Consider the following 56831-nt stretch of genomic DNA (forward strand, 5'->3'; position numbering starts at 1 on the left):
TGCGTTGGGTGTGCAGGCCCATTTCGTCGGCGTTGAGCTGGATCAGCGGCTCGCTGGCTACGTCGGCCAGGCTGATGCTGTCGCGCTCCAGCAGCGGATGCCGTGCCGGCAGCCACAGACGGTGCGGCGAGTGGGTCAGGACTTCGGTCTGCAGGGCGTGGCGGTCTTCCAGGTTGGACAGGATCAGCACACCGACATCGATCTCGCCGCTGACCAGCAGGTGCTCGATATAAGGTCGCTCATCCTCGACCACGCGGGTCTGCACATTGGGGTAGGCGCGCTGGAAGCGGGTGATCAGGTCGGCCAGGTAGTAGCCGGCGACCAGGCTGGTCACGCCTATGGTCAGGCTGCCGGCCACCTGGTCGGTACTCTGCTGCAGGCTGCGCTTGGCGTTGTCCACGGTGGCCAGGATCAGGTGCGCCTGGCGCAGGAACTGGTGGCCCTGGTGGGTCAGGCTCATGCCCTTGGCGTGGCGGTTGAACAGGCTGACGCCGATTTCCTCTTCCAGTTGCTGGATGGCCAGGGTCAGGGTCGACTGGGAGATGAACACCGCCTGGGCGGCGGCGGAAATCGAGCCGGTCTCGGCGACGGCGATGAAATGGCGGATCTGGCGCAGGGTCATCATGGTTAGGCATCCGGGGCGGCGCGGGGCTGTCAGCATTATGGTTTGTCGATAATGGAGGAAAGCCTTCTTTTTTATCGAAATTAAAGGGCAATCCCCTGTGGGCGCTGGGCGGGTGGCGTGGCGCCGCCCGGTCGCAATATCTCGAAGCACTCTGCAGGCCGCCGCCTGGTAACCCGTCTGGTTAGAATCGGTCAGTAGCCAGGAACGGCAATAACTCACAGGAGATGCTTATGAATACCCGCGGTTTGCTCGATCAACTGCTGAAATCCGGCCAGGATCTGCTGCAACAGAAGTCCGGCAGCTCATCTGCCGGCGGCCTGGGCGATGCGCTGGGTGGCCTGCTCGGCGCTGGCAAAAGTGCCGGCAAAGGCGGGCAGGGCGGCAGTGATCTCGGCACCCTGCTCAAGGGTGCCGGTGGTGGCGCGCTGGCCGCCGGCGCGCTGGCCCTGTTGCTGGGCAACAAGAGTGCGCGCAAGGTCGGCAGCCAGGTGATTACCTACGGTGGCCTGGCCGCCCTCGGAGCAATCGCCTACAAGGCCTATGGCAACTGGCAGACCCAGCAACAGCAGGGCGGTGCGCCGCAGCCGCTGCATGAGCCACAAACCGTGGATCGCCTGCCGGCGCCGCAGGTCGAGCTGCACAGCCAGGCCATCCTCAAGGCGCTGGTGGCGGCGGCCAAGGCCGACGGTCATGTCGATGCCAGGGAGCGTCAGCTGATCGAAGAGCAGATCGGCCAACTCTCGGGTGATCCGCAGCTGATGCGCTGGCTGGATGCCGAGCTGAACAAACCGCTCGATCCGGCCGAAGTGGCGCGTGCCGCCAGCACCCCGGAAATGGCCGCGGAGATGTACATCGCCAGCGTGCTGATGGTCGACGAGGAGCACTTCATGGAGCGCGCCTACCTGGAAGAGCTGGCCCGCCAGCTCAAGCTAGATCCGGCGCTCAAGGTCGAGCTGGAAGCCCAGGTGCGCCAGACCGTAGCAGCCAACTGATGGTGGTGCAGGCATTGCCTGCCTGCGCCCTACGCAAGAGCTATTCAGTAGCTACTCAGGGCGTCCAGTCGACCTGGTAATCGGCCAGGTAGGCATCGACGGCGGCACCGATGGTGGGATGGATGCGCTGCTCCTCCTCCGGCTTGAGCAGGCCGAAACGGCGCAGCTTGTCCTTCACCGGCCCCTTGACCTCGGCCAGGTGGAAGTCGATGCCGGCAGTGGCCAGCGTCTGGCCCAGTTCGCTGAGCATGTCGGCTGAGGTCACGTCGATGCTGGTCACCGGCTCGGCCGCCACCACCAGGCGGCGCACACGGGTGGGCGATTGCGCCAGGGTCTGCAGCACACTCTGCTGGAACAGCTCGGCATTGGCGAAGAACAGCGGAGCGTCCCAGCGCAGCAGCACCAGGCCGGGCACCTGGCGGGCATCGGGGTGCCGGGAGATGTCGTGGAAGCCACGGATGCCGTCGACCCGGCCGAGCACGGCGTAGTAGGGGCGCCAACCGTCCCAGAGGAACTCGATCACCGCCAGCACCACGGCGATACCGATGCCGGGGATGGCGCCAAATGCCGCGACGCCGGCGAAGCAGGTCATCGACAACCAGAACTCCCACTGCTGGATCTTGTAGATGCGTTTGAGATCGGCAAACTCGAACAGGCCGATGGCGGCAGCGATCACCACCGCCGCCAGGGCGCTGTTGGGCAGGTACTCCATCAGGTTGGGCGCCACCAGCAGCAGGATGGCCACGCAGAGGGCGCCGACCACGCCGGTAAGCTGGGTCTGCGAACCGGCGGCTTCGGCCACTGGGGTGCGCGAGGAGCTGCTGCTGATCGGGAAGCCCTGGAACAGGCCGCCGATCAGGTTGGCCGCACCGAGGCCGATCATTTCCTGATTGGGGTCGACGTAGCTGCGCGTGCGCGCGGCATAGCTGCGCGACAGCACGCTGGTGTCGGCGAAGGCCACCAGCGCGGCCGCCACGCCACCGAGCGCCACGGCCGCCAGGTCGACGCCGCTCAGCCAGGGCAGGGCGAAGCTCGGCAGGCCCTGGGGCAGCTCGCCGAGTACCTTCACGCCGTGGGCGTCGAGATCGAACAGGCCGACGGCGACGGTGGCCAGCACCACGGCAATCAGGATGGTCGGCAACTGCCTGAAGCGCTGGCAGGCGAGGATCAGGGCCAGGGTGCCGCCACCCACGGCGAAGCTGTACCCGTTGGCCTGGCCATCCAGCAGCGCCTGGCCGAGCAGCCAGATATCCCAGGCCGGGCCGTCGCCGTCGACGGAGATGCCGAACAGCTTGGGTGCCTGGCTGATCAGCACGGTGAGGGCGATGCCGTTCATGTAGCCGTAGCGGATCGGTTTGGACAGCAGTTCGGTGATAAAGCCCAGGCGCAGTAGGCCGGCGACGATACAGGTCAGCCCGGCGACCACCGCCATCATGCTGGCCAGGATCACCGCGCGCATCGGGTCACCACCGGACAGCGGCAGCACCACGGCGAGAATCAGCGCGGCCAGCGCCGAATCCGGGCCGAGCACCAGGATGCGACTGGGGCCGAACAGGGCGTAGGCCAGCAGCGGCACGATGGTCGCGTACAGGCCGTAGATGCCCGGCACGCCGGAGGCTTCGGCATAGGCGATGCCCACCGGCACCAGCATGGTGGTCAGCACCAGGCCGGCGGCGATGTCCTTGGGCAGCCAGGCCAGTTGATAGTTTTTCAGCATCAGCAGGCCCGGCAGCCAGCGCAACCAGCCGCTCGGCGGGGTGATGATGGGCAGGGCGGGGTTCGGTTGCGGGGCTTCGCTGGTCATCGGTGTGCGCTCGCAGATCAGGGGGCCGCAGTGGCGGGAATGAAGAAGAAGGCCGTGCCGAAGACCAGGTAGACGGCCAGCAGTTGCACGCCTTTGAGCCAGTCGGAGCGGCCATCGCCGGCCAGCTGGCCGGTGATCAGCACCGCCAGCAGCATGGTCAGGGTCAGGCCGGCGGTGAAGGCCAGATCCATCGGTCCCGGGCCGATCCACAGGCTGGCCAGTACCAGTACCGGGGCGACGAACAGCGCCACCTGCAGGCTGGAGCCGATGGCGATCGACAGAGCCAGGTCCATGCGGTTCTTCATGGCGGCGGTGATGGCCGTGGCGTGCTCGGCGGCGTTGCCCAGAATCGCCACGACGAACACGCCGATGAACATATTGCTCAGACCGAAAGCCTCGGCGCTGGGCTCTATGGCGCCAACCAGGATTTCGCTGACCCAGGCGATCAGACCGGTAGCCAGCGTCAGCACGCCGATGGCCTTGCCCATTGGCCAGAGGTCGACGGCTGCGCCGCTGTCGTCGCGGTTGCCGGCGAACAGCGCCTTGTGGGTGACCAGCGAGTAGTAGAGGAACAGGCCATAGACGAGCAACAGCGCCACCGAGATCGAATTGCTCAGGGATTGCACCTTGTCCAGTAGCTCCGGCACTTCGTGGGCCCGCATCATGTACACCGCCGGCAGCACCAGAGCGATGGCGGCCAGGGTCAGCAGGCTGGCTTCGGCCCGTGCACCCTCGGAGTTGAAGTGCTGTTCCTTGAACCGCAGGCCGCCGCAGAGCATGGCGGCGCCCAGCACCAGGAGGATGTTGCCGATGATCGAGCCGGCCAGCGAGGCCTTGACCACGTCATGCAGGCCGGCACGCAGGGCGGCGATGGCGATGATCAGTTCGGTGGCATTGCCGAAGGTGGCGTTGAGCAGGCCGCCGACCCCTTCGCCGCAGCGCTCGGCCAGTTGCTCGGTGGCTTTGCCCAGCCAGCCGGCCAACGGCACTATCGAAATGGCGGCGGCGATGAAAATCGCCAGATGCTGCTGGGGGGGCGAGGTATTCCAGCGCCAGGGTCAGTGGAACGCAGAGCAGAAGCCAGTTGAGCATGGGGTTGCCATCCATAGGCAAGTGACAGGAATGATGCCCCGTCAGCATGGCTTAAGGGCTGGAAACGGCAATTGACAGGGGTCTATGTTTGCCGTGGTCCCGCTAGGAGCCCGTGTTGCGCGCTGATTAACTTGTCTCAGGCCGCAGGCAGTACCTGTGGCTGAAACTCCACGCGATTCTTGCCGGCATGCTTGGCGCGGTACAGCGCCTGGTCGGCCAGTTCCAGGGCTGCACCGAGATCGGCATGGTCGAGCGGCCATAGTGCGCCGCCGATGCTACAGCCGACCTGGGCCTGCTGGCCGTCCAGTTGCACCGGCGCGGCCAGTGCCTGCAGGGTGCGTTCGGCAATCTGCCGGGCCTGCTGCTGTGCATCGTGCTGCGGCACCTGGAGGATCATCAGGAATTCGTCGCCGCCCAGGCGCGCCACCAGGTCGCTGTCACGCAGGCAGGTGCGCAGGCGCCTGGCCACTTCCTGCAGCAGCAGCAGGTCGCCAGCGGCACGGCCTCATGCACGTCACCAATGAACAGCCCCTGGCTGCCCTCCAGCTACACCGGCCGTTGGGCGATGCTGACGCCTTCGAGGATGCCGTTGCTGGAAGCCAGTACCTGGCCCTGGACATCGGTGTAGCCGATCCAGGCGCTGCTGGGGATTTCCTGCTGCAGGCGGTCGAGCAGGGCGCGGACTTCGCCGATGGCGTCCGGGCTGCGCAGCACCCGCAGGCTGGCCAGCACTTGCAGGTAGTCGGCGCGGCTGGCCATGTCGCGATCGAGGCGATCAACCATCTGGAACGAGACTTCGGCCAGGTCGCGGCCGACTTCTTCGCGGATGCGCTGGCTGGCGTCCTGGCCGATCAGGGTGCCCTGCAGTCAGCTGAGCGCCGCGACCAGGAGCACGATGAGCAGGGCGAAACGGCTGCGCAGGCTGTGCGGAGGGCGCATGGTACTTCGGCCCCCAGGCAGAAAAACGGGCAGTGTCGACGATGCGCTCTTCAGGCAGGCATGGCGGCTCACCGGATAAGCGTAGTTGCGCTGGGCACCACGTATATGCGCGGCTATTCCACACAAACGCCACGCAGCCTGCAAAGTTCTCCCATAAACGCCAGTGAACATGTCCCGGTGTTTTCATCAGCCCTGGGGAGTTTCGCCATGTTCAAGTTTCTTGCCGACAGTGGGGTGGACGCCTGCCGTCACCTGCTGCTGTGCTTCAGTCTGTTGCTGCTGGCGCCAGCCTGGGCGGCGGACGAGGCGGGCGAAAGCCCCTATTTCGCCCTGGATGGCGCCGATCCGGCGCTCGACCGGCTGCCGCTCAAGTCGACCCGGGTGGACGTGCGCGTACTCGGGGTGATCGCCGATGTGCGGGTCATCCAGCAGTATCGCAATGAAGGCACGCGGGCGCTGGAGGCGCGCTACGTGTTTCCCGGTTCGACCCGCGCCGCGGTGTATGGCATGACCGTGCGTCTGGGCGAGCGCGAGTTGCGTGCGCAGATCCGCGAGAAGCAGCAGGCCCAGGTCGAGTACCAGCAGGCCAAGAGCGCCGGCAAGACCGCGGCCCTGCTCGAACAGCAGCGCGAGAATGTATTCCAGATGAATGTCGCCAACATCCTGCCCGGCGATGTGGTCGATGTGGAGCTGCGCTATACCGAGCTGCTGCTGCCCAGCGATGGCGTCTACCGCTTCGTCTTCCCTACTGTGGTCGGGCCCCGTTACAACGGCACCCCCGGCAGCCAGAGCAATCAGGCCGAGCCCTGGATCAGCACGCCCTACCTGGCGCAGGGCGAGGCCGCGCGTGACAGTTTTGCGCTCAAGGTCGAGTTGCAGTCGCCCGTGCCGCTGACGGCCATCCACTCGCCGAGCCATGCCATCGAGGTGCAGCAGAGCGCGCCGAGTCAGGCGCAGGTCGCGCTGGGCGCTGCGGCCGCGCCGGCTAACAACCGCGATTTTGTCCTCGATTACCGCCTCAGCAGTGCTCAGTTCGAGAGCGGCGTGCTGCTTTCCAGGGGCGCCGAGGAAAACTTCTTCCTGGCCCTGATCGCCCCGCCGGCCACGGTGAAAAGCGCGATGCTGGTGCCGCGCGAATACATCTTCGTGGTGGATATTTCCGGCTCCATGCATGGTTTTCCGCTGGATACCGCCAAGCGTCTGTTGCAGCGCCTGATCGGCCGTTTGCGCCCGGCCGACAGCTTCAATGTGCTGCTGTTCTCCGGCAGTAGCCGCATGCTCGCCGCCGAGTCCCAGCCCGCCACCGCGGCAAATATCCAGCAGGCCCTGGGCATGCTCGACACGCAGATGGGCAGTGGCGGCACCGAGCTGTTGCCGGCGCTGCGTCAGGCCCTGAGTGTGCCGGCCGATGCGGAGCGGGCGCGCAGTTTCATCGTGGTCACCGATGGCTTTGTGGCGGTCGAGCGCGAGGCCTTCGCCCTGGTGCGCAACAACCTGGACAAGGCCAACCTGTTCGCCTTCGGTATCGGCAGTTCGGTCAACCGCCAGTTGATCGAAGGCCTGGCGCGGGCCGGACAGGGCGAGCCGTTCGTGGTGCTCGATGCCGAGTCGGCCGACGCCCAGGCCGAACGCTTCCGGCAGATGATCGACGCCCCGCTGCTGGCCAACCCGCAGGTGCGCTTCAGCGGCCTGGAGGTGTATGACGTCGAGCCCATGCTGCTGCCGGACCTGTTCGCCCAGCGGCCGCTGGTGGTGTTCGGCAAGTGGCGCGGCGAGGCGCGTGGCAGTGTGCAGGTCGAGGGGCGCAGTGCCGCCGGCGTCTATCGCAGCGAGGTGGCGATCCGCCCGGAGCAGGCGCAGGCGGACAACCAGGCGCTGGCCTATCTGTGGGCGCGGCACAAGGTCGCCAGCCTGACCGATCAGGAAACCCTCGAAGGCGACTATGCCCACAGCCAGGCGATTCTCGATCTGGGCCTGAAATACAGCCTGCTGACGCCTTATACCTCCTTCATTGCCGTCGACCAGCAGGTGCGCAATAGCGATCCGGCCGCGGCAACCAGCGTCAACCAGCCGGTGCCGTTGCCGCAGGGCGTGAGCAACCAGGCCATTGGAGCCGTGGTGCCGAGTACGCCGGAGCCGAGCGCCTGGGCCATGCTGCTGATTGCCGCGCTGGGTCTGGGCTGGTTGCTGCGCCGCCGCGCTGCCCAGGCGCAGGCCTGAGTGATGTCGGTGCTGGCGCTGGACCGACCCGCCTGGCGCCTGCAGCTGCCCGGCTGGGCGTGGCTGCTGTTGCCGGCGCTGGCCCTGTGGCCGGTGTGGCAATGGAGCCTGCGGCGGATGAGCGATGGCTCGGATGACCCATTCGGCATCGTCGCCCTGGCCGCCCTGCTGCTGGTGCTGTGGCGCGAACGTGACCAGCTGTCGGCCACGCCGCGCCTGCCCGGCCTGCTGCTGGCGCTGTTGCTCAGCGCGGCGGCGTTGCTGAGCCAGGCCTGGTTGCCGCCGTTGCTGCGCGCGGTACTGGCGGTGCTGGCCCTGTTCGCCGCGCTGCTGGCCGTGCGCGTGCCGCGGCAGGCGTGGCTGGCCTGGTGCGGCCTGGGGCTGCTGGCATTGCCGCTGCTGTCTTCGCTGCAGTTCTTCATCGGTTATCCGTTGCGGGTGCTGACGGCCGAAGTCAGTGCCTGGCTGCTGCGCGCCGGTGGGCTGGAGGTGGTGCGCCAGGGCAGTACGCTGGAGGTGGCCGGGCAGCTGGTGATGGTCGATGCGCCCTGTTCCGGTATCCAGATGGCCTGGGTCGCGTATTTCACCGCATTCACCACGGCGGCCTGGCTGCGGCTTGCCGATCGCCAGTTGCTGCGCCGGCTGCCGCTGCTCGGGGTGCTGGTGCTGGCTGGCAATATCCTGCGCAACAGCCTGCTGGTGCTGCAGGAAACCGGGCGCCTGGCCTGGCCGGCGTGGATGCACGAAGGCACCGGCCTACTGGTGTTCGTCGGCGTCTGCGCCCTGGTGCTGCGCTATACGGCGGCCGGTGCCGGAGCGCAGCTGCCTGTGCCACGCCATACGCCAGCGGCTGCCGACCGGCCTTTGCCGCCGCTGCTGCAGGGTGCGTTGCTGCTGGCCTTCGGCCTGCTGGCGCTGTCTCCGCTGCTGGGCCTGTCGACGTCCGCGTCAGGCCCGCTCGAGCGTTTCGTCGAGTGGCCGCAGCAGTTCGCCGGGCAGTCGCTGCAGCCGCTGGCCCTGTCGGCGGTCGAGCAGCGCTTCGCCGCGCAGTTTCCGGGCGCCATCGCGCGCTTTCGCGCCGGCGCCCAGGTGCTCAGTCTGCGCCATGTCACTCGGCCGACGCGCAAGCTGCACCCGGCGGCGGATTGCTACCGCGGCCTGGGTTATCGCATCCAGGCCATGAGCCTGCAGCGCCGTGCGCAGGGCAGCGGCTTGCAGCGCTGCTTCGTTGCCAGCGGCCAGGGCCCGGCGTTGCGCGTGTGCGAGTACATCGAGGATGCCGCCGGGCAGAGCTTCACCGACACCTCGGCCTGGTACTGGACCGCGCTGGGCGGTGGCTCCTCCGGCCCATGGTTGGCGGTGACGGTCGCCGAGGTGTTGTCACCCTGAAGCTAGCTGTCTGCGCCGGGGCGTATAGAATCCGCCGGATAGCGACAGGGGAGCGCAAACATGAAAGTACTGGTAGCTGTGATGGGTGCGACCCTGGCCCTGGGTGCGAGCGCGGCACAGGCCGAGGCGGCACTGCCGCTCAGTCAGCGCAGCCTGTTGCTCGACGACAGCCGCCTGCCGCGTGAGGCGGCGCTCGATCGCATGCAGCAGATCCGCTTCGCCTTCCGCGAGCGTCCGGCGCCGGCCGGTCAGCTACAGGGCTGGTCGCGCGGCTATGGGGGTTATGGCTCCTGGGATGGCGGCAACGACTCGGACGGCCTGGAGCGACGCAGTACAGGCCTGCTGGTCGGCGTCGACCGGCCGCTGACGGGCATGTGGATGGCCGGTGCGCTGGCTGGCGTCAGTCGCAGCGAGCTGCAGGCGGATGAGGGCGGCGACAGCGATGTCGACAGCTATCACCTGGCGGCCTACGCGACGACCCGCTATTACCAGTTGGGCTTCAAGCTCGGCGCCGCTTACAGCTGGCACGAGCTGGACAGCCAGCGCCGCAGTGCCGGACAACGTCTGCGCGGCAATAGCCAGGCTGCCAGCGCCCAGCTGTTCGGCGAAGCCAGCTACCCCCTGGATTTCCGTGAATTCACCCTGGAGCCCTTCGCCGGCCTGGCCTATGTCCATCTGGATGCTGACAGCCTGCACGAGACGGGCGGTACCGACGCCCTGCACCTGAGCGGCGAGCAGCAGGATGGCGCTTACCTGACCCTCGGCTGGCGCCTGGCCAGTGCCTGGCAGGTGCGCGAGCGGCGCCTGGTCGGGCGCGCCAGTCTGGCCGCGCGGCATGGCTTTTTCGATGATCGGGCCGAAGCCCAGGCCTGGCAGCCGGCGACTGGGCAGAGTTTCGAGCTGAGCGGGCGCGAGTTCGAACGCGATCAGCTGCGCCTGGACCTGAGCCTGGACTACCAGCTGGCCGAACAGCTGTACCTGGGCCTGACCTACGCCGGCCAGTACGCCGACGATGCCCGCGACAACCAGCTGGGTGCTCGTTTCAGTCTGCAATTCTGAGGGCTTCCGCCGGTCAGGCCGGGTCTCGCCAGCCGCCGTGGCGGGCTGCCCGCACGGCGCGGACTCGGGTATACTCGCCGGCTTTTCTGAAACTTCGGGGTCACGGCCTGTTGCCGTGCCCGGTCAGCGGCCGTCCAGGTCGGCTCGCCGGGCCGCACAGGGCCGCTGCGTCCCTCTTCGCCTGCGAGTGCTGACAGCCATGGAAATCAACCCGATCCTCAACAGCATCAAGGACCTGTCCGAGCGGACCCAGACCATTCGGGGGTATCTTTGACTACGATCAAAAGCATGATCGTCTGGTCGAAGTAAACCGCGAACTCGAAGACCCCAACGTCTGGAACAACCCCGAATACGCACAGAACCTGGGCCGCGAACGCGCCGCCCTGGCACTAATCGTCGACACCCTGGATGACCTGCACAGCAGCCTCGCCGACTCGCGCGACCTGCTCGATATGGCCGCCGAAGAGAACGACGAAGGCGCGGTGAGCGACATCGTCAGCGAAGTCGAGCGCCTGCGCGGCATCCTCGAGAAGCTGGAGTTCCGCCGCATGTTCAGCGGCGAGATGGACATGAACAACGCCTATCTCGACATCCAGGCCGGCTCCGGCGGTACCGAGGCCCAGGACTGGGCCAACATCCTGCTGCGCATGTACCTGCGCTGGGCCGACAAGCGCGGCTTCTCCGCCGAGATCGTCGAGCTGTCCGCCGGCGAAGTCGCCGGGATCAAGGGTGCCACCGTGCATATCAAGGGCGAATACGCCTTTGGCTGGCTGCGTACCGAGATCGGCGTGCACCGCCTGGTGCGCAAGAGCCCGTTCGACTCCGGTAACCGTCGACACACCTCGTTCTCTGCAGTGTTCGTCTCGCCGGAAATCGATGACAACATCGAGATCGAGATCAACCCGGCCGACCTGCGCATCGACACCTACCGCTCCTCCGGTGCCGGTGGTCAGCACGTCAACACCACCGACTCGGCCGTACGTATCACCCACGTACCGACCAACACCGTGGTGGCGTGCCAGAACGAACGCTCGCAGCACGCCAACAAAGACACTGCGATGAAGATGCTGCGTGCGCGCCTGTACGAGCAGGAAGTACAGAAGCGCAACGCCGCCTCCCAGGCCTTGGAAGAGACCAAGTCGGATATCGGCTGGGGCCACCAGATCCGCTCCTACGTGCTGGATGCCTCGAGGATCAAGGATCTGCGCACCAACATCGAGCGCAGCGACTGCGACAAGGTGCTCGACGGCGATATTGACGAATACCTCGAAGCCAGCCTGAAGCAAGGCCTGTAATACCTTTCGATTCCGCTCTCCAGAGGAGGGCGGCAACGACCCAGTGACGGAAACCGATGACCATGAGCGACCAACAACTCGACCAGCATGACCAACACGAACTGCAGCAGGAAGAAAACAAGCTGATTGCCCAGCGCAAAGAGAAGCTTGCTGCCATCCGTGAGCAGGGCAACGCCTTCCCCAATGACTTCCGCCGCGACAACTACTGCGCCGACCTGCAGAAACAGTACGCCGAGAAGACCAAGGAAGAGCTGGAAGCCGCTGCCATTCCGGTCAAGGTGGCTGGGCGCATCATGCTCAACCGCGGTTCGTTCATGGTGATCCAGGACATGACCGGGCGCATCCAGGTCTACGTCAACCGCAAGACCCTGTCGGAAGAGAAGCTCGCCGAGGTCAAGCACTGGGACATGGGCGACATCATCTCCGCCGTCGGCACCCTGGCCCGTTCCGGCAAGGGCGACCTGTACGTGGAAATGACCGACGTGCGCTTGCTGACCAAGTCCCTGCGCCCGCTGCCGGACAAGCACCACGGTCTGTCCGACACCGAGCAGCGCTACCGTCAGCGCTACGTCGACCTGATCGTCAACGAGGACGTGCGCGAGACTTTCCGCGTGCGCTCGCAAGTCATCGCCCACATCCGCAGCTTCCTGATGCAGCGCGACTTCCTCGAAGTCGAAACGCCGATGCTGCAGACCATCCCCGGCGGCGCCGCAGCCAAGCCGTTCGAGACCCACCACAACGCTCTGGACATGCAGATGTTCCTGCGTATCGCCCCGGAGCTGTACCTCAAGCGTCTGGTAGTTGGCGGTTTCGAGAAGGTCTTCGAGATCAACCGCAACTTCCGTAACGAAGGCGTCTCGACCCGACACAACCCCGAGTTCACCATGCTCGAGTTCTACCAGGCCTACGCCGACTACGAAGACAATATGGACCTGACCGAGGAGCTGTTCCGCGAGCTGGCCCAGCTGGTTCTCGGCAGCACCGACGTGCCTTACGGCGACAAGGTGTTCCACTTCGGCGAGCCGTTCGTGCGCCTGTCGGTGTTCGACTCGATCCTCAAGTACAACCCTGAGCTGACCGCCGCCGACCTGACCGACATCGACAAGGCCCGCGCCATTGCCAAGAAGGCCGGTGCCAAGGTTCTGGGCTTCGAAGGCCTGGGCAAGCTGCAGGTGATGATTTTCGAAGAGCTGGTCGAGCACAAGCTGGAGCAGCCGCACTTCATCACCCGCTACCCGTTCGAAGTCTCGCCGCTGGCTCGTCGCAGCGACGATGATCCGAGCGTCACCGACCGCTTCGAGCTGTTTATCGGTGGTCGCGAAATCGCCAACGCCTATTCCGAGCTGAATGACGCGGAAGACCAGGCCGAGCGCTTCATGGCTCAGGTGGCCGACAAGGACGCCGGCGATGACGAAGCCATGCACTACGACGCCGACTTCGTCCGTGCCCTGGAGTACGGCATGCCGCCGACCGCTGGTGAGGGTATCGGTATCGACCGTCTGGTCATGCTGCTGACCAATTCGCCATCGATCCGCGATGTGATCCTGTTCCCGCATATGCGCCCGCAGGCTTGATCGCCGGGCCCGTTGCGGGCACTGTGCGCACCGCGCTGCATGGCACATGGCTATCACTGCCATGCCGGCGATGAAAAAGGAGGGTCTGCTGAGGGTCTGTTGCCGTGAATGAAACGGCAGCAGACCCTAGGGTAGGCCCTGTTTTTTGTCCGGATTTTGCGAGGTTTAACCTGCAGTGACTCTCAGCTCAGCCCCGGAGTGCCCGGCCAAGATCGCCGGCGAGCTTGCCGAAAATGTGCAATACCGTGGCCGCAAGGCCAGTCGTCAGGGCAGCGAACAACGCCGCCTGAGCATTCTCGAAGCCGCTCTGCGCATTATCGTGCGTGAAGGGCTGCGCGGCGTACGTCACCGCGCGGTGGCTGCCGAAGCCGGCGTACCGCTGTCGGCCACTACCTACTATTTCAACGATATCCAGGACCTGATCGCCGACAGCTTCGCGCTGTTCGTCAAACGCAGCTCGACCAATCTGGCCAGTCTGTGGAGTGGTATCGACGAGGATTTCCTGCGCATGTCCGCTGCCCTCGAGGGCAATCCGCAGGCGCGCCATGCCATGGTCGAGCATGTCATCGAACTGGCGGTGGCGCATATCGAGACCAAGGCCCGTGAAGGCGATGCCGAGCTATTGGTGGAGCTGGCCTTCCGCCAGGAAGCGCTGACCAACGCCGGTCTCAATACGCTGGCCGCGGCCTACCGCAACCTGCGCTTTCACTTTGCCGAGCGCGCCTTGCGTGCCATGGGCTCGACGGCTCCGGTCGAGGATGCGCAGGTGTTGACTACGCTTATTTTGCGGATGGAATATCATGCCCTTGTCGATGGGGTGGACAATCTGGATATGCCAGGCCAGCGTGCGGTGCTCAAACGCTTCCTGGATCTGGTCATAGGGCTGTAGGATCAGGCCGGACCAAGCCCCGCTGCTGCGGGGCTTGCCGTTTTCGGCAGGAGCAAAAAAACCGCGAGCGGCACCCACGGATCTCACAAGGAGTGCGTAATGAATGCCTGGCGCGTTGCGGTAGCTGCCTTAGCCTGCCTGATGTTGAGTGGTTGCCTGGTCACCTTCAAGGATCCGATTCCGGCCAATGAGCCGGCACCCATACCCTTGCTCGGTGAGTGGGAGCGCCAGGACGAGTGGGGCGAGCGCCAGTACCTGTCGATCAGCCGCTCCGGCTCCAATGTCTACAAGGCGCGCGCTTGGCTGGACGGTGAGGAGGGCCTGAAGGAGGTCGACGAATACGGCTTCACCGTCGCCCACCACGGTCGGCGTTGGTATGTCTCGGCGGGCCTGCCCAAGCGCCTGGGGGCGAATTTCGCGATTGCCGGTTTCGAGCTGACCGCCAACAACGAGCTGGTGATCTACAACCTGGATGTGGAACGCATTCTGCAAGAAATGCAGGGCGGCATTCTCCAGGGCCAGCCGGTGGAAACCAGCGAAGGCGAGGCCGTGCTGGTCACCAGTCCGCTGGATCAGGTCTTTGGTTATCTGGATGACCAGGCCAACGCGGACGTCTTCGTCGAGGTGGCGCGTTATCAGCGCAGCAGCGAGCAGTAGCGAGTAGTCGCGAGCAATAACGGAGCAGTTCGATGAGCAAACGCAAGACACCGGACGATTACCACAGCACCATCCGCGCCCTGTCCGACCGCATCGTTGAGGCGCAGACCCCGATCCGCGTGCTCGATGCGATCAAGTGGGACGACAGCATCCGCCAGGGCTTCATCAAGGCCAAGGGCAAGCAGATGCCGGCGGTCGATCGCAGCTACTACGACAGCCGCCCGCTGAGCTTCGACTCGACGGCGAAGAAGCTGGAATTCCAGAACATCGAGCGCGACATCACCCGCCAGCTTGGCCAGTTCAATCCGGTCGGGCAGATCATGCGGCGCATGTGCAAGGAATACCGCATGGTTATCCGCATGCTCGAAGCACGCGGCACCGCGGACTTCGGCCTGATCTCCCAGGAGCTGTATGGCGCGGCGTCCGACGCCTTCCATGCCGGCGACCCGACCCTGGCCGACCTCGGCCTGATGCTCTCCGACTACCTGAACAACATCGCCGCCCGTGGTGACCTGGAAGACGAGGCCAAGAACCTCACCGCCAAGGACGCCGTGGCCATCCTCCAGGAGCGCCTGGCTGCGGTATTCGGTGATGACACCATCCGCGTGTTCGAATCCGACGGCATCGTCGCCGACGCGGCGGCGGGGGCCGACTACATCAAGGTGCGTGCCGATGCGCTGTTCAACCAGCGTGATGTGCGCGCCCTGGAAGTGCACGAGGGCATGGTGCATGTTGGCACCACGCTGAATGGCCTGAATCAGCCGATCTGTACCTTTCTGGCCAAGGGCCCACCCTCGTCGACGGTGACCCAGGAAGGCCTGGCGATTCTCATGGAGGTGATTGCCTTCGCCTCCTATCCGACCCGCCTGCGCAAGCTGACCAACCGCACCCGCGCCATTCACATGGCCGAGGAGGGCGCCGACTTCCTGCAGGTCTACGAGTTCTACCGCGAACAGGGCTTCAGCCTGGAAGAAAGCTACGGCAATGCCAGCCGCGCCTTCCGCGGCTCGACCCCGAGCGGCCTGCCGTTCACCAAGGACCTGTCCTACCTCAAGGGCTTCATCCTGATCTACAACTACATCCAGCTGGCCGTGCGCAAAGGCAAGCTGGAACAGATCCCGTTGCTGTTCTGCGGCAAGACCACCCTGGAAGACATGCGCACCCTGCGCCAGTTGGTCGACGAGGGCCTGGTGGCGCCGCCCAAGTACCTGCCGCCGCAGTTCCGCGACCTCAACGCGCTGTCGGCCTGGATGTGTTTCTCCAACTTCCTCAATCACCTCAGCCTGGATCGCATCGAAGCGGACTACGCGAATATCCTTTGAAGCTACTGCGCTCGCCCATGCGTCGTTGAAGAACGGCCCGGAAATGCTCATTTACACTCGTAAACTCCGCTTTCCGGGCCGTTCTTCGCCTAGCCTGGCCTTCGCTCGCTACGCTTCATCCGACACATATTTTTTATGGTGCGCGTAGCCCGAATGCAATCCGCGACTCTGCCCGCCCCGGATTGCATCCGGGTTACCGATCAAGGACCCCTCGTCATGCCCAGCCATAAACTCGACTACGAAATCCTCGGCGCTTCGGCGCAGACCGTGGAAATCATCCTCGATCCGGGTGAGACGGTGATCGCCGAAGCCGGGGTGATGAACTACATGACCGAGGGCATCCGCTTCGAGACGCGCATGGGCGATGGCTCGGCCAGCGGCGTGCTGGGCAAGCTGTGGGGCGCCGGCAAGCGCATGCTCACCGGCGAGTCGCTGTTCATGACCCACTTCAGCAACGAAGGCAAAGGCCCGCAGCGGGTCGGTTTTGCCGCGCCCTACCCGGGTAGCGTGGTACCCATCGAGTTGAGCCAGGTCGGTGGCAGGCTGATCTGCCAGAAAGACGCCTTTCTTTGCGCTGCCCATGGCACCGCGATCGGTATCAGCTTCAACAAGCGCATCGGCGCCGGCTTCTTCGGTGGCGAGGGCTTCATCCTGCAGAAACTGGAAGGCGACGGCCTGGCCTTCGTGCATGCCGGCGGCACGGTAATCCGCAAGGAGCTGAACAACGAGCCCCTGCGTCTGGATACCGGTTGCCTGGTGGCGTTTACCAGTGGCATCGACTACGACATCGCCCTGGCCGGCGGGCTGAAAAGCATGCTGTTCGGCGGCGAAGGCATTCTCCTGGCCACCCTCAAGGGCACCGGCACGGTCTGGATCCAGAGCCTGCCGTTCTCGCGCCTGGCCGAGCGCATCTACGACGCGACCTTCAAGGCGCGCGAGGAAGTGCGGGCTGGCGGTAAGTCCTGAACCATTGCCCGCGACCGCAGCGGCTATCGGTCGCGCCCTCTTGCCAATCACCTACGCCTGTATCAGGCTGGCGCGGCCATTGGCTCCCGGCAGCCAAGTCCTATCTAGTCAGTTCTAACGGTGAACAACGTCATGAGCGAAGAACGCAACGCCATCCCCCTGATTCTGACCGGCATCGCCAGCATCATCGGCACCATCGGCGTGCTCTGGATGTACGGCTACCTGCATTTTGCCAAGGAAGAGGATGCCCTCCTGCTGGCCGAGTTCACCATGCTCAAGACCGTCCCCGGCGATCAGTACAAGCTCCCGGTGAAGCCGGCCAACCAGGTCGCGCAGTGCATCGACGGCGTGCTGGTGCTGTTTGATACCCAGCAGAAGGGCCTGACCGGCGTACTGGTGGATGACAAGAAGCAGGCCGTGCGCTGCATGGGCCAGGAGACCCCGCAGGCTCCAGTCGCCGAGTAACATGGCAGGCCGTGCGCACGCGATAGCTTTTAAGGTAGCCGTGAATCGCCCATAGGCGTGCCGCGCGTGCCGCAAGCCCGTAAATTGCCGCTGGTGCGCCTGGCCACCCTGCGAGCCAGGCGCATTCAGTGCTTGGCGCCGTCCTGCTTGGCACTCAGGGTCTGCAGGTAACGACGCGACAGGGCGAGAAAGCGCGGCGTCGGGCCGATGTCTTCATACAACGGGTCGCCCTGTTCGTCGGTGGCCACCACCTTGCTGCCTTTCACATACGGCAGGCTGGCTTCCAGCTCTTCCAGGGCAGAGCCAATCAGCTCGCCGAGTAGCTCTTCGCTGCTGCGTTTCGGGTACATCTCGGAGAGCGCGGCCAGGCGGGCGGCGGACTCCAGGTCCAGGTGGATCTGATAATGGCTGGGGGTCAGGCGACCCTTGGCGTTCTGTTCCCAATGGCGGACAAGCTCGCGGATCTTCATAAATACCTCTAAGTGCCCATTCATGGTGGGCGTAGTGCAGTCCGGAAACCACAGCAAGTCGGACGGCGGGCGCTTATGGCGTCCGCTACTCTCAGCCTAGCTCGCGTTCCAGTCTTGCAAGGCCATTCGTCGCGCCCTTGTCAGAAAGCGTCGCGCTGGGCAAGCTGGGTCCACTACCGCAGAGGAGGCCCCGGTCATGGCGAAAATCGATGCGCGCCTGCGTGAAGAGGTCCATCTGCTGGGTGACCTGCTCGGTGACACCATCGGCAATCAGCGCGGCGCGGCCTTTGTCGACAAGGTCGAGCTGATCCGCCAGGGCGCCAAAGCGGCGCGCAAAGGCTCGGCGGCTGGCGAGCAGCAGCTGCGGGCTACCCTTGATGGCCTCAGCGACGACGAGCTGCTGCCGGTGGCACGGGCTTTCAACCAGTTTCTCAACCTGGCCAATATCGCCGAGCAGTACCACCGTATTCGTCGGCGTGGCCCGAATGAGCCGGAACCGTTCGAGAATCGCGTGCTGGATGAGCTGTTGCAGCGCCTGCAGGGCGCCGGCCACAAGTCCGAGCAACTGGCCCGGCAGATCGGTCGGTTGGATATCGAGCTGGTGCTCACCGCTCACCCCACCGAGGTGGCGCGGCGCACCCTGATCCAGAAATACGATGCGATTGCCGCCCAGCTCGCGGCGCTTGATCACACCGATCTGCTCGCCGCCGAGCGGGCCCAGGTGCAACTGCGCTTGCGCCGCCTGATTGCCGAGGCCTGGCATACCGAAGAGATCCGTCGCACTCGCCCCAGTCCGGTGGATGAGGCCAAGTGGGGCTTCGCGGTCATCGAACATTCGCTGTGGCAGGCCGTGCCGAACTTCCTGCGCCGCACCGATCAGGCCCTGCAGGCCGCCACCGGCCTGCGTCTGCCGCTGGAGGCCGCGCCGATCCGCTTCGCCTCGTGGATGGGCGGCGACCGCGATGGCAATCCCAATGTCACCGCCCAGGTTTCGCGCGAAGTATTGCTGCTGGCGCGCTGGATGGCGGCCGACCTGTATTTGCGCGATATCGACCAGTTGGCCGCCGAGTTGTCCATGCAGCAGGCCAGCGCTGAACTGCTGCGGGTGGTCGGCGCGCAGCCCGAGCCTTACCGCGCGCTGCTCAAGCAACTGCGCGAACGCCTGCGCGCCACCCGAGCCTGGAGCGAGGCGGCGCTGGCCGCTGAAGTCGCCCCCGGCCCCGAGGTGCTGCACGACAACCGCGAGCTGCTCGAGCCGCTGGAACTCTGCTATCACTCGCTGCACGCCTGCGGCATGGGCGTGATTGCCGAAGGCGCGCTGCTCGACTGCCTGCGCCGCGCCGCGACCTTCGGCCTGTTCCTGGTGCGCCTGGATCTGCGCCAGGATGCCGCGCGGCATGCCGCCGCGCTGAGTGAGATCACCGACTATCTGGGGCTGGGTCGCTACGCCGAGTGGGACGAGGACGCGCGCATCTCCTTCCTGTTGCGCGAGCTGGACAATCGTCGGCCGCTGTTGCCGCCGCAGCACCGACCTTCAGCCGAAACTGCCGAAGTGCTGGCCACCTGCCGGGTGGCTGCCGCCGCGCCAGCCGCCTCTCTGGGTTCCTATGTGATCTCCATGGCCGGTGCGCCTTCCGACGTGCTGGCGGTGCAACTGCTGCTCAAGGAGGCCGGGTTGCAACGGCCGATCCGCGTGGTGCCACTGTTCGAGACCCTCGCCGACCTGGACAACGCCGGCCCGGCGATCGACCGTCTGCTCGGCCTGCATGGTTACCGCGCGCGTCTGCATGGCCCGCAGGAGGTGATGATCGGCTACTCCGACTCGGCCAAGGACGCCGGTACCACGGCGGCGGCCTGGGCTCAGTACCGGGCCCAGGAAACCCTGGTCGAGGTCTGTCGCCAGCACGAGGTCGAGCTGCTGCTGTTCCATGGTCGCGGCGGCACCGTCGGACGTGGCGGCGGCCCGGCCCATGCGGCCATCCTGTCGCAGCCGCCGGGCTCGGTGAGCGGGCGCTTCCGCACCACCGAGCAGGGCGAGATGATCCGCTTCAAGTTCGGTCTGCCGGACCTGGCCGAGCAGAACCTCAACCTGTACCTGGCCGCGGTGCTGGAAGCCACCCTGCAGCCCCCGCCGGCGCCCGAACCGGCCTGGCGCGCGGCCATGGACCGCCTGGCCGTCGATGGCGTGGCGGCTTACCGTGCGGTGGTGCGCGAGCATCCGCAGTTTGTCGAATACTTCAGCCAGGCCACTCCGGAACAGGAGCTGGGCCGCCTGCCGCTGGGCAGTCGCCCGGCCAAGCGGCGGGCCGGCGGGGTAGAGAGCCTGCGGGCGATCCCGTGGATCTTCGCCTGGACCCAGACCCGCCTGATGCTGCCGGCCTGGCTGGGCTGGGAAACGGCCCTGGGCAACGCCCTGCAGCGTGGCGAACAGGCCCTGCTGGCGCAGATGCGCGAGCAGTGGCCGTTCTTCCGCACGCGCATCGACATGCTCGAAATGGTTCTGGCCAAGGCCGACCACAGCATCGCCGCCTTATATGACGAGCGCCTGGTCAGTGTTGAGCTGCGACCGCTGGGTGCGCAATTACGCGACCTATTGTCGCAGTCGTGTGCCATCGTGCTCGGTCTGACCGGTCAGTCAGAGCTGCTTACGCATAGCCCCGAGACCCGTGAGGCAATCACGGTGCGCAACATCTACCTGGACCCGCTGCACCTGCTGCAGGCCGAGCTCCTGGCCCGTTCCAGACAGCGTCAGAGCCCGGTGGACAGCCCCCTGGAGCAGGCCCTGCTGGTGACGGTGGCGGGGATCGCCGCCGGGCTGCGCAATACCGGCTGACCCCTGGCGGTCTGCGACTTTTGGTGGCTTGTGTGGCAGGGGGCTGCTGTGTATCTTGGTCAACCTTTTGGCCGCTCAGTGACGCCGAAACCCGAATAGTGAGATTGGCCCCATGAGGCGAATCCGACGATTTCTAGTCATTTCTTGAGGAGCACATCGATGCGCGTGATTCTGCTGGGGGCGCCCGGTGCCGGCAAAGGTACCCAGGCTGGTTTCATTACCCAAAAGTTCGGTATTCCGCAGATTTCCACTGGCGACATGCTGCGTGCAGCGGTCAAGGCCGGTACCGAGCTGGGCCTGAAGGCCAAGAGCATCATGGAAAGCGGCGGTCTGGTCTCCGACGACCTGATCATCAACCTGGTCAAGGAACGCATTGCCCAGGCCGACTGCGCCAAAGGTTTCCTGTTCGATGGCTTCCCGCGCACCATTCCCCAGGCTGAAGCCCTGAAGGAAGCCGGCGTGATCATCGACAACGTGGTCGAAATCGCCGTCGACGACGAAGAAATCGTCCAGCGCATCGCCGGTCGTCGTGTGCACGAGGCCAGCGGCCGCGTCTACCACGTCGTCTACAACCCGCCGAAAGTGGCAGGCAAGGACGATGTCACCGGCGACGAGCTGGTGCAGCGCAAGGACGACACCGAAGAAACCGTGCGTCATCGCCTGTCCGTCTACCACTCGCAGACCAAGCCGCTGGTGGACTTCTACCAGAAGCTCTCGGCTGCCGAAGGCACGCCGAAGTACAGCGCCATCGCTGGCGTTGGCTCGGTGGACGAGATCACTGGCAAGGTGCTGGCTGCTCTCAGCTAAGAACCTGTTCACGATCTCCTGGTCGTCGGCCATACCGCGTTAAAAACAGGCTCGGAATGCTCATTTACAGCTCGTAAACTCCGCTTCCTCGCCTGTTTTTGCCTTGTCTGGCTCTAGTCCAAAAGATCGTGAGCAGGTTCTAAGAACCTGCAGTAGTTCAACCAACGGCCCGCTTATGCGGGCCGTTGTCGTTTCTGCGGTTGGCGCGCTGTAGCCGTTGAGCGTCGTTCACAGAACAGTAACCTTGCTCTTCTAGGCTAGCATCGGTGACTGGTCTAGACCATTGCGAGGTGGTCGTAGGCTTTAGGTCTTAACCCTATAAAGGAAGAGCGCGTCTATGACCGAGAAAACTGCAAAGAGTGCTATCTGGCTGGGCCTTGCGGTATCGCTGTTGGCTATTCCCACAGCTTTTGCCGATACCCCGGCCAAGCCCAAGGCGGATTGCGCTGTCGCCGAGTTCACCATGGGGCTGCGTTTCCAGCAGCAATCGGCGGAAGTCAAGGCCCTGCAGCTGCAGGCCTACAATATTGCGACGCTGAAACTGGATGCGGCAGTGGCCGCGGCGAAAGATCCGTCCAAGCTGGCCATCGTTACCGACCTGGATGAAACCGTCATCGATAACAGCGCCCTGTTGGCGCGGGACCTGGCCAACTGCCACACCTATGACGCCTGGGATACTTGGTTGCCCTGGGAGCGTGACGGCACTCCGGCGCTGATCCCCGGTGCCAAGCAGTTCCTGCAGCATGCCGACAGCCTGGGCGTGACCATCCGCTATATCTCGGACCGTGCCGACGAGCAGAAGCAATACACCCTGGCCACCCTGAGCAAGCTCGGCCTGCCCCAGGTGTCGGCGGACAGTGTTCTGCTGCTGGGGCCGCCCAAGGTCGAGCGGCGCGCCATCGTCAGCGCCGATCATCAGATCGTGCTGTTGCTGGGCGATACGCTGCATGACTTCGATGCACGTTTCCGTAAGACACCGCTGGCCGATCAGCGCGCCACCGTGGCCGCCGAAGCGGGCAAATGGGGTGCCGAGTGGATCGTCTTCCCCAATGCGAGTTATGGCACTTGGGCCAAGGCGCCCTTGCAGGCCTGGGACGCAAAGACCGTCATCGAGGCCTGGTAAGCGACTCTGTACTGCGGACGCAGCGGGTCGGTTCCGGCCCGCTGCGTGCCAGCCGTCCGGCGGATTGCTGGGCGTGGCAGGCGCGAGCGCCAGTGATTGCGCTGGAAAAAAGAGCCTCGAGCCGTTCTAATGCCGGTCCCATTTCGTCACCGTTTCGAATGCAATGACCACTCTCCTGGCCCTGGATACCGCCACCGAAGCCTGTTCCGTTGCCCTGCTGCATGACGGCAAGGTGCTCAGTCACTACGAGGTGATCCCGCGCCTGCACGCCCAGCGCCTGCTGCCGATGATCCAGACCCTGCTGGGCGAGGCGGGCGTCGAACTGACGGCAGTTGATGCCATCGCTTTCGGCCGTGGTCCGGGGGCGTTCACCGGTATCCGTATCGCCATCGGTGTGGTTCAGGGCCTGGCTTTCGCCCTGGATCGCCCGGTATTGCCGGTGTCCAACCTGGCGGTGCTGGCCCAGCGCGCGTTGCGCGAGCACGGCGCGCAGCAGGTCGCGGCGGCCATCGATGCGCGTATGGATGAGGTGTACTGGGGTTGCTACCGCGCCGAGCAGGGCGAGATGCGCTTGCAGGGCGTCGAAGCCGTGCTGCCGCCGGAGCAGGCCAGCCTGCCGCGGGGCGCTGCGGGTGACTGGTTTGCTGCTGGCACCGGCTGGGGCACCTACGGCGCACGCATCGCCGTGCAGCCCAGCGGCCAGGATGGCGGCATGCTGCCGCACGCCGAGGATCTGCTGCAGCTGGCCGGCTTTGCCTGGGCCCGTGGCGAAGGCCTGCCGGCCGACCAGGCGCAACCGGTCTATCTGCGCGATAAGGTCGCTACGCCCAAGGCGGCTCCCTGACCTTCTGTCCGCCCGCTGAGCGTAGAATTGCCAAGGGCCCGCGGCGCCGCTAAATTGCCAGCACGTATACCGAGCAGTAACTGATGCGTATCGACGGCTTCACTTCCTCTTATTCGCTGGATCGCACGCCCCGTCCGGGCAGTGCGGTCACGCCGCTGCGCGAAAGCCAGCGCGAGGTCGAGGAACGCCGCGAGCAGCCGGTCAGTCCAGTCAGCAGCCAGGGCTTCGAGCAGACGCCACAGCCGCGTCGGGTGCAGCCGGGCACTGCCAGCAGCGACAGCCTGCCGGCGCGTAGCCAGGACGTGCTGAGCCAGCAACGTCCGCTGAACGCCAAGGCCAACCAGGCGCTGGCCGCCTATGGCAGCACGGCCAGTTTCACCAGCGAGAGCGACGCGACGGAAGTCCTCGGCCTCGATCTGTACGCCTGACTGCGTGCTGCCTTACTTTCTCGGCTGCCCGTCCTGGAGCGAGCCGGCCTGGCGCGATTCCCTCTATCCCGATAGCGCCCGCAGTGCCGATTTCCTGCCGCTGTATGCCCGTCTGTTCAATGCCGTGGAAGGCAACACCACTTTCTACGCCCGGCCTTCGCCACAGACCGTGGCGCGCTGGGCCGAGCTGATGCCGGCGGACTTTCGCTTCTGTGCCAAGCTGCCGCGCACTATCAGCCACACCGCCGATCTGCGCGAGCAGCTGGCGGCTGCCGAAGACTTCCTGCGTTTGCTTGCACCACTGGGCGAGCGCTGTGCGCCACTCTGGTTGCAGTTGCCGGCCAGCTTCGGCCCGGCGCGCCTGGGCGAGCTGCAGTATTTCGTCGCAGAGTTGGGGCGCAACCTGGCGGTGGAAGTGCGCCATCCGGCGTTCTTTGCCAAGGGTGAGGAGGAGCGGGCGCTCAACCGGCTGCTGCGCGATCTGCAGGTGGAACGCATTTGCCTGGATTCGCGGGCGCTGTTCAGCTGTCAGTCCGGTGATCCGGCCGTATTGCATGCGCAGGCAAAGAAGCCGCGCCTGCCGCCACGGCCGACCGCGTTCACCCAGCACCCACAGCTGCGCTTTATCGGCCATCCCGAGCTGGCGGCGAACGATGTGTTCATGGCGCCCTGGCTGGACAAGGTGGCGGGCTGGATCGAGCAGGGGCTGCAGCCCCATGTCTTCCTGCATACCCCGGACAACTTGCGGGCGCCGCATCTGGCGCTGCGTTTTCACCAGCAACTGAGCGAGCGTTTGCCGGGGCTGCCGGCTTTGGCATTCCCCGAGCTGCAGGCGCAGGAGTTGCAGTTGGGGTTGCTTTAGCGAGTTTTTTGCAAAGCCCCAGGTACTGGGTTTAGTTGTGCGCCAATAGCAGGTCGGCGGCTTGGCCACGGCGGCCATCGGTGAAGTCGAAACTGCCGAGCTGGGCGATGCTGTCGTACTGGCCCAGGGCCTGTTTGACGTCGCGGGCCTGCAGCTGGATGGCACTGACCCCGGCTTCACCCAGGCTCATCTGCTGCTGGCGACCCTGGGCGTTGAAACGCAGCAGGCTCAGGCGCTCGAAGATGGCATCCCGGGCATCGATGCGACCGTCGCGGTTGTCGTCGTGCTTGGCCAGTTCGGCAAAGCCGTTGGCCGCGCCGTTCTGGTCACCGAACAGCTCGCGGCCATCATCGATGCGGCCATTGCCATTGCGATCCAGGGCGAGCAGGGCGTCGTCGCCGCTCGGTGCGCTGATGCGGTCGCTGCGCCCATCGGCATCCAGGTCGAAGCGCACCGGGTCTTGCAGGCCGCGGGTGGTGAAGCCGTTACTGGCCATGTCGAGCACCAGTGGATCGGTTTGCTGCGGCTGAGGATTGGCCGTGACGTTGAGTTGCAGTTCGCGCTGCTCCAGCACCTGCTGGAAGCTGGCGGCCTGGGCGCTGGCGTCAGCCATGGCACTGCTGGTAGTGCTGTCCGGGCGGCGTGCCTGGTTGATTTCGGCTGCTGCGGTTTCGGGCGCGGGTACGTCATCCTTGGGCATCAGGGTACGACGCAGGATCTGGTAATCCAGCGAGTCGCGCAGGCCCGCGTCGAGGTTGTCTTCCAGGTCGCTGCTGTGCGAAGACCGGGCGGCGGCACTGTGCGGGGCGGAAAGGGCATCAAACATGATCAACTCGATGCGGCTGCTAGCGACCGCGTCTGGCAAAATAGGGCGTTATGCCTGTATCGGCCGGAAATCGGCTTGATTGAACATTTTTTGAGCATATTTCCTGATGAGTGACGAGCGGCATATAGCCAGAATTCGCGTCGAAGCCCTGGCTCCAGGCCATGCGGCGGCTGCCGCGCAGTGGGCGCAGCGTCTGGCCTTGCCCCTGGATGGCGAGGCGGAGTTCGCCCTGCAACTGGGCGCCGAGGGTTTGCAGCTGGCCGAGCTGGGACCACAGGCGCCGGGGCCGGTGCGGGTGGATTTCGTCGAGGGCGCGGTGGCGCACCGGCGGCTGTTTGGTGGCGGCAGCGGGCAGATGATTGCCAAGGCGGTCGGCGTGCAGTCCGGGGTACGTCCGGTGGTGCTGGATGCCACGGCGGGGCTGGGGCGCGATGCCTTCGTGCTGGCCAGTCTGGGTTGCCAGATGACCCTGATCGAGCGCCAGCCGATCATCGCCGCCTTGCTCGAAGATGGTCTGGAACGCGCCCTGCAGGATGCCGAGGTGGCGCCGATTGCCAGGCACATGCGTCTGCTCTGCGGCAACGCCATCGATCTGATGAGTCAGTGGCAGGGCGAACCGCCGCAGGTGATCTACCTCGACCCGATGTTTCCCCATCGCGACAAGAGCGCGCTGGTGAAGAAGGAGATGCGTCTGTTCCGCCCGCTGGTGGGCGATGACATGGATGCCCCGGCGCTGCTCGAGGCCGCGCTGGCCCTGGCCAGCCACCGGGTGGTGGTCAAGCGCCCGCGCAAGGCGCCGATCATCGAGGGCGGCAAGCCGAGCTATGCGCTGGAGGGCAAGTCCAGCCGCTACGATATCTATCCGAAGAAGGCGCTGAAAACCTGATTTTCAGGGGCGATAGGCACGCACAAACAGCTTTACCACTTCCTGCACATGCTCGTCGGCCGCCAGGCCGCTGGGCGGTTCGCAGCAGCCGATCAGGCGGCGGAAGTTGCAGCCGCCTTTGATCAGGCTGAAGAAGTGCTCCGCGGCGCGCTGCGGATGCTCCACGCGCAACTGACCGTTGGCGTTGGCCTGTTCCAGCAGATGCTCCATGGCCAGCAGCATGCGCTGCGGGCCGGCGTCGTAGAACAGCTGGGCCATCTGCGGGTTCTGCACGGCCTGGGTCATCACCAGGCGCATCATCGCGACCGACTCTTCACTGTTGATCAGGCTGTTGAAGCCGCGGCCGATGGCCAGCAGCACGGTGTCGATGGCGGTGTCGCTGCGCAGCTCGAAATAGGGGGTGGGCAACTGCTCCTCGCACTGGGATTCCACCGCGCAGGCGAACAGCGTCTCCTTGTCGGTGAAGTGGCTGTACACCGTGAGCTTGGACACGCCGGCCTCGGCGGCAATGGCATCCATGCTGCTACCTTCATAACCGTTGCGCATGAACAGGCGCTTGGCGGCCTCGAGAATGGCCAGTCGCTTGGCAGGATCCTTGGGCCGTCCCGGGCCACCGGAGGGCGGTAACAGTTTGTTGGACATTTCGCGTTTTAATACTGGACTGGTGAGTTTGCTATTTTTACTATACCGCTCAGTATAAGTATTCCAAGCATTTCTTTGCGAAAGGTCACTCATCATGTTTCGCCATGCCTTGTCCGTCGCTGTGCCCGTAAGCCTGATCGCCCTGCTGGTTGCCTGCGGCAACGGCGAAACCGTTGAAGCGCCGGTACGCCCGGCCATGGTGGTGCAGCCGCAGCCGGCGGGTGACGCCATGGAAACCTATCCAGGCGAGGTGCGGGCGCGCTTCGAACCGGAGTTGGCCTTCCGCATCGGCGGCAAGATCAGCAAGCGTCTGGTGGATGCCGGTGCGCGGGTGAAGAAGGATCAGCCGCTGGCCGAGCTCGACCCCGAGGACGTCAAGCTGCAGCTGGAGGCCGCCCGTGCCCAGGTTGCGGCAGCAGAGGCCAACCTCAAACTGGTGCGCACCGAGCGTGATCGCTACCAGACCCTGCTGGCGCGTGGGCTGATCAGCCAGTCGCAGTACGACAACGTGGAAAACCAGTACCGCGCCGGTGAAGCGCGGGTCAAACAGATCAAGGCCGAGTTCAACGTGGCCAACAACCAGGCCGGCTACTCGGTACTGCGCGCCTCCCAGGACGGCGTGGTGGCGCGGCGCCTGGCCGAGGTCGGGCAGGTGGTTGCCGCCGGGCAGACGGTATTCACCCTGGCGGCCGATGGTGAGCGCGAAGTGCTGATCAGCGTCCCGGAACATGCCTTCGAGCGTTTCCGCATTGGCCAGGACGTCAGCGTCGAGCTGTGGTCGCAGCCGGGCAAGCGTTTCCCCGGACGCATCCGCGAGCTGTCGCCGGCCGCCGACGCGCAGTCGCGCACCTTCGCCGCGCGCGTGGCCTTTGCCGGCGGGGCGATGAAAGCAGAGCTGGGGCAAAGCGCCCGCGTGGCGATCAAGGCCGAGGGCGAGGTGCCGCTGTCGGTGCCGATGTCGGCGCTCAGCGCGGAGAAGGATGTGCCCTTCGTCTGGGTGGTCGATCCCAAGGAATCCAAGGTGGTCCGTACCCTGGTACGCATCGGCCGCTATGGCCAGGAGCGCGTATCGGTGCTGGAAGGCCTGAAGGAGGGCGACTGGGTGGTCGCCGCCGGCGTGCAGATGCTGCGTGACGGGCAGAAGGTCAAGCCGGTGGATCGCGACAATCGCACCGTCAAGCTGATCGCCGGGGAGTAAGCGCATGTCCTTCAACCTCTCCGAATGGGCGCTGCGCAATCGTGCCGTGGTGCTCTATCTGATGCTGGTGATCGCCGTGGTCGGCGCGCTGTCCTACACCAAGCTGGGGCAGAGTGAAGACCCGCCCTTTACCTTCAAGGCCATGGTCATCCGCACCGACTGGCCGGGCGCCACCGCCGAGCAGGTCTCGCGGCAGATCACTGAGCGCATCGAAAAGAAGGTCATGGAGACCGGCGATTACCAGATGGTCATGTCCTACTCGCGTCCCGGCGAGTCGGTGGTGACCTTCATGGCCCGCGACAATATCGTGTCGAAGAATATTCCCGAGCTCTGGTACCAGATCCGCAAGAAGGTTGGCGATATCCGCTACACCTTGCCAGCGGATATCCGCGGGCCGTTCTTCAACGACGAATTCGGCACCACCTTCGGCAACATCTATGCACTGACTGGCGAAGGTTTCGACTACGCCGTGCTCAAGGACTACGCCGACCGCCTGCAGCTGCAACTGCAGCGGGTCAAGGACGTGGGCAAGGTCGAGCTGCTCGGCCTGCAGGACGAGAAGATCTGGATCGAGCTGTCCAACGTCAAGTTGGCCACTCTCGGCCTGCCCCTGGCGGCTGTGCAGCAGGCGCTGGAAGAGCAGAACGCGGTAGCTTCCTCGGGTTTCTTCGAAGCCAGTACGGACCGTATTCAATTGCGGGTTTCCGGCAGCTTCGAGACGGTCGACGAGATCCGCAATTTTCCCATGCGTATCGGTGACCGCACCTTCCGCATCGGCGACGTGGCTGAGGTGTTTCGCGGTTTCAATGACCCACCCGCACCCCGCATGCGTTTCATGGACGAAAGCGCCATCGGCCTGGCCGTGTCGATGAAGGCCGGCGGCGACATCCTGGTGCTCGGCGAGGCTCTCGAACACGAGTTCGCCCGCCTGCAGCAGACCCTGCCGGTCGGCATGGAGCTGCGCAAGGTCTCCGACCAGCCGGCGGCGGTGAAGACCGGGGTTGGCGAGTTCGTCCAGGTGCTGGTTGAAGCACTGATCATCGTCCTGCTGGTGAGCTTCTTCTCCCTGGGGCTGCGTACCGGTCTGGTGGTCGCCCTGTCGATCCCGCTGGTGCTGGCGATGACCTTCGCCGCCATGTACTACTTCGGCATCGGCCTGCACAAGATTTCTCTCGGCGCCCTGGTGCTGGCCCTCGGCCTGCTGGTGGATGACGCGATCATTGCCGTGGAGATGATGGCGATCAAGATGGAGCAGGGCTACGACCGGCTCAAGGCAGCCAGCTTCGCCTGGACCAGCACGGCCTTCCCGATGCTCACCGGCACCCTGATCACCGCTGCCGGCTTCCTGCCGATCGCCACCGCGCAATCCGGTACCGGCGAGTACACCCGCTCGATCTTCCAGGTGGTGGCTATTGCCCTGATCGTGTCCTGGATCGCCGCCGTAGTGTTCGTGCCGTACCTGGGCGACCGGCTGCTGCCGGACCTGGCCAAGCTGCATGCGAAGAAGCATGGCGGCAGTGCCAGCGGTCACGATCCCTACTCGACCACCTTCTATCAGACGGTGCGCGAAATGGTGGAGTGGTGCGTACGCCGCCGGCGCACGGTAATCCTGGTGACCATCGGCCTGTTCGTTGCCTCGGTGCTGCTGTTCCGCTTCATTCCGCAGCAGTTCTTCCCGGCATCCGGGCGTCTGGAGCTGATGGTCGACCTCAAACTCACCGAGGGCTCGTCGCTCAAGGCCACCGAGGAACAGGTCAAACGCCTGGAGGCCAAGCTCAAGAATCAGAAGGGCGTCGACAACTACGTGGCCTATGTCGGCACCGGTTCGCCGCGCTTCTACTTGCCGCTGGACCAGCAACTGCCGGCGACTCGTTTCGCCCAGGTGGTGGTGCTGGCCAAGTCGATCGAGGATCGCGAGGCGCTGCGCACCTGGTTGATCGAGGTGCTCAATGAAGAGTTTCCCACCGTGCGCAGCCGTGTCTCGCGCCTGGAGAACGGCCCGCCAGTAGGCTTCCCGATCCAGTTCCGCGTCTCCGGCGAGCATATCGACGAAGTCCGTGCGATTGCCCGTCAGGTCGCCGACAAGGTGCGCGAGAACAGCCATGTGTCCAACGTGCACCTGAACTGGGAAGAGCCGAGCAAGGTGGTCTATCTCAACATCGACCAGGAGCGTGCCCGTGCCCTGGGCGTGAGCACCGCCGATGTTTCGCGCTTCCTGCAGAGTTCGCTGTCCGGCTCCAGCGTAAGCCAGTTCCGCGAAGGCAACGAGCTGATCGAGATCCTCCTGCGCGGCACCGTGCGTGAACGTCAGGAGCTGGAGCTGCTGCCGAGCCTGGCGGTGCCGATCAGCAACGGCAAGAGCGTGGCCTTGTCGCAGATCGCCACCCTGGAGTACGGCTTCGAGGAAGGTGTGATCTGGCACCGCGACCGCCTGCCGACCGTCACCGTGCTCGGCGACATCTACGGCGGCGAGCAGCCGGCCGGTCTGGTCAAACAGATCATGCCGACCCTGCAGCCGATCCGCGATGCGCTGCCCAGCGGCTACCTGCTGGAAGTCGGCGGCACGGTCGAGGACTCGGCGCGCGGCCAGCAGTCGGTGAATGCCGGTATTCCGCTGTTCATCCTGGTGGTGATGACCCTGCTGGTGTTGCAGTTGAAGAGCATCTCGCGCTCGGTGATGGTGTTCCTCACCGCGCCGCTCGGGCTGATCGGCGTGACCCTGTTCCTGCTGGTGTTCCAGCAGCCGTTCGGCTTCGTCGCCATGCTCGGCACCATCGCCCTGTCGGGGATGATCATGCGTAACTCGGTGATCCTCATCGACCAGATCGAGCAGGACATCGCCGCCGGCCAGGACCGCTGGCACGCCATCATCGAGGCCACGGTGCGGCGCTTCCGGCCGATCGTGCTGACCGCCCTGGCGGCGGTGCTGGCGATGATCCCGCTGTCGCGCAGCGTGTTCTTCGGGCCGATGGCGGTGGCCATCATGGGCGGCCTGATCGTTGCCACGGCGCTGACCCTGCTGTTCCTACCGGCACTCTATGCGGCCTGGTTCAAGGTCAAGGAAGTCGAGGCATAATCAGCACCGCGCATACAAAAAAAGCCCGGCTAATTGCCGGGCTTTTTGTTGAGGCTTAAACGATCAGAGCGCGCCAAACACCTTCTTCGCCAGGCTGGTAGCGGCGCCGGCCGGGTTTTCGCGCAGGCTGGCTTCCTGCTCGGCGATCATCTTGAACAGGCCGTCCAGCGCCTGTTCGGTGACATAGTTCTCGACGTTGGCGCTTTTCGCATCGACCACCCCAAAGGCAGCGGCCTGACCGGCGAAGGCGTTGTACTGCTGGGCCACGCCAACCTTGTCGGTGGCCTGCTTGACGATCGGCAGGAACTTGCTGCGGATCTGTGCGCGGCTGGTCTTGTTCAGGTATTGGGTCGCCGCGTCGTCGCCACCGGCGAGGATGCCCTTGGCATCGGTCACGGTCATCTTCTTCACGGCATCCAGTAGCAGGGCCTGGGCTTGCGGTACGGCCGCTTCGGCCGCCTTGTTCATGCTGGCTTCCAGTTCATCGACCTGGGCGCCCATGCCCATCATCTTCATGGTCTGCGCGGCTTTGCCCAGCTTGCCGGGCAGTTCGATGCGCACGTCCTCGTTGTTACTGAAGCCGCCGGGCTTGCCCAGTTGCTTGACGGCGATCTGCGCGCCCTGGGTCAGGGCATCCTTGAGGCCGCTGCTGGCATCGGTCTGGCTGAGGTCGGCGAGGGACAGGGCGAAGGCGTTGGCGCTGAGCAGCAGGCCGGCGGCCAGGGCGGAGAGGCGGAGCATGGGAAGATCCTTGATGTGACTGGGAATGCAGTGAGCTTAACGGAGTGCGGCGGGGGGAACCAAACCCGCTGTAGCGGCATGGTGAAGCGCAGGCCTCGCTGCTCGCGGGCTTATTGGCTGCATATTTCATTGATGGTGAGCAACGACGGCTATTCTGAGTTTCTCTAGGATTGAACAGTGTGACCAGGGCAGGTTGAGCGGCGGAGCTCAGAGGGGGGCGAATGCGTGTGCTGATACTGGATGACGACCCATGGATAGCCGACTTGTTGAAGCAAATCGTGCTAAGTGTGCGTCCCTCGGCCCAGGTTGACTGCTTTGGCGAGGTGCAGAGTGCTTTCGCGGCCTGGCAACAGACCCGTTATCAGCTGGTGCTGGCGGACTGGAATTTGCCGGATGCCAGCGGCGTCAGCCTGCTGCAGCAGGTGCGCGAGCAGGATCGGGAAGTTCCGCTGGTGATGATCACCGGGCGTTCCGATCGGCAAAGTGTCATGACGGTGAGGCCGCTGGGGATCAGTGCGTTCATTACCAAACCCTTCGAGGTGCCGCGTGTCGCGCAGTGCATCGAGCAGTTGCTGCCAGCCGACGGCAACCCGCGCGTGTCTCCCGACATCCAGGAGGACTTTGCCAGCCACCTTGCTGGCCTGGCGGCCAGCGCGCTGGACCTGCCTTTGCTCGCACAGGTGAAGGAGAAGCTTCAGCTGGGTTATCGCGGCGAACAGCTGGATTTTCGCCAGTTGGCCGACGACTGGCAGCATGACCCGGCCTTGTGCGCGCACCTGCTCGCTGCCGCCAACAGTGCTACCTATGCGGGCGCGGGGCAGCAGTGCACCAGTCTGAGCGATGCACTCAAACGCCTGGGCGCGCGGACCAGCATCAACCTGGCAATAGGCTTTGCCCTCAAACAGTCCAACACGCAAAGCAACCTGATGCTCTCGGTGCTGGTGCAGTCCCATCTGGAAGCGTCTCAACGCCTGGCTGAGCGGGTGGTTGCCCTGGCCCAGCAAGTGGGCCAGGAGCCGGCGCCCCTGCACACGGCAGCCTTGCTACATCGCATCGGCGAGCTGTGCGTGATTTACCAGGCCCAAGAGTGGGAAGACCGTGGCCATAGCGTTAGCGAGAACGTACTGTTGCAGGCCGTCAGCGATTTTGCCGCGCCACTGGCGATAAAACTGAAAGCGCACTGGGCCTTGCCTATGGTTCTGCGTGAGCTGATCGGTGCCGTGTATGCATTGCCGCCCACCCAGGTGCGCCGCGAGCAGGTGCTCATGCGCCTGGCGGCGGCGCTGAACAATGCCGAGCCCGCCGCCAGTGTCGACCGGTTGCAGCGCCTGGCCGGGCTGGCCTGACGATGGTAATGCGCCCGACAGACGCCTCCGGGCGCAAAGCTGGGCTAGGATTTGCGCATAGGTAGAGCACTGACGTCGCGGGGGCACGGATGCGCAGCAAGGCGTTCAATCCAGAGTCGGTCATTCTGATCGTCGAAGACCAACCCATCGATGCGCGGGTGTTGAGCGAAGCTGTGCGCGGTCTGGCCGATATCTACCTGGCTGCCGATGGCCACAGTGCGCTGGAGATGGCCCGCCAGTGCCGGCCGGATGTCGTGCTGCTGGATATCGAAATGCCTGGCATCAACGGTTTCGAGGTGTGCAAGGCACTCAAGGCTGACCCCAAGCTGTGCGATGCCGCAGTGATCTTCGTAACCTCGCATACCCAGCAAGACAACGAACTGCGTGCGCTTGAGCATGGCGGCATCGATTTTATTCAGAAACCACTCAATGTCGCTGTGGCCAGGGCCCACGTGAAGGCCCACATCGCCTTGCGCAAAGAGGCGAAAAAGCTCGCCAACCACGATGCCCTGACCGGCCTGCCGAACCGCACACTGCTGCAGGATCGCACAGAGCAGGCCTTGCAGAAGGCCCGGCGCAGTCATGGCCGGGTGGCGATGCTGCTGCTCGATCTGGATAACTTCAAGGGCATCAACGACTCGGTCGGCCACTCGATCGGCGATGCGCTGCTCAGGGAAGTCGCCGAGCGCCTGGCACAATCGTCGCGGGCGGTGGACACGGTCAGCCGCCAGGGGGGGTGACGAGTTCATCATCCTGTTGCCCGAGGTGAGCGGCTTCGATGCGGTAGGCGACTTTGCCGAACGCTTGCTGGCAACCATCGGCGTGCCATTTTCCTTCCAGGCCAGTCGCTATGACCTGTCGGCCAGTATCGGCATCAGCGTATTTCCTGACGACAGCGAGGATGTCGAATCGCTTTACCGCCATGCGGATGCGGCCATGTACCAGGCCAAGCTCGATGGGCGCAATCGCTGCCGTTTCTTCTCCGCGGAAATCGAAAGCAGTACCCGCGGCCGCCATCTGCTCGAGCAGCACTTGCGCAGCGCCCTGGAGCGCGGCGTGTTTGAAGTGTTCTATCAGGCCAAGGTTGACGTCGAGCGCGGCATTGTCATCGGCATGGAGACTCTGGTGCGCTGGCGCAACGGCGCCGGGGAATTGATCTCCCCGGCCGATTTCATTCCGTTGGCCGAGGAGACCGGTCTGATCATCCCGATTGGCAAATATGTACTGCTGCAGGCTTGCCAGGATGCGCAGACGCTCAACCTGCAGGGGCAGAGCATTGCCGTCAGCGTCAATATTTCCGCCGTGCAGTTTCGCGAGGAGTCATTCCTGCCGATGGTCAAAGGCATTCTGCTTGAGTCTGGGCTACCGCCGGAGTTGCTGGAGTTGGAAATTACCGAAGGGGTGCTGGCCAGGGATGTCGATAACACCCGTGATTCCCTGCTGGAACTCAAACGGATGGGTGTGCGCGTGGCAATCGATGATTTTGGTACGGGCTACTCAAGCCTGGCCTACCTCAAGCGCTTTCCTATTGATGTACTGAAAATCGACCAGAGCTTTGTGCGTGACATGCTCACCGACCGTAGCGATTCGGCGATCATCGAGGCCATCGTAAAGCTTGGTCAGGCGCTGGGCCTTGAATTGGTGGCCGAGGGGGTCGAGACCCAGGAACAAGCCAATGCGCTGCACGCTAATGGTTGCACGGTGATGCAGGGATATTTGTACTCTCGACCCATTCCGTTCGAGCAATTGTGCGAATTTCTCCGCAGCGGGCTGGGGGCGTTCGCCAAGCCGTCTGGTTAGCAAACAGGGTGGTAAGCGCCCCCAGAGGGCCTCAGCTGTCGGGTGCAGGATAGAGTTCACGAGTTTCCATTCAGGTGTCAGTGCGAGTGAATAAATCTTTCAGCGTTTTAGCGGGCAGTCGGGTTGCTTTGCTCACCTTGCTACTGGGGTTGTTATTAAGTGCGCTGGCTGCATTTTTCCTGGCGCAGCACAACCAGCGCGAATCCATGGCTGCCGTGAGTGCCGCTGCCGAGCAGGTGGCCGATGCCGTGGTGCGACGGTTGACCCTGTATCAGTACGGCTTGCGAGGTGCCCGGGGCTCTATTGTCATCGCCAGTGATAGCGAAAGCGGCATCAGTCGTGCCAAGTTCCAGCGTTACAGCCAGACCCGTGATATTGCGACAGAGTTTCCGGGAGCCCGCGGTTTCGGCTTTATTCGCCGGGTTAAGCCGGCGGACGAGGCGAGCTTTCTGGCCCAGGCACGCGCCGACGGCAAGGCCGACTTTGCCATTCGCCAGCTGACCCCGCATGAGGGTGAGCGCTATGTGATCCAGTACCTGGAGCCGATGGCGCCCAACCTGGCGGCCATCGGCCTGGATATTGCGTCGGAAGCCAACCGGCGGGAAGCCGCGCTGGCGGCGCTGCAATCCGGCGAGGTACGCCTGACCGGGCCGATTACCCTGGTACAGGCTGTGGGCAAACCACTGCAGTCCTTCCTGATCCTGATGCCGATCTACCAAAGTGCGCAGACACCAGCCACGCAGGCCGAGCGTGAGGCTACTGCCATCGGCTGGAGTTATGCGCCACTGCTGACCGAAGAGGTATTGGTCGGTCTGCTGCCTAACTCAGATGCCAGCCATGTGAGCTTGAGTGATATCACCGCGACAGGTTCGGCTGCGCCCTTCTACAGCAGCGAAGAGCCGGAGTCCGGCGAGGACGAGGAGGTTTCAGCACAGGTCGAGCGCTCAGTGTTCGGTCGGCGCTGGCAGATCGAGTTTTCCGCCCATCACCCGTTCATCCGCGCGCTTAACCAGTCCTCGCCACGCCTGCTGCTAATCGGCGGGGGGCTGTTCTCGCTATTGCTGGCCTCGCTGGTTGGCCTGTTCAGTGTCAGTCGTCAGCGCCAACGCCTGGTGGTGGCCGAGCAAGCCAAACTGGCGGCGATTGTCGAGAGTTCGGCGGATGGCATCATCGGTAAGACGTTGGAGGGAGTGGTTACCAGTTGGAACCAGGGCGCCGAGCAGTTGTTTGGTTACCGCGCCGAAGAGGCCCTGGGACGACGGCTGGCCGAGCTGGTGGTGCCGGCGGAGCGGCACTCTGAAGAGGTAGATATTCTGGCGCGCCTGACACGTGGCGAGCGCGTGATGAGTTTCGATACCCAGCGACTGCACAAGGATGGTCATACCCTTGCGGTGTCGGTCACCGTATCGCCGATTCTAAATGGTCAAGGGCAAGTGGTTGGTGCCTCCAAGACGGTTCGCGACATTTCGGCGCAAAAGGCCGCGGAGGCGCAGATTCGGGCGCTCAACAACAGCCTGGAAGATCAGGTGGTAGCGCGCACCCGCGAACTGGATGAGCTTAATGTGTTGCTTGGCAGCGTGCTGCGCGCCGCGTCCGAGGTGTCCATTATTGCCTCTGACGCTGAGGGCATCATCCGCGTGTTCAATAGCGGTGCCGAGCATCTGCTGGGCTATAGCGCTGACGAATTGCTGGGTCGCAGTACACCGGCTGTGCTGCATGTGCCAGAGGAAGTGGCGGCCCGCGGCCGCGAGTTGAGCGAGGAGTATGCGCAGCCGGTAGAAGGTTTTCGCGTGTTCGTGCACAAACCGGAACTTGAGGGTTCTGAAACCCGTGAGTGGACCTATGTGCGTAAGGATGGCACGCAGTTCCCGGTGTCGCTGGTGGTAACCGCCATGCGTGATGACGATGGCATGGTCAGCGGTTACCTGGGCATCGCCGTGGATATCACCGAGCGTAAGGCTGCCGAGCAGGAGTTGGCTGCTAGTGTGGCAACCATGCGGGCGATCCTGCGCACTGCGGTGAATCCGGTGATCACCCTCGATGTGGCGGGTAACGTGCTGTCGTTCAACCCCGCGGGTGAGGCCTTGTTTGGTTATACCCGTGAAGAGCTGTTTGGCCAGCCGCTATACCAGTTGACTGCCGAAGAGTCGCGCGACGAGCTGGCGGGCTACCTTGCGACCATTAACGAGAGCTCAGCACCAGGCAGCGGCAGTAGCAAGGAGCTGACTGGCCTGCGCCAGGATGGCACGGTCTTCCCTATGCAGATGTCGATTGGGGCGATGGCGAGCGCGGCGCAAGCTCAGTTCGTCTGCATCATCACCGATATTTCCGAGCTGCAGCGCCAGCGTAGTGAGCTGACCACGGTACGCGATCAGTTGTTGATGGCTGCAGACGTGGCCGAGTTGGGCATTTGGAGCTGGAACCTGGCTGACAACGCGTTGCAGTGGAATGAGCGCATGTACGAAATGTACGGTCAGCCATTAAGCCTGCGTGACGAAGGGCTGGAGTACCAGCACTGGTACTCGCGGGTGCATCCGGAAGATGTCGAGGCGGCGGCAAGCAATCTGCAGGCTGCCGTGGAGGGGCGCGGGATCTACGATGCGGTGTTCCGTGTGGTGCGCCCCGATGGCAGTTGCTGCATCGTCCAGGCGGGCGCGCAGATAGAACGAGATAGCCAAGGCGTGGCTCTGCGGGTGACCGGGATCAACCGCGATATCACCTCCCAGCGCACCCTGGAGGCCAGCCTGCGACATGCCAAGGAGGAGGCCGATGCGGCCAGCGCGGCGAAGTCGTCCTTCCTGGCCAACATGAGCCATGAGATTCGCACGCCGATGAATGCGGTGCTGGGCATGCTGCGGCTGGTGCAGAACACGGAGTTGAATGCGCGTCAGTTTGACTATGTGAGCAAGGCCGAATCCGCAGGCAAAGCCTTGTTGGGGCTGCTCAACGACATTCTCGACTACTCCAAGATCGAGGCGGGAAAGATGCGTCTCGACCTGCATCCGTTTGAGCTTGAAGCGCTGATGCGTGAGCTGGCCACCATCCTCGGTGGTAATCAGGGCGACAAGGATGTCGAGGTGATCTTTGATCTGGATACCGACCTGCCAGCTACCCTGCTTGGCGACAGCCTGCGTCTGCAGCAGGTACTGATCAACCTGGCGGGCAATGCCCTCAAATTCACTCAGCATGGCCAGGTGGTGGTGCGGGTCGAGCAGGTACGGCGCGATGCCGACCAGGTGCGTCTGCGCATTGAAGTGGCCGACAGTGGCATCGGTATCAGCTCCGAGCAGCTGACGCAGATTTTTCAGGGCTTTACCCAGGCCGAAGCATCGACCACTCGCCGCTACGGCGGTACCGGACTTGGGTTGGTGATTTCCAAGCGCATGGTGCAGCTGATGGGAGGGGAGTTGCAGGTAGCCAGTGTGCTGGGGGAGGGCAGTCGTTTCTGGTTCGAAATCGATCTTAGCGTGGTAGCGGCCCCCGAGTTGCGCGAGGAATACAGCGTGATTGGGCGCGATCTGCGCCTGCTAATTGTCGATGACAATCCGGTTGCAGGGGATCTGTTGCAGCACACCATACTGGATCTGGGCTGGCAGGCTGATTTGGTCAGAAGCGGTCTTGAGGCAATCGAGCGGGTCAAACAACTAGCGGATGGCCGCGGTTACGATGTAATCCTGATGGACTGGCGCATGCCCGATATGGATGGCCTGAGCGCCGCAAAGTTGTTACGCCAGCAAGGTCCGGTCGAGCATTTACCGCTGGTTATCATGATCACTGCCTACGGCCATGAGGTGCTGGCAGATGCTTGTCAGGAAGGCAATGCCCCGTTTTCCGGTTTCCTGACCAAGCCCGTTACCCCCCGGCTGTTGAGCGAGACGATACAAGCCTGCCTGGCTGGCAAGCTGGTATTGCCGGGAGGGCAAACGCAGCAGCCTGCAGCTAACACGCTACAGCCTCTGCTGGGCCTGCGCTTGTTAGTGGTTGAGGATAATGTCCTGAACCGGCAGGTGGCGTCTGAGCTGTTGCAAGGCGAGGGGGCCTTGATCGAAGTGGCCGAGGGTGGCCTGCAAGGCGTACGCATGGCCACTGCCACGCCAGATGCCTTCGACCTGGTGTTGATGGATATCCAGATGCCCGACATCGATGGCTTCGAGGCGACCCGGCGCATCCGGGCCTTGCCGGGTTTTGCCCAACTGCCGATCGTAGCCATGACCGCCAATGCCTCGCAGGCCGACAAAGAGGCGTGTCGGGCCAGCGGCATGAATGATCATGTGGCCAAACCCATTGATCTGGAAAAACTGATTGCGGTGGTGCTGGCTCAGGTGGGGCGTGCGCTGCCACCGGTTGAGGCTGTCGCGATGCCAGTGTCCGAAGATGTTGGTCTGCTGGAACCGACCCATACCATCCTGGCGCGCTTTGGCGGCAACCTGCAGTTGATTTGCAGCGTGCTGGCCAACTTTGGGCCGCAGTTGCACGCCCAACTCGACAAGCTGCGCAGTCTTACAGGCTTTGGTGATGTAGCCGCGAGCGGTGCCGTGTTGCATGCCCTCAAGGGCAGCGCCAGTACCATGGGCGCCCGTGCTTTGGCGGCGCGCGCCGCGGAGCTGGAGCAGCTGTGCAGCGCTGAACCACAGCAAGCCGCCGCCCTACTGGCCGACGCAGGGGTTGTCGAAGAGCTCTATCGGTTGCTGGATGCCAGTGTGGCGCTGCTTGGCGAACAGTTCCCAGCTATGGTCAATAGTGTGGCAGCGGAAGTTGTTGCAGAGCTTGATGGCACAAGCCTGAGGGAGTTACTGCGCGAAATCATCAACCTGCTGGACGCAGGTAATCTTGAGGCACTGGGGCGGGTCGATGCGCTGCTGGAGCAAACACCGCATGCGCAGAGGTCGTCCTTTGTATGCTTGTCGGCCCTGGTGCAAAGTCTGGATTTTGCGGAGGCTAGCAAGGCCGCGAAAGGGTTGCTTGAGACCATCTGAGGAGGGTGAATGGAATTTTTGCTGACGCAGTATCCCCGGCGCCCCAGGTTGCTGCTGGTCGACGACCAGCGCATCAATATTCAGGCTTTGTATGCACTGTTTCGCGAGCAGTGCGATGTGTTTATGGCCACCAGTGGCGAGCAGGCGCTGCAACAGTGCCAGAAACAGCTGCCGGATCTGATCCTGCTCGATGTGGTGATGCCCGATATGGATGGCCATGCCGTGTGTCGGCAGCTCAAGGCCGACCCGCTGACTCAGCACATTCCGATTATTTTCATCACTGCGCAGAAAAGCGAAGCCGATGAGGTGAAATGTTTCGAGTTAGGCGCCGTGGACTTCATCAGTAAGCCGATCAACCCCGTGATTGTCCAAGCGCGGGTGCGCACCCAGCTGACCCTGAAGCTGCAGAGTGATCTGCTGCGTACCCAGGCCCTGCTCGATGGCCTGACCGGGGTGGCCAATCGCCGACGCTTCGAGGAAGAACTGCAGAATGATTGGCGCCAGTGCCTGCGCGAGCAGTCAGCGCTGTCGGTGATCCTTCTGGATATTGACCATTTCAAGGCCTACAACGACCACTACGGCCATCAGCGTGGCGATAGCACTCTTCGACAGGTGGCCCAAGCGCTGGCAGCAACCCTGTGCCGCCCCTATGACCTGTTGGCCCGTTATGGCGGTGAGGAGTTCGTCTGTTTGCTACCCGGCACAGGGTTGGCCGGCGCGGTGGCCGTTGCGCAAAAGATGGAAGAGCAGGTGCGCAAACTCGGGCTTGAGCACCAGGGCTCGTCGGTAGCCAAGGTGGTGACCATTTCGCTGGGTGTGGTCAGTCTGGTGCCGGGGGTTGGGATGGACCCGCAGGCCTTGGTGGCCGCCGCGGATGCCCAACTGTACGAGGCCAAACGTGGCGGGCGTGCGCAAGTCAGCTCAAGCGCCGGGTGTGCGCTTGAGCCCGGAAGGGCTTAACTCAGAGCGTTTCGTGCTTGTCGTCTTCACGCTCCAGCGCGACCTGGCGGATCGACAGGCGAATCTCCGCCGGTAGCACGCGCTTGGCCGCGCCCTCGGCCAGCCCATCCAGCTGCGGATGGTGGCTGAGCTTGCCGGCGCTGTCCTGGCGCAGCACGCCTTCGTCGAGCAGGGTCTGGATGAAGTGGCGGAACAGGCTCTTGTCGAAGAACTCCGGAGCATTCAGGCCATGCAGGATCGACAGGCGCTGGGCCATGACCACGCAGAGGTTCTCAAGCTCCTCGGCCGACAGCACGTTCTGCCCGGCGTTGCTCAGCAGGGCGGTGGCCATGTAGAAGCGCTGCAGGGTCTGCACGATGGCGCGAGCGAGCAGGGTGAGCAGGACGAACTGGCGCGAGCTCGGTGCCGGGCGGATGTACACATCGTCTTCCTGGCGCAGCAGGCCCTGCTCGACGAAGGCCGCCAGCCACTGGTCGACCACGCCTTCCAGCTCCTCTCGTGACCAGCGGATGAACAGCTCGGACTGCAAGTACGGGTACAGCGCCGTGGTGTAGCGCAGGATCTGTTCGCGGCTCATCCGCGAGCTGCTCTGGAAGAAGCTTGCCAGCAGCGCCGGCAGGGCGAAGATGTGCAGCACGTTGTTGCGGTAGTAGGTCATCAGGACGGCGTTCTGCTCGTCCAGATAGAAGATCTTGCCCAGCGCATCCTTCTGCTCGGCCAGCAGGTCCATGCTCTGCACGTAGCGGATCAGCGCGGCGCCATCGCCTTCCGGCAGGGTCGCGTGGGGCGAGTAGGGCACCTGGCGCAGCAGCGCCAGGTAGAGGTCGAGCACCCGCACCAGGCTCTTCTCGTCGAGCGCCAGCTTGCTGGTGGAGAGCAGGGCCAGGCCGACCAGGTTGACCGGGTTGACCGCCGCGGCCTCGTTGAGGTGCTGCGCCACGCGCTCGCCGAGGCGGTTGGTGGTGCTGTTCAGCCAGTCTGGGCGGAACTGCGTGCCGTAGTCCTGGCTGCGCCAGTCCGGCTGCTCGGCATCGAGGAACTCAGCTAGCTTGATCGGCTCGCCGAAGTTGACCCAGACGCTGCCGAAGCGCTGTTTGCGGATGGCGCTGATGACCTTGAAGATATCGAAGATCGACTCCTTCTTCTTCGCCGCGCCGCGCAGCTCGCCCAGGTAGGTGCGGCCTTCCAGTACGCGCTCGTAGCCGATGTAGACCGGCACAAACACCACCGGCAGGCGGCTGGAGCGCAGGAAGCTGCGCAGGGTGATGGCCAGCATGCCGGTCTTCGGCTGCAGCATGCGCCCGGTGCGCGAGCGCCCGCCCTCGACGAAGTACTCCACCGGGAAACCGCGGCTGAACAGGGTGTGCAGGTATTCGTTGAACACCGCGGTGTACAGCGGGTTGCCCTTGAAGGTGCGGCGCATGAAGAAGGCGCCACCGCGGCGCAGCAGGCCGCCGATCACCGGCATATTGAGGTTGATCCCGGCGGCGATGTGCGGCGGAGTCAGACCGTTGCGGAACAGCAGGTAGGACAGCAGCAAGTAGTCGATGTGGCTGCGGTGGCAGGGCACATAGATCACCTCATGGCCGTGGGCGACTTCACGCACGGCGTCGATATGGTTGACCTGGATGCCTTCATACAGCTTGTTCCAGAACCAGCTCAGCACCAGTTCGAGGAAGCGGATGGCGGTGTAGGTGTAGTCCGAGGCGATCTCGTTGCCGTAGCGCAGGGCCTGGGCCTCGGCTTTTTCCATGCTGATCTTCTCGCGCTCGACCTCGTCGAGGATCGCCTGGCGTACCTGCGGGCCGTGGATCAGGCCCTTGACCAGGTTGCGTCGGTGCGACACGTCTGGGCCGATTACCGCCGCCTTCTGGTTGCGGAAGTGCACGCGCAGGATGCGTTGGGCCATACGCTGGGTGCGCTGCAGGCCCTTGTCCTGGGCCAGCAGTTCGCGCAGGTGGATCGGCGCGGAGAACTGCACGCGGGTCTTGCGGCCGAGGATCAGGATGCTGACCAGCTTGCGCAGGCGTCCGGTGACCGCCCAGCTGTCGGCGAACAGCAGCTTCCACGGGCTGGTCTCGCGGTCCGGCGACTGGCCCCAGAACACGCTGACCGGAATGATCTGCGCGTCGTCCACCGCGTTGCGGTCGAGGGCGGCCAGGGTGCGCACCAGCGCCGGCGGGGCGCCGCGCTTGTCATGCCCGCCAAACCAGCCCGGCTCGGGGGTCAGATAGAAGAACGCGGCAGGTTCGATCTGCTCGCCGATCGCCACCGGCAGCACCGGGCGCGGCAGGCCGGCCTTGCTGCATTCCGTGTCGACCACTGCCAGGTCGCTCGCCGAAGGCTGCTGCAGCACGTAGAACACTGGCTTGCTACGGTCGAGCTTGAGGGTGAAGGCGGACTGGTTGATGGTTTCCGAGCGCACCCAGAGGTAGAGCACACGGCGTAGGGCACCAAAAACGAGGCGGCGTAAAGGCGAGCGGGTCATACGGACTCTGCGGGGCAATCAAGCGAGCATTTGCTCGGGGGCGCTAGTTTGCCGGATTCGCCGCGCGGCGGCAAAAGCCATCAGTGCTGGCGTGCGCTGGCCAATGGTCGGGATTCGGCCCGGCTGGTGGCCGATTGGGGACTATTCTTCAGGTCTGAGGTGCCCCGCCAATCCTTGTCCGGTCTGCCACTGGACGGGGTGAGTAGGGCCGATCAATGTCGCATCGCAGATGTTATCCGAGGAGGTTGCTATGAAAAGGTTTTCATTGCTTTGTCTGGGCCTTGCCGTGGCGGCAGGGGCTGCCCAGGTCCAGGCCGAAACGGTGGTACCCCTGAACGGCCAGAGTTCCCAGCAGGTCCAGGCGGATATTGACGCCTGCCGCAGTTCGGCCACCACTTCGAGCAGCTCAAGCGGGCCGTCCGGTCAGCGCCTGCGTGGTGCCGCGGTGGGGGCTGCCGCCGGGGCGGCGGGAGCGCAGGTGCGCGGCAACCAGCATGACGAGGTGTACGACCGCGTCGATGACGATGTGAAGCAGGAGTATCGGCAGGATCGGGCCAAGGAAACCGCAGTGGCGGGTATGGTGGTCGGCGGCTCGCGCGAGCGCCGTGATCGCCGGGACGAGCGCCGGGACGACTCGACCAGCACGGGTCAGGTCGATTCGGCGGCCTATACCAGCTGCCTGCAGGGGCGGGGTTATCAGGTCAGCCCCTGACTTTGCTGCGTTTACGTGCAGAAACACTCTGCGCAACTTTCTCTATGACAGGCTGTCTTGCAATAGCCGCGATGGCTTCATATAGTCCGGCGGCATTTTGGCAGCCTGTCTCCGCTGGGTTATCCGGGTGTCGAGATGGGTCCTCATGGGCCCCGTGGTGAGTACGGCTGGGCCCTTACCGAAAATGGTGAGAGACCATGATCGAGATAAAAAATCTAACTAAACGTTTTGCCGGACATACGGCCGTCGATAACCTCTCGTTCAACGTCCAGCAGGGGGAAGTGCTGGGCTTTCTCGGCCCTAACGGGGCCGGTAAATCCACCACCATGAAGATGTTGACCGGGTTCCTCGCGCCGACTTCCGGCACGGCGAGCATTCTCGGCTACGACATTCAGCGCCAGACCCTCAAGGCCCAGCAGCAGATCGGCTACCTGCCGGAAGGCGCGCCCTGCTATGGCGACATGACGGTGCGGGGCTTCCTCGAATTCATCGCCGAAGTGCGTGGTTTCCGTGGCGCCGAGAAGCGCGAGCGGGTCAGCCGCGCGGTTGGCCAGGTGGAGTTGGACAAGGTCCTCGGCCAGTCCATCGACACCCTGTCCAAGGGCTTCAAGCGCCGCGTCGGCCTGGCTCAGGCGATCCTGCATGATCCCAAGGTGCTGATTCTCGACGAGCCCACCGACGGCCTCGACCCCAATCAGAAGCACCAGGTGCGCGGGCTGATCCAGAGCCTGGCTCACGACAAAATCGTCATCATCTCCACCCATATCCTCGAAGAAGTCAGCGCCGTGTGTACCCGCGCCGTGGTGATCGCCTCCGGCAAGCTGGTTGCCGATGGCACGCCGCTGGAGCTGGAAAGCCGCTCGCGTTACCACCAGGCCGTCACCCTGGTCAGCAGCAGCGAGCTGGACCAGGCCGCGCTGGCGGCCCTGCCGGGCGTGGCCGGGGTCGAGGAAAACCGTCTGGAGCGCAGCCTCACCGTGCTGGCCCAGGCGGGCCAGGTGATCTTCCCGCAGGTCAACGCGTTGATTCACCAGCGTGGCTGGCTGGTCGAGGAACTGGACGTGGAGCGCGGTCGCCTCGATGAAGTGTTCCGTACCCTGACGCGCGGAGAAGCGGCATGAAACAGCTACCGGTAGTCTTCAAACGCGAGCTGGCCAGCTACTTTGCCACGCCGCTGGCGTACGTGTTTATCCTGATCTTCCTGGTGTTGTCCGGGGTCTTCACCTTCTATATGGGTGGTTTCTACGAGGGCGGCCAGGCCGATCTCAAGGCCTTCTTCAGCTTCCACCCCTGGCTCTACCTGTTCCTGGTGCCGGCTTTGGCCATGCGCTTGTGGGCCGAAGAGCGCAAGTCCGGCTCCATCGAGCTGCTGATGACCCTGCCGATCACCCGCTTCGACGCGGTCACTGGCAAGTTCCTCGCCGCCTGGGTGTTCGCCGGCATTGCCCTGCTGCTGACCTTCCCGATGATCATCACGGTCAACTACCTGGGTGAGCCGGACAACGGCGCGATCATCACCGCCTACCTGGGCAGCTGGCTGCTGGCCGGCTCCTACCTGGCCATCGGCTCGTGCATGTCGGCCCTGGCCAAGAATCAGGTGATCGCCTTCATCCTGGCGGTCAGCGCCTGCTTCCTGTTCATCGTCAGCGGTTTCCCCATGGTGCTGGATGCCTTTACCGGCTGGGCGCCGCAGTGGTTGCTGGATGCCGTGGCCTCGCTGAGCTTCCTGACCCGTTTCGATGCGATCAGCAAGGGCGTGATCGACCTGCGCGACCTGCTCTATTTCATCACCCTGATGGCCGCCTGGCTTGCCGCCACCGCCGTCGTGGTCGATCTGAAGAAGGCTGACTGAAGATGAAGAAACTGATGTATTCCGGCGCCGGCCTGCTGCTGATCGCCGCCGCCTTCCTGGCGTTCAACGTATTTTCCGGGTTGACCCTGGGCAATGCCCGGCTCGACCTGACCGAGCAGAAGCTCTACACCATCAGTGAGGGCACCAAGCAGATCCTCGGCGAGATCGAAGAGCCGATCGACCTGTACTTCTTCTACTCCGACAAGTCGGCCCGCGAGCTGGCCGTGCTGCGCAACTACGCCACCCGCGTGGAAGAGCTGCTCGAGGCTTATGAACGCGCGGCCAAGGGCAAGATCAAGCTGCATGTGATCGATCCCGAACCGTTCTCCGAGGATGAGGACAAGGCTGCCGGCTTCGGCCTGCAGGCCGTGCCGGCAAACCAGAGCGGCGAGCAGATCTACTTCGGCCTGGCCGGCACCAATGGCCAGGATGACAAGCAGATCATCCCGTTCTTCCCGCTGGATCAGGAAGAGTTCCTCGAATACCAGGTCAGCCAGCTGGTACAGAGCCTGGCCAAGCCTGAGCTTCCGGTGGTCGGTCTGATGTCCGGGCTGCAGATTAACGGTGGTTTCGACATGGCCAGCCGCCAGCCGACCGCGCCCTGGATGTTTATGGAGCAGGCGCGTCAGCTGTTCAAGATCGCCAGCCTGAAAATCGGCATCGACCAGATCCCGGACGATATCTCGGTGCTGTTGCTGGTACACCCCAAGCAGCTGCCGGAGGCGACCCTGTACGCCATCGACCAGTTCGTCCTGCGTGGCGGCAAGTTGCTGGTGTTCGTTGACCCGTTCAGCGAGGCCGACACCGGCATGCCGATGCTGCCGGGCGATGGCGCCGACAAGGCGTCCGACCTGGAACCGCTGTTCAAGGCCTGGGGCCTGCGCCTGATGCCGGGCAAGGTGCTCGGTGACGGTTCCTACGCCATGGCCGTAGGTATGGGCCAGAGCCAGCGTCCGGTGCGCCATGCCGGCTGGCTGGGCCTGCCGCCGCGTGCGCTGAACCAGGAAGACGTGAGTACCGCCGGCCTGGAAAGCATCAACGTCGCCACCAGCGGCATTCTCGAACCGGTCGAAGGCGCCAAGACCCAGTTCCTGCCGCTGCTGCAGAGCTCGGAGTACGCCATGCCCTTCGAGGCGGCGCGTTTCGGCATGCTCGGCAACCCGGAAGAACTGCTGCGTGACCTGCAACCAACCGGCGAGCGTTATGCCCTGGCGGCGCGCATCAGTGGCCCGGCGCAGTCGGCCTACCCGAACGGTATCGAGGGGCAGAAAGACGGCCTCAAGGCGGCGGACAACATCAACGTCATTGCCGTGGCCGACACCGATCTGCTCAGCGACCGCATGTGGGTGCAGGTGCAGGACTTCTTCGGCCAGCGCATGCCGCAGCCGTTTGCCGACAACGCCGGCTTCGCCATCAACGCCCTGGACAACCTGTCCGGCTCGGACGCGCTGATCAGCGTGCGCTCGCGCGGTCGCTTCAGCCGCCCGTTCGAGGTGGTCGAGGCGCTGCAGCGCGAGGCCGAGGCGCAGTTCCGGGTCAAGGAAGAGGACCTGCAGAAGCGCCTGGGCGAGACCGAGCAGAAGCTCGCTGCCCTGCAGCAGAACCAGGACCCGAGCAAGCCCATGGAGCTGACCCCGGAACAGCAGGCCACCGTGCAGCAGTTCCTCGCTGAGAAGGTGCGCATCCGCAAGGAACTGCGCGAGGTGCGCTTCCAGCTCAACTCGAAGATCGAAGAACTGGGTGGCGTACTCAAGTTCGTCAACATCGCCCTGGTGCCGCTGCTGCTGACCCTTGGCGTGCTGGCGCTGTGGCTGTGGCGTCGGCGCAAGGCGGCCTAGGTGGTCGTTCGCCTCTCATGAGCCAGGCGCTTTGCCTGGCTCAACGGTGGAAAACGCGGCGCGGTTTTCCACGGAGTGGCCATCCACCTTACCCGGACGTTCGTCTGGGCAGAGGCTGTTATTCAGCACAAGCTCTTGTAGGAGCCAGCTTGCTGGCGATCAGCGGGACGCTGTCTTTATATCGCCAGCAAGCTGGCTCCTACAGGGTCAGGCCGGCTGGATAACGCTGCGCTTATCCATCGCGGCTGACTCGGCAGGGTTCTGCCGAACAGCGCCTGAGCCGTAGCGGATACTGACCAAAAAGCTGACCGTTCTGCTCCCTGAAAAATCCTGTAAAAGCCCTGTAGGCCATATGCTGCGTGCCCTGCAGGCTGTCCTGAATTATCTCTTGGCAGGCCAAACACTTGTTTTATACTCGGTTGGCGGTTGCTTCAGGAGCACTTTCAGCATCCCGTTCCACGCCGGTCTGGTGTGTGGGCGAAGCGCGGAGGAGGGCGCCCGTGGCACCGGCGAAGTCCATCCGGGCAATAACAATAATGTGAGTCGAGGAAGTGCGAATGGCTGAGCGTGAGACTGGAACCGTCAAGTGGTTCAATGATTCCAAGGGCTATGGCTTCATTCAGCGTGGCAGCGGGCCGGACGTATTCGTCCACTTCCGCGCCATCCGTGGCGAAGGCCACCGCTCGCTGGTCGAAGGTCAGCAGGTCGAGTTTGCTGTGATCCAGGGCCAGAAGGGCCTGCAGGCGGAAGACGTATCCCAGCTCTGAGCCCTGCAGCTCGCAGAAAAACAAAAGGCCCGTCAGTGACGGGCCTTTTGTTTTTCCGGGGCTGCGCTTCAGTCGGTGCGCCAGATGATCTCTTCTTCACCGTCGCTGCTGATGCGGATCCAGCGGTCGGCGGTTTCCACGCTTTCCTCCTCGTCCCAGCCACCGGGGGCGCAGCGTACTTCCACATCCAGTGCGGCGAAGGCGGCGCGGGCGCAGGTCAGGTCGTCGTCCCAGGGCGTAGCGTCGCTTTCCAGGTACAGGCTGTGCCATTTGCCCACGGCCTTCGGCAGCCAGGTTACTGGCACGGTGCCGGCGCGGCACTTGTAGGTCTGGCCCTGCTGGCGCCATTCGCTGACGGCGCCGATGGCCTGGCCCAGCCAGGCGGCGATGGCCTTGTGGTCGGCGTCCTTGAGGTAGATCTCGATATCGGGTTGGCGCATGGCGGGCTCTCTAGGTTTGGTTCTGCACGAGAAATCGTCGAGCGAAGGTCAGGCTAGGCAAAAGTCGGTGAGGACGCGGAGTTTACGAGTTGTAAATGAGCGGTCCGAACCGACTTTTAACGACGCATGGTCGAGCGCAGACATTTATCGTACCGAACCTTTCTCGATCCAATCGTAGCGAATGGATACAGTCACTTCGAAGTCTTCGGCAATTACCGCGGCGCGGCGTTCGGCGCTGGCGCGCCAGCCGTGCGGGGTCATCGCCAGCAGGTCGGCGCGGGCCTGGCTGCTGTCCAGCTGCAGGGCAAAGCGCAGGGTTTCGCTGTGAGCCAGGCGCATGCCTGGCGGAATCAGTTCGAGGTGCTTCTGCTCATCATAGTCGCGCACCTCGTCGTACAGCTTCTGCCGTAGCTGCATCAGGTGCTCGCCGGTCGGGCCCATGCGCAGCAGGCCGCCACCGGGAGCGAGCAGGCGCAGCGCTTCCTGCCAGTCCAGCGGGCTGAACACGCTGGCCAGCAGGGTGCAACTGGCGTCGGCCAGGGGCACGCGGGCCATGCTCGCCACCAGCCAACTTAGCTGCGGCGAGCGCTTGCAGGCACGCTTGACCGCCTCGCGGGAGATATCCAGGGCATAGCCGTCGGCATCCGGTAGCAGCTCGGCGAGTTGCGCGGTGTAGTAGCCCTCGCCGCAACCGATATCCAGCCAACGCTGCGGGTTGCGCTCGGCAGCCAGCTCGGCCAGGCGCTTGGCCAGTGGGGCGTAGTGACCGCCATCGAGAAAGCGCCGGCGGGCCTCGACCATGGCCACGTTGTCACCCGGATCACGGCTGTTCTTGTGCTGCACCGGCAGCAGGTTCAGGTAACCCTGGCGCGCACGGTCGAAACGGTGGTTGGCCGGGCAGGCCACACCGTTGTCGACGACGCTCAGCGCCTGCTGGCAGATGGGGCAGGTCAGGCTCATGCCAGTAGGTTTACCAGGGTCTGATAGTAGATTTCGGTCAGCACATCCAGGTCGCTGGCCAGCACGCGCTCGTCGATCTGGTGGATGGTGGCGTTGACCGGGCCCAGCTCGACCACCTGGGTGCCCAGGGTGGCGATAAAGCGCCCGTTCTGAGGTGCCGCCGGAGGTCGACGGGGTGGTGTCGCGGCCGGTGACCGTCTTGATGCTGGCTGCCACGGCGTCGAGCAGGTCGCCCGGCTGGGTGAGGAACGGCAGACCGGACAGCGCCCAGTCCAGCTGGTAGTCCAGGTCGTGCTTGTCGAGGATGGCGCGCACCCGCTGCTGCAGGCCTTCGACGGTGGATTCGGTAGAGAAGCGGAAGTTGAACACCGCCTTCAGCTCGCCGGGGATCACGTTGGTCGCGCCGGTACCGGAGTTGAGGTTGGAGACCTGGAAGCTGGTCGGCGGGAAGTAGGTGTTGCCGTTGTCCCAGTGCTCGGCGGCCAGTTCGGCCAGGGCCGGGGCGGCCAAGTGGATGGGATTCTTGGCCAGGTGCGGGTAGGCCACATGGCCCTGCTTGCCGCGCACTGTGAGGGTGCAGCCGAGCGAGCCGCGGCGGCCGTTCTTGATCACGTCGCCGACCAGGGTGGTGCTCGACGGCTCGCCGACGATGCACCAGTCCAGGCGCTCGCCGCGTTCGCGCAGGCGCTCGACCACGGCCTTGGTGCCGTGGTGGGCCGGGCCTTCCTCGTCGCTGGTGATGAGGAAGGTGATCGCGCCCTTGTGGTTCGGATGGTCGGCGACGAAGCGTTCGACGGCGATGATCATCGACGCCAGGCTGCCCTTCATGTCCGCCGCGCCACGCCCGCAGAGCATGCCCTGCTCGTCGATCAGCGCATCGAACGGCTGGTGCTGCCAGGATTGCAGCGGGCCGGTCGGCACCACGTCGGTATGCCCGGCGAAGCACAGCACCGGACCGTCGCCACCGCGGTGGGCCCAGAAATTGTCCACTTCCTCGATGCGCATCGGCTCCAGCGCGAAGCCGGCGGCGGCCAGGCGGCGCATCATCAGTTCCTGGCAACCTTCGTCGAGCGGGGTCACGGAGGGGCGGCGGATCAGGTCGCAGGCAAGCTCGAGGGTGGGGGAGAGGGTGGTCATTGCGGCTCCGGAACAGCGGTATTCTGAAAAGGCCGCCATCTTAAAGCAAAACGGCGGCCCAGGGCCGCCGTTTCGACAGGTAGAAGCGTGCTCAGACCGGGGCCGTAGCCTCGTCTTCGCTCGCTTCCAGCGGCTTCGGCAGGGACGACAGCAGGGCCATGATCAGCGCCGCCAGGTACGGCAGCGACTGCACCAGGAGCATGGCCACCCAGAACTTCACGTCGGCACTGGGCAGGCCCTGGACGATACCGATGCCGAGTGCCGAGCCCCACAGCAGGAACATGATGAACACTTCCTCGCGCGCTTCGGCCAGGGCTACCAGGATACCGTGGTTGCTGGCCATCTTCGGCGTGCGGAAGAACGGGATGGTCTTGGTGAAGGTCCCGTACAGCACTGCCTTGGCGATGGTGTGCGACAGCGCCAGGCCGGCGATGGCCGCCTGGAACGAACGCACCAGGTCGACGCCCATGGCCTTGCGGTAGAGGAACAGGATCTTGCCCAGCTTGAAGAAGAACAGCGCCAGCGGCGGGATGGCGAAGATCATCAGCGGCGGGTCGACCCGTTGCGGCACGATGATCATCGCCGCCGACCAGAGCAGGGCGCCGATGGTGAAGAAGATGTTCAGTCCGTCGGCGATCCACGGCAGCCAGCCGGCGACGAAGTGGTAGCGCTGGCCGGTCTTCAGCTCGGAGTCCTTGCCGAGGAACAGGCTGCGCGCATGGCCCTTCATGATCTGGATGGCGCCGTAGGCCCAGCGGAAGCGCTGCTTTTTGTAGTCGATGAAGGTGTCCGGCATCAGGCCCTTGCCGAAACTTTCGTGGGCGTAGGCGGCGCTATAGCCTTTCTCGAACACGCGCAGGCCCAGTTCGGCGTCTTCGCAGATGGTCCAGTCGGCCCATTTCAGTTCGTCCATCACCGTGCGGCGAATCATGGTCATGGTGCCGTGCTGGATGATCGCGTCGCGGTCGTTGCGGGTGACCATGCCGATATGGAAGAAACCTTTGTATTCGGCGTAGCAGAGCTTCTTGAAGATGTTCTCGTTGCCGTCGCGGTAATCCTGCGGCGATTGCACCACGGCGATCTTCGGATCGGCGAAGTGCGGCACCATGTGCTTGAGCCAGTTCTTGTCGACGCAGTAATCGGCGTCGATCACCGCCACCACTTCGGCATCCGGTGCGGTATGCGGCAGGATGTAGTTCAGCGCGCCGCCCTTGAAACCGGCAATCGGCGCGACGTGGAAGAAGCGGAAGCGCGGGCCCAGAACTTTGCAATAGGCCTCTACCGGCTCCCACACGGCCGGGTCCTTGGTGTTGTTGTCGATGATGATGACTTCGTAGTCCGGGTAGTCCAGCGCAGCGAGGGCGTCGAGGGTCTGTTTGACCATCTCCGGCGGCTCGTTGTAGCAGGGCACGTGGACCGACACCTTGGGCCGGTAGGCGGTGTCAGTCAGCACCGGCAGGAACGGCCGGCGACGGGTGCGGGTCCAGGCGGTCTCGGCCAGTTCATGGGCTTCGGTAAGCAGGACGATGAATACGCCGAAGGCACCGATGCCGAGCAGCAGGCCGACCATGGTGCTGAACCAGGTGCTGTACTGCTGGCTGTAGTCGTAGCCGATCCACACCAGCACCGAGCCGCCGGCGAAGGCGACGAAGGTCAGGAAGGTACGGCCGCGCTGGCGCAGGGCGCTGCCGTCGATCAGCATCAGGGCCAGGGTCAGCAGGGCCAGCACCACCGAGGCGATGGCCAGCAGGCGCCATTGCGGAATGGCTACCACCGGGCCCTCGAAGGCGAACTTGGCCTGGCGGTCGAGGTTGTACACGCCCCAGTAGGCACCGACCGAGCCTTCATCGCTGGCCTTCCACGGCTGATCGAAGGCCTCGATGACGAAGTAGTTGTAGCCCTTGGCGTTCAGCGTATTGACCAGGGTGCGCAGGTAGATGGCCTGGTCCGCCTGGGAGGCGTCGGCGCCGCCGCGCATGCGGCCGTTGCTCGGCCAGCCGACTTCGGAGAGCAGCAGCGGCTTCTTCGGGAAGAGTTTTTTCAGGTCCTTGGCGCGATCGAGGACGAACTCGGTGGAGTCCTCCATGGGCACGAACTCCCAGTAGGGCAGCACGTGGGCGGCGATCAGGTCGGTGTGCTTGGCCAGCTCCGGGGATTCCTGCCAGATGTGCCACTGTTCGGAGGTGGTCACCGGCACCTTGACTGCGGCACGCACGCGGTCGATGTAGGCGATCAGGTTCTCCACCGTCACCTCGCGGCGGAACAGCGCCTCGTTACCCACCACCACGCGCACCACACTGCGCGAGTTATTGGCGATCTCGATGGCCTTGGCGATCTCGCGCTCGTTGCGTTCCAGGTCCGGGCTGATCCAGATACCCAGGGTCACGCGCAGGCCGAATTCCTCGGCCAGTTCGGGGATGCGGGCCAGTGCGCCATCCACCGAATAGGTGCGGATGTTGTCGGTATGACCGGTTAGCAGTTCCAGGTCGGCGCGGATCTGCGCATCGCTCGGGTAGGTGTTCTGCTGCGGGTTTTGCCCGGCGCGAAAGGGCGAGTAGGAAAAACCAGAAATCTGTTCCGGCCAGTCCGGTGCGGTGACTGGGCGGTTGTAGAGGGCCCAGATGCCAGTGAACAGGGCGGCGACCGCCACGAAGACTGCAAGGTTGAGTCCGAATTTGCGCGTAGGCATGACTTTTATTCAGGTTCCGCAGGGGCAGCAGGTGGAATATCCGGCGAACGCCGGTCGGCGCGCATGCTACTCCCCTGTCCGCAGGCTGTATAGGCCGCCAGCCCCGGCGCACGGGGCCTGCCGCTGGGTGGCCGGTGGTCGTGTGGAGCCTGTTTCCGATCACCGCAGGGTGAGTCCGGCGCCGCAGGCCCCTATAATGCCGGCCGGTTTTCGAGGGTGGCGGTATGGCAACAGATGATCAGCGTTTCGGCGGCATTGCCCGGCTCTATGGCGTAGAGGGCTTGCAGCGTCTGCAGGCGGCGCATGTGGCGGTGGTCGGCATTGGCGGCGTGGGTTCCTGGGCGGCCGAGGCGCTGGCCCGTTCGGGGGTGGGCGAGATTTCCCTGTTCGACCTGGACGATGTCTGCATCACCAACACCAATCGCCAGGTACATGCCCTCAGCGGTGCGGTGGGCAAGGCCAAGGTCGAGGTCATGGCCGAGCGCATCCGCGCCATCAATCCGGCCTGCTTGGTGCATGCAGTAGCCGACTTCGTCACCCGCGAGAACATGGCCGAGTGCATCACCGAGGAGCTGGACGCGGTGATCGACTGCATCGACAGCGTCACGGCCAAGGCGGCGCTGATCTCCTGGTGCAAGCGGCGCAAGATCCAGATCGTCGCCACCGGCGGTGCTGGCGGCCAGGTCGACCCGACCAAGATCGAGATCGCCGACCTCAACAAGACTGTCAATGACCCGCTGATCGCCAAGGTGCGCTCGCTGCTGCGTCGCGACTACAACTTCTCGCGTACCCCAGGGCGCACTTACAGCATCACCTGCGTGTACTCGCGCGAGCAGCTGCGCTACCCGTTGCCCGATGGCAGCGTGTGCCTGAGCAAGGTCATGCCTGGCGACGGCACCCGCCTGGACTGCGCCGGCGGCTTCGGCTCGGCGATGATGGTCACGGCCAGTTTCGGCATGGTCGCGGCGGCGAAAATCATCGACAAGCTGGTGGCTGGTGCCAGGCGACCAGCGGAGCGCCGACAGCCTGACTGATAGCTGCGCTCGGCTAAGCTGAAACAACGGACAGGGAGATAGATCTGCCGCCAGGGACAGCGTCGAGATGTGTGCCCGAGGTGCCAATCAATTGCGCTGCATGTGTCTGAAAACCTGGCTTGCGCTGATCTGCCTGCTGCTGCCTGTAAGTGCCGCACAGGCGCAGCAGACCGTGCGCATCGGCACCGGCGACTGGGCGCCTTATGTCGATCAGCAGCGAGAGGATGGCGGCGCCCTCGGTCGTCTGGTCGGTGCCGTGTTCGCCGAGGCCGGTTACCGGGTCGAATACCTGTTCTATCCCTGGGATCGCAATGTGCTGATGCTCCAGCATGGCGAGCTTGACGCCATCATGCCCTACAGCTGCACGCCCAAGCGCCTGCAGTACGGGGTGTGCAGCGAGCCGCTGGTGCAGGGCGAAATCGTCCTGTTCCACCGCAAGGATCTGTCGTTCGACTGGCGTGACCTCGATGACCTGCGGCCTTTTCGCATCGGTACTACCCTGGGCTACTCCTACGGCCCGCAGTTCGATGCGGCGTTGCAGGCGGGCAGCTTGCAAGCGCTGCAGAACAGCAAGGAAGACACCAATTTTCGCCTACTGGAACTGGGTCGCATCGACCTGCACCCGCAGGATCGGGCGGTGGGTTACAGCATGTTGCGCCAGCACTTTTCTGCCGCCGAGCTGGCGAGCATTACCCACCATCCGCGCCAGTTGAATACCGAGCCGTTGCGCCTGCTGTTTCGCAAGGATGATCCGGCGTCCCTGGCGGTGATGCGCCGTTTCAACGAAAGCCTCAGGCGTTTTGCCGAGCGTGGCGAGCTGCAGGCTCTGCAGCGGGCGCTGTATAGCGGTGATCCGGATAGCTGGATGCCGACGTTGCTGGCACCGCGCGACTGAGGAAAAACTGCCTTTGGCAGCAGGGCTGCGCTTTTATCTGCCGTGTGGCCGGTCGGCTACCCGTATAATCGCGCCTTTCCCGCGTCTGCCGGGCCTTACGAGATGTACCGATGATCAACAACGATGTGCTGCGCAGCCTGCGCTACCTGCTGGATGTCAGTGACGCCAAACTGGTTGAAATCTGCCAGCTGGCCGACTACTCGCTGAGCGAGGCCGATGTCGCCGCCTACCTGCTGAAGGAAGAGGAAGAGGGTTTTGTGCCCTGCCGCGACGAGATGCTGGCGCATTTCCTCGATGGTCTGGTGTTCTTCAAGCGCGGCAAGGATGACAGCCGCCCGGCCCTGCCGGTGGAGAAGCGCCTGACCAACAACACCATCCTGAAGAAGCTGCGCGTGGCCTTCGAGCTGAAGGACGACGACATGCACGCCATCCTCCAGGCCGCCGACCTGCCGATGACCAAGGCCGAGTTGAGCGCGCTGTTCCGCAAGCCGGGGCACAAGAACTTCCGTCTGTGCGGCGATCAGGTGCTGCGCAACTTCCTCCGTGGCCTGACTCAGCGCCAGCGCGGTTGAGGCGCAGTAGATACTGTTATTCAGCACAAGCTTTTGTAGGAGCCAGCTTGCTGGCGATCAGCGGGACGCTGTCTGCCTATCGCCAGCAAGCTGGCTCCTACAGGATGGATGGAGCCGTGTTCATCCACCATTAGCTCGCTTGGTGGATCGATGAAGCGCGATCCACCCTACGTCTGGGTCAGCTCGCGCATGCGCTGCAGCACGGCAATCAGACCGTTGCTGCGTGAGGGTGAGAGCTGGCGGGCCAAGCCCAGCTGCTTGAACCAGTCGGCCAGGTCGAGGGCTTCCAGCTCGGCTGCCGAGAGTCCGTCGACCCGCGCCAGCAGTACGGCCAGCAGGCC

The 56831-nt window shown here is 64.2% G+C and carries 47 protein-coding genes and 1 pseudogene (2 of these 48 cut by a window edge); 33 read left to right on the plus strand and 15 right to left on the minus strand.

Going from position 1 to position 56831, the window contains the following annotated elements:
• On the minus strand, positions 1 to 625 hold the 5' portion of the coding sequence (locus LRS11_RS11350) for a LysR family transcriptional regulator (RefSeq protein WP_260493103.1). It extends 287 nt beyond the left edge of the window; the window shows 625 of its 912 coding nt (coding positions 1–625); it begins with the start codon at positions 623 to 625; its stop codon lies off the left edge, out of view.
• 230 nt (positions 626 to 855) lie between these two features.
• Between LRS11_RS11350 and LRS11_RS11355 the strand changes: the two genes are divergently transcribed.
• Positions 856 to 1617 carry a tellurite resistance TerB family protein gene (locus LRS11_RS11355; RefSeq protein ID WP_260493104.1) on the plus strand — a complete coding sequence of 254 codons (762 nt, stop codon included), beginning with the start codon at positions 856 to 858 and terminating at the stop codon, positions 1615 to 1617.
• A gap of 55 nt (positions 1618 to 1672) precedes the next feature.
• Here the strand turns inward: LRS11_RS11355 and LRS11_RS11360 are convergent, their stop codons facing one another.
• The 4 genes from LRS11_RS11360 to LRS11_RS11375 form a co-directional block, all read right to left on the minus strand.
• Positions 1673 to 3421: a SulP family inorganic anion transporter gene (locus LRS11_RS11360; protein ID WP_260493105.1), complete on the minus strand. Its 1749-nt coding sequence runs from the start codon at positions 3419 to 3421 to the stop codon at positions 1673 to 1675.
• Between the two features lie 17 nt (positions 3422 to 3438).
• Positions 3439 to 4404, minus strand: a complete 966-nt coding sequence (gene cax, locus LRS11_RS11365; protein WP_260493106.1) for a calcium/proton exchanger — start codon at positions 4402 to 4404, stop codon at positions 3439 to 3441.
• Positions 4405 to 4649: 245 nt separating this feature from the next.
• Positions 4650 to 4982: a GGDEF domain-containing protein gene (locus LRS11_RS11370; RefSeq protein WP_260493107.1), complete on the minus strand. Its 333-nt coding sequence runs from the start codon at positions 4980 to 4982 to the stop codon at positions 4650 to 4652.
• A gap of 77 nt (positions 4983 to 5059) precedes the next feature.
• Positions 5060 to 5296: a hypothetical protein gene (locus LRS11_RS11375; RefSeq protein ID WP_260493108.1), complete on the minus strand. Its 237-nt coding sequence runs from the start codon at positions 5294 to 5296 to the stop codon at positions 5060 to 5062.
• 363 nt (positions 5297 to 5659) lie between these two features.
• On the opposite strand from LRS11_RS11375, the gene LRS11_RS11380 reads away from it, so the two are divergent.
• From LRS11_RS11380 to LRS11_RS11425, 10 genes are all read left to right on the plus strand, one after another.
• Positions 5660 to 7672: a VIT domain-containing protein gene (locus tag LRS11_RS11380; protein ID WP_260493109.1), complete on the plus strand. Its 2013-nt coding sequence runs from the start codon at positions 5660 to 5662 to the stop codon at positions 7670 to 7672.
• A 3-nt stretch (positions 7673 to 7675) separates the two neighbouring features.
• Positions 7676 to 9061 carry an exosortase Q gene (gene xrtQ, locus LRS11_RS11385; protein ID WP_260493110.1) on the plus strand — a complete coding sequence of 462 codons (1386 nt, stop codon included), beginning with the start codon at positions 7676 to 7678 and terminating at the stop codon, positions 9059 to 9061.
• A gap of 60 nt (positions 9062 to 9121) precedes the next feature.
• On the plus strand, positions 9122 to 10120 hold the full coding sequence (locus LRS11_RS11390; protein ID WP_260493111.1) for an autotransporter domain-containing protein: 999 nt from the start codon (positions 9122 to 9124) through the stop codon (positions 10118 to 10120).
• 199 nt (positions 10121 to 10319) lie between these two features.
• Positions 10320 to 11415, plus strand: a protein-coding gene (prfB, locus tag LRS11_RS11395) for a peptide chain release factor 2 (protein ID WP_260493112.1) whose coding sequence is annotated in 2 segments (ribosomal slippage) — positions 10320 to 10391 and positions 10393 to 11415 — 1095 coding nt in all. Because the reading frame shifts where the segments join, the coding sequence is not laid out codon by codon here.
• A 62-nt stretch (positions 11416 to 11477) separates the two neighbouring features.
• The gene (lysS, locus tag LRS11_RS11400; RefSeq protein ID WP_260493113.1) at positions 11478 to 12989 is read left to right on the plus strand and encodes a lysine--tRNA ligase; all 1512 of its coding nucleotides are present in this window, start codon (positions 11478 to 11480) and stop codon (positions 12987 to 12989) included.
• A 175-nt stretch (positions 12990 to 13164) separates the two neighbouring features.
• Positions 13165 to 13878, plus strand: a complete 714-nt coding sequence (locus LRS11_RS11405) for a TetR/AcrR family transcriptional regulator (protein WP_260493114.1) — start codon at positions 13165 to 13167, stop codon at positions 13876 to 13878.
• Between the two features lie 99 nt (positions 13879 to 13977).
• Positions 13978 to 14535, plus strand: a complete 558-nt coding sequence (locus LRS11_RS11410) for a hypothetical protein (protein WP_260493115.1) — start codon at positions 13978 to 13980, stop codon at positions 14533 to 14535.
• A gap of 32 nt (positions 14536 to 14567) precedes the next feature.
• Entirely contained in the window at positions 14568 to 15857 is a 1290-nt protein-coding gene (locus LRS11_RS11415; protein WP_260493116.1) for a flavohemoglobin expression-modulating QEGLA motif protein, read from the plus strand.
• 216 nt (positions 15858 to 16073) lie between these two features.
• Positions 16074 to 16823 carry a TIGR00266 family protein gene (locus LRS11_RS11420; protein ID WP_260493117.1) on the plus strand — a complete coding sequence of 250 codons (750 nt, stop codon included), beginning with the start codon at positions 16074 to 16076 and terminating at the stop codon, positions 16821 to 16823.
• A gap of 132 nt (positions 16824 to 16955) precedes the next feature.
• A complete protein-coding gene (locus tag LRS11_RS11425) occupies positions 16956 to 17288 on the plus strand; it encodes a hypothetical protein (RefSeq protein ID WP_260493118.1) in 333 nt (110 codons plus the stop codon).
• A 125-nt stretch (positions 17289 to 17413) separates the two neighbouring features.
• On the opposite strand, the gene LRS11_RS11430 is transcribed toward LRS11_RS11425, so the two are convergent.
• Positions 17414 to 17758 carry a pilin assembly protein gene (locus LRS11_RS11430; RefSeq protein WP_260493119.1) on the minus strand — a complete coding sequence of 115 codons (345 nt, stop codon included), beginning with the start codon at positions 17756 to 17758 and terminating at the stop codon, positions 17414 to 17416.
• 196 nt (positions 17759 to 17954) lie between these two features.
• Between LRS11_RS11430 and ppc the strand changes: the two genes are divergently transcribed.
• The 6 genes from ppc (at position 17955) to LRS11_RS11460 (ending at position 24655) form a co-directional block, all read left to right on the plus strand.
• Positions 17955 to 20591 (plus strand): phosphoenolpyruvate carboxylase, encoded by a 2637-nt coding sequence (ppc, locus tag LRS11_RS11435; RefSeq protein ID WP_260493120.1) that lies wholly within the window; start codon positions 17955 to 17957, stop codon positions 20589 to 20591.
• A gap of 159 nt (positions 20592 to 20750) precedes the next feature.
• Positions 20751 to 21398: an adenylate kinase gene (gene adk / locus LRS11_RS11440; protein ID WP_260493121.1), complete on the plus strand. Its 648-nt coding sequence runs from the start codon at positions 20751 to 20753 to the stop codon at positions 21396 to 21398.
• Between the two features lie 337 nt (positions 21399 to 21735).
• Complete coding sequence (locus LRS11_RS11445; RefSeq protein WP_260493122.1) at positions 21736 to 22521, plus strand: 5'-nucleotidase, lipoprotein e(P4) family; 786 nt, start codon at positions 21736 to 21738, stop codon at positions 22519 to 22521.
• A 163-nt stretch (positions 22522 to 22684) separates the two neighbouring features.
• Positions 22685 to 23365, plus strand: coding sequence for a tRNA (adenosine(37)-N6)-threonylcarbamoyltransferase complex dimerization subunit type 1 TsaB (tsaB, locus tag LRS11_RS11450; RefSeq protein ID WP_260493123.1), 681 nt, complete (start codon positions 22685 to 22687; stop codon positions 23363 to 23365).
• Between the two features lie 83 nt (positions 23366 to 23448).
• Positions 23449 to 23793: a hypothetical protein gene (locus LRS11_RS11455; RefSeq protein WP_260493124.1), complete on the plus strand. Its 345-nt coding sequence runs from the start codon at positions 23449 to 23451 to the stop codon at positions 23791 to 23793.
• Between the two features lie 4 nt (positions 23794 to 23797).
• Positions 23798 to 24655 (plus strand): DUF72 domain-containing protein, encoded by an 858-nt coding sequence (locus LRS11_RS11460; protein ID WP_260493125.1) that lies wholly within the window; start codon positions 23798 to 23800, stop codon positions 24653 to 24655.
• Between the two features lie 31 nt (positions 24656 to 24686).
• On the opposite strand, the gene LRS11_RS11465 is transcribed toward LRS11_RS11460, so the two are convergent.
• Entirely contained in the window at positions 24687 to 25481 is a 795-nt protein-coding gene (locus LRS11_RS11465) for a hypothetical protein (RefSeq protein WP_260493126.1), read from the minus strand.
• 106 nt (positions 25482 to 25587) lie between these two features.
• Between LRS11_RS11465 and LRS11_RS11470 the strand changes: the two genes are divergently transcribed.
• Entirely contained in the window at positions 25588 to 26367 is a 780-nt protein-coding gene (locus tag LRS11_RS11470) for a class I SAM-dependent methyltransferase (RefSeq protein ID WP_260493127.1), read from the plus strand.
• A 3-nt stretch (positions 26368 to 26370) separates the two neighbouring features.
• Here LRS11_RS11470 and LRS11_RS11475 read toward each other — a convergent pair whose 3' ends face one another.
• Positions 26371 to 27009 (minus strand): TetR/AcrR family transcriptional regulator, encoded by a 639-nt coding sequence (locus LRS11_RS11475; protein WP_260493128.1) that lies wholly within the window; start codon positions 27007 to 27009, stop codon positions 26371 to 26373.
• A gap of 94 nt (positions 27010 to 27103) precedes the next feature.
• On the opposite strand from LRS11_RS11475, the gene LRS11_RS11480 reads away from it, so the two are divergent.
• Together LRS11_RS11480 and LRS11_RS11485 are read left to right on the plus strand one after the other, a co-directional pair.
• On the plus strand, positions 27104 to 28207 hold the full coding sequence (locus LRS11_RS11480; protein ID WP_260493129.1) for an efflux RND transporter periplasmic adaptor subunit: 1104 nt from the start codon (positions 27104 to 27106) through the stop codon (positions 28205 to 28207).
• A gap of 4 nt (positions 28208 to 28211) precedes the next feature.
• Positions 28212 to 31283 (plus strand): efflux RND transporter permease subunit, encoded by a 3072-nt coding sequence (locus LRS11_RS11485; protein ID WP_260493130.1) that lies wholly within the window; start codon positions 28212 to 28214, stop codon positions 31281 to 31283.
• Positions 31284 to 31346: 63 nt separating this feature from the next.
• Here the strand turns inward: LRS11_RS11485 and LRS11_RS11490 are convergent, their stop codons facing one another.
• Positions 31347 to 32024, minus strand: coding sequence for a DUF4197 domain-containing protein (locus tag LRS11_RS11490; protein ID WP_260493131.1), 678 nt, complete (start codon positions 32022 to 32024; stop codon positions 31347 to 31349).
• Positions 32025 to 32245: 221 nt separating this feature from the next.
• Between LRS11_RS11490 and LRS11_RS11495 the strand changes: the two genes are divergently transcribed.
• The 5 genes from LRS11_RS11495 (at position 32246) to LRS11_RS11515 (ending at position 41106) form a co-directional block, all read left to right on the plus strand.
• Positions 32246 to 33370, plus strand: a complete 1125-nt coding sequence (locus LRS11_RS11495; protein ID WP_260493132.1) for a response regulator — start codon at positions 32246 to 32248, stop codon at positions 33368 to 33370.
• A gap of 89 nt (positions 33371 to 33459) precedes the next feature.
• Positions 33460 to 34110 carry a diguanylate cyclase domain-containing protein gene (locus tag LRS11_RS11500; protein ID WP_260493133.1) on the plus strand — a complete coding sequence of 217 codons (651 nt, stop codon included), beginning with the start codon at positions 33460 to 33462 and terminating at the stop codon, positions 34108 to 34110.
• Entirely contained in the window at positions 34031 to 35170 is a 1140-nt protein-coding gene (locus LRS11_RS11505; protein ID WP_260493134.1) for a putative bifunctional diguanylate cyclase/phosphodiesterase, read from the plus strand. The genes LRS11_RS11500 and LRS11_RS11505 overlap by 80 nt, the downstream gene beginning before the upstream one ends.
• A 74-nt stretch (positions 35171 to 35244) precedes the next feature.
• Positions 35245 to 40146 carry a PAS domain S-box protein gene (locus LRS11_RS11510; protein WP_409519729.1) on the plus strand — a complete coding sequence of 1634 codons (4902 nt, stop codon included), beginning with the start codon at positions 35245 to 35247 and terminating at the stop codon, positions 40144 to 40146.
• Positions 40147 to 40155: 9 nt separating this feature from the next.
• A complete protein-coding gene (locus tag LRS11_RS11515; RefSeq protein WP_260493136.1) occupies positions 40156 to 41106 on the plus strand; it encodes a diguanylate cyclase in 951 nt (316 codons plus the stop codon).
• Position 41107: 1 nt separating this feature from the next.
• Here LRS11_RS11515 and plsB read toward each other — a convergent pair whose 3' ends face one another.
• The gene (gene plsB, locus LRS11_RS11520; RefSeq protein WP_260493137.1) at positions 41108 to 43594 is read right to left on the minus strand and encodes a glycerol-3-phosphate 1-O-acyltransferase PlsB; all 2487 of its coding nucleotides are present in this window, start codon (positions 43592 to 43594) and stop codon (positions 41108 to 41110) included.
• Between the two features lie 250 nt (positions 43595 to 43844).
• Here plsB and LRS11_RS11525 point away from each other — a divergent pair, with 250 nt between their 5' ends.
• The 5 genes from LRS11_RS11525 (at position 43845) to LRS11_RS11545 (ending at position 48763) form a co-directional block, all read left to right on the plus strand.
• On the plus strand, positions 43845 to 44306 hold the full coding sequence (locus tag LRS11_RS11525; RefSeq protein ID WP_260493138.1) for a YMGG-like glycine zipper-containing protein: 462 nt from the start codon (positions 43845 to 43847) through the stop codon (positions 44304 to 44306).
• A 197-nt stretch (positions 44307 to 44503) separates the two neighbouring features.
• The gene (locus tag LRS11_RS11530) at positions 44504 to 45427 is read left to right on the plus strand and encodes an ABC transporter ATP-binding protein (RefSeq protein ID WP_260493139.1); all 924 of its coding nucleotides are present in this window, start codon (positions 44504 to 44506) and stop codon (positions 45425 to 45427) included.
• Positions 45424 to 46158, plus strand: a complete 735-nt coding sequence (locus LRS11_RS11535) for an ABC transporter permease (protein WP_260493140.1) — start codon at positions 45424 to 45426, stop codon at positions 46156 to 46158. Before LRS11_RS11530 ends, LRS11_RS11535 begins: the two co-directional genes overlap by 4 nt.
• Positions 46159 to 46160: 2 nt before the next feature.
• Entirely contained in the window at positions 46161 to 47996 is a 1836-nt protein-coding gene (locus LRS11_RS11540; RefSeq protein WP_260493141.1) for a GldG family protein, read from the plus strand.
• A 557-nt stretch (positions 47997 to 48553) separates the two neighbouring features.
• Positions 48554 to 48763: a cold-shock protein gene (locus LRS11_RS11545; RefSeq protein ID WP_260493142.1), complete on the plus strand. Its 210-nt coding sequence runs from the start codon at positions 48554 to 48556 to the stop codon at positions 48761 to 48763.
• Between the two features lie 68 nt (positions 48764 to 48831).
• Here the strand turns inward: LRS11_RS11545 and LRS11_RS11550 are convergent, their stop codons facing one another.
• The 4 genes and pseudogenes from LRS11_RS11550 to LRS11_RS11565 form a co-directional block, all read right to left on the minus strand.
• On the minus strand, positions 48832 to 49203 hold the full coding sequence (locus LRS11_RS11550) for a hypothetical protein (protein ID WP_260493143.1): 372 nt from the start codon (positions 49201 to 49203) through the stop codon (positions 48832 to 48834).
• A 144-nt stretch (positions 49204 to 49347) separates the two neighbouring features.
• On the minus strand, positions 49348 to 50163 hold the full coding sequence (locus tag LRS11_RS11555) for a putative RNA methyltransferase (protein WP_260496904.1): 816 nt from the start codon (positions 50161 to 50163) through the stop codon (positions 49348 to 49350).
• Between the two features lie 129 nt (positions 50164 to 50292).
• A pseudogene (gene dapE / locus LRS11_RS11560) lies at positions 50293 to 51339 on the minus strand (succinyl-diaminopimelate desuccinylase); the annotation flags it as partial.
• A 52-nt stretch (positions 51340 to 51391) separates the two neighbouring features.
• Positions 51392 to 53989 (minus strand): glycosyltransferase, encoded by a 2598-nt coding sequence (locus LRS11_RS11565; protein ID WP_260493144.1) that lies wholly within the window; start codon positions 53987 to 53989, stop codon positions 51392 to 51394.
• Positions 53990 to 54213: 224 nt separating this feature from the next.
• Between LRS11_RS11565 and tcdA the strand changes: the two genes are divergently transcribed.
• The 3 genes from tcdA to LRS11_RS11580 all read left to right on the plus strand — a co-directional run bounded on the left by tcdA (position 54214) and on the right by LRS11_RS11580 (position 56490).
• On the plus strand, positions 54214 to 55023 hold the full coding sequence (gene tcdA / locus LRS11_RS11570) for a tRNA cyclic N6-threonylcarbamoyladenosine(37) synthase TcdA (RefSeq protein WP_260493145.1): 810 nt from the start codon (positions 54214 to 54216) through the stop codon (positions 55021 to 55023).
• Between the two features lie 100 nt (positions 55024 to 55123).
• Positions 55124 to 55918, plus strand: coding sequence for an ABC transporter substrate-binding protein (locus LRS11_RS11575; RefSeq protein ID WP_260493146.1), 795 nt, complete (start codon positions 55124 to 55126; stop codon positions 55916 to 55918).
• Positions 55919 to 56028: 110 nt separating this feature from the next.
• Positions 56029 to 56490, plus strand: a complete 462-nt coding sequence (locus LRS11_RS11580; protein ID WP_260493147.1) for a DUF1456 family protein — start codon at positions 56029 to 56031, stop codon at positions 56488 to 56490.
• Positions 56491 to 56657: 167 nt separating this feature from the next.
• Here the strand turns inward: LRS11_RS11580 and LRS11_RS11585 are convergent, their stop codons facing one another.
• Positions 56658 to 56831: the 3' end of a SufE family protein gene (locus LRS11_RS11585; RefSeq protein WP_260493148.1), read on the minus strand. The gene runs 234 nt beyond the window's last position; the window shows 174 of its 408 coding nt (coding positions 235–408); the start codon falls outside the window, past its right edge; its stop codon occupies positions 56658 to 56660.

It is taken from the genome of Pseudomonas sp. J452 (assembly GCF_024666525.1).
Lineage (GTDB): Bacteria > Pseudomonadota > Gammaproteobacteria > Pseudomonadales > Pseudomonadaceae > Aquipseudomonas.

Excerpts from the sequence above, each read along its gene's own strand:
- LRS11_RS11355 (WP_260493104.1), top strand. The coding sequence starts at position 856 with ATGAATACCCGCGGTTTGCTCGATCAACTGCTGAAATCCGGCCAGGAT.
- LRS11_RS11360 (WP_260493105.1), bottom strand. The coding sequence starts at position 3,421 with ATGACCAGCGAAGCCCCGCAACCGAACCCCGCCCTGCCCATCATCACC.
- LRS11_RS11375 (WP_260493108.1), bottom strand. The coding sequence starts at position 5,296 with ATGGTTGATCGCCTCGATCGCGACATGGCCAGCCGCGCCGACTACCTG.
- LRS11_RS11380 (WP_260493109.1), top strand. The coding sequence starts at position 5,660 with ATGTTCAAGTTTCTTGCCGACAGTGGGGTGGACGCCTGCCGTCACCTG.
- xrtQ (WP_260493110.1), top strand. The coding sequence starts at position 7,676 with ATGTCGGTGCTGGCGCTGGACCGACCCGCCTGGCGCCTGCAGCTGCCC.
- LRS11_RS11390 (WP_260493111.1), top strand. The coding sequence starts at position 9,122 with ATGAAAGTACTGGTAGCTGTGATGGGTGCGACCCTGGCCCTGGGTGCG.
- lysS (WP_260493113.1), top strand. The coding sequence starts at position 11,478 with ATGAGCGACCAACAACTCGACCAGCATGACCAACACGAACTGCAGCAG.
- LRS11_RS11410 (WP_260493115.1), top strand. The coding sequence starts at position 13,978 with ATGAATGCCTGGCGCGTTGCGGTAGCTGCCTTAGCCTGCCTGATGTTG.
- LRS11_RS11415 (WP_260493116.1), top strand. The coding sequence starts at position 14,568 with ATGAGCAAACGCAAGACACCGGACGATTACCACAGCACCATCCGCGCC.
- LRS11_RS11420 (WP_260493117.1), top strand. The coding sequence starts at position 16,074 with ATGCCCAGCCATAAACTCGACTACGAAATCCTCGGCGCTTCGGCGCAG.
- LRS11_RS11425 (WP_260493118.1), top strand. The coding sequence starts at position 16,956 with ATGAGCGAAGAACGCAACGCCATCCCCCTGATTCTGACCGGCATCGCC.
- LRS11_RS11430 (WP_260493119.1), bottom strand. The coding sequence starts at position 17,758 with ATGAAGATCCGCGAGCTTGTCCGCCATTGGGAACAGAACGCCAAGGGT.
- ppc (WP_260493120.1), top strand. The coding sequence starts at position 17,955 with ATGGCGAAAATCGATGCGCGCCTGCGTGAAGAGGTCCATCTGCTGGGT.
- adk (WP_260493121.1), top strand. The coding sequence starts at position 20,751 with ATGCGCGTGATTCTGCTGGGGGCGCCCGGTGCCGGCAAAGGTACCCAG.
- LRS11_RS11445 (WP_260493122.1), top strand. The coding sequence starts at position 21,736 with ATGACCGAGAAAACTGCAAAGAGTGCTATCTGGCTGGGCCTTGCGGTA.
- tsaB (WP_260493123.1), top strand. The coding sequence starts at position 22,685 with ATGACCACTCTCCTGGCCCTGGATACCGCCACCGAAGCCTGTTCCGTT.
- LRS11_RS11455 (WP_260493124.1), top strand. The coding sequence starts at position 23,449 with ATGCGTATCGACGGCTTCACTTCCTCTTATTCGCTGGATCGCACGCCC.
- LRS11_RS11465 (WP_260493126.1), bottom strand. The coding sequence starts at position 25,481 with ATGTTTGATGCCCTTTCCGCCCCGCACAGTGCCGCCGCCCGGTCTTCG.
- LRS11_RS11470 (WP_260493127.1), top strand. The coding sequence starts at position 25,588 with ATGAGTGACGAGCGGCATATAGCCAGAATTCGCGTCGAAGCCCTGGCT.
- LRS11_RS11475 (WP_260493128.1), bottom strand. The coding sequence starts at position 27,009 with ATGTCCAACAAACTGTTACCGCCCTCCGGTGGCCCGGGACGGCCCAAG.
- LRS11_RS11480 (WP_260493129.1), top strand. The coding sequence starts at position 27,104 with ATGTTTCGCCATGCCTTGTCCGTCGCTGTGCCCGTAAGCCTGATCGCC.
- LRS11_RS11485 (WP_260493130.1), top strand. The coding sequence starts at position 28,212 with ATGTCCTTCAACCTCTCCGAATGGGCGCTGCGCAATCGTGCCGTGGTG.
- LRS11_RS11490 (WP_260493131.1), bottom strand. The coding sequence starts at position 32,024 with ATGCTCCGCCTCTCCGCCCTGGCCGCCGGCCTGCTGCTCAGCGCCAAC.
- LRS11_RS11495 (WP_260493132.1), top strand. The coding sequence starts at position 32,246 with ATGCGTGTGCTGATACTGGATGACGACCCATGGATAGCCGACTTGTTG.
- LRS11_RS11500 (WP_260493133.1), top strand. The coding sequence starts at position 33,460 with ATGCGCAGCAAGGCGTTCAATCCAGAGTCGGTCATTCTGATCGTCGAA.
- LRS11_RS11505 (WP_260493134.1), top strand. The coding sequence starts at position 34,031 with ATGCGCTGCTCAGGGAAGTCGCCGAGCGCCTGGCACAATCGTCGCGGG.
- LRS11_RS11515 (WP_260493136.1), top strand. The coding sequence starts at position 40,156 with ATGGAATTTTTGCTGACGCAGTATCCCCGGCGCCCCAGGTTGCTGCTG.
- plsB (WP_260493137.1), bottom strand. The coding sequence starts at position 43,594 with ATGACCCGCTCGCCTTTACGCCGCCTCGTTTTTGGTGCCCTACGCCGT.
- LRS11_RS11525 (WP_260493138.1), top strand. The coding sequence starts at position 43,845 with ATGAAAAGGTTTTCATTGCTTTGTCTGGGCCTTGCCGTGGCGGCAGGG.
- LRS11_RS11530 (WP_260493139.1), top strand. The coding sequence starts at position 44,504 with ATGATCGAGATAAAAAATCTAACTAAACGTTTTGCCGGACATACGGCC.
- LRS11_RS11535 (WP_260493140.1), top strand. The coding sequence starts at position 45,424 with ATGAAACAGCTACCGGTAGTCTTCAAACGCGAGCTGGCCAGCTACTTT.
- LRS11_RS11540 (WP_260493141.1), top strand. The coding sequence starts at position 46,161 with ATGAAGAAACTGATGTATTCCGGCGCCGGCCTGCTGCTGATCGCCGCC.
- LRS11_RS11545 (WP_260493142.1), top strand. The coding sequence starts at position 48,554 with ATGGCTGAGCGTGAGACTGGAACCGTCAAGTGGTTCAATGATTCCAAG.
- LRS11_RS11550 (WP_260493143.1), bottom strand. The coding sequence starts at position 49,203 with ATGCGCCAACCCGATATCGAGATCTACCTCAAGGACGCCGACCACAAG.
- LRS11_RS11555 (WP_260496904.1), bottom strand. The coding sequence starts at position 50,163 with ATGAGCCTGACCTGCCCCATCTGCCAGCAGGCGCTGAGCGTCGTCGAC.
- LRS11_RS11565 (WP_260493144.1), bottom strand. The coding sequence starts at position 53,989 with ATGCCTACGCGCAAATTCGGACTCAACCTTGCAGTCTTCGTGGCGGTC.
- tcdA (WP_260493145.1), top strand. The coding sequence starts at position 54,214 with ATGGCAACAGATGATCAGCGTTTCGGCGGCATTGCCCGGCTCTATGGC.
- LRS11_RS11575 (WP_260493146.1), top strand. The coding sequence starts at position 55,124 with ATGTGTCTGAAAACCTGGCTTGCGCTGATCTGCCTGCTGCTGCCTGTA.
- LRS11_RS11580 (WP_260493147.1), top strand. The coding sequence starts at position 56,029 with ATGATCAACAACGATGTGCTGCGCAGCCTGCGCTACCTGCTGGATGTC.